56 protein-coding genes, 1 tRNA gene and 1 riboswitch (2 of these 58 running past the window's edge) are annotated in these 55,274 nt (G+C 71.1%); of the genes, 31 read left to right on the forward strand and 26 right to left on the reverse strand.

Annotated features, from left to right (window positions below):
* Positions 1-485: the 5' portion of an SDR family NAD(P)-dependent oxidoreductase gene (locus ACTJI1_RS03080; RefSeq protein ID WP_440741499.1), read on the reverse strand. The gene continues 310 nt to the left of window position 1, outside the view; only the first 485 of its 795 coding nucleotides appear in the window; its start codon is at positions 483-485; its stop codon lies beyond the left edge, outside the window.
* Positions 486-567: 82 nt separating this feature from the next.
* Here ACTJI1_RS03080 and ACTJI1_RS03085 point away from each other — a divergent pair, with 82 nt between their 5' ends.
* The 7 genes from ACTJI1_RS03085 (at position 568) to nagB (ending at position 8,442) form a co-directional block, all read left to right on the forward strand.
* A complete protein-coding gene (locus ACTJI1_RS03085) occupies positions 568-1,767 on the forward strand; it encodes an ROK family protein (protein ID WP_440741500.1) in 1,200 nt (399 codons plus the stop codon).
* Between the two features lie 87 nt (positions 1,768-1,854).
* Entirely contained in the window at positions 1,855-3,201 is a 1,347-nt protein-coding gene (locus ACTJI1_RS03090; protein WP_440741501.1) for an extracellular solute-binding protein, read from the forward strand.
* Positions 3,202-3,298: 97 nt separating this feature from the next.
* Positions 3,299-4,255, forward strand: a complete 957-nt coding sequence (locus ACTJI1_RS03095) for a carbohydrate ABC transporter permease (protein ID WP_310130808.1) — start codon at positions 3,299-3,301, stop codon at positions 4,253-4,255.
* A complete protein-coding gene (locus tag ACTJI1_RS03100; RefSeq protein ID WP_440742171.1) occupies positions 4,249-5,160 on the forward strand; it encodes a carbohydrate ABC transporter permease in 912 nt (303 codons plus the stop codon). The genes ACTJI1_RS03095 and ACTJI1_RS03100 overlap by 7 nt, the downstream gene beginning before the upstream one ends.
* Positions 5,157-6,764, forward strand: a complete 1,608-nt coding sequence (locus ACTJI1_RS03105) for a glycoside hydrolase family 3 protein (protein WP_440741502.1) — start codon at positions 5,157-5,159, stop codon at positions 6,762-6,764. Before ACTJI1_RS03100 ends, ACTJI1_RS03105 begins: the two co-directional genes overlap by 4 nt.
* Entirely contained in the window at positions 6,761-7,657 is an 897-nt protein-coding gene (locus tag ACTJI1_RS03110; protein ID WP_440741503.1) for an ROK family protein, read from the forward strand. The genes ACTJI1_RS03105 and ACTJI1_RS03110 overlap by 4 nt, the downstream gene beginning before the upstream one ends.
* Complete coding sequence (gene nagB, locus ACTJI1_RS03115; RefSeq protein ID WP_440741504.1) at positions 7,657-8,442, forward strand: glucosamine-6-phosphate deaminase; 786 nt, start codon at positions 7,657-7,659, stop codon at positions 8,440-8,442. The genes ACTJI1_RS03110 and nagB overlap by 1 nt, the downstream gene beginning before the upstream one ends.
* 33 nt (positions 8,443-8,475) lie before the next feature.
* Here nagB and nagA (ACTJI1_RS03120) read toward each other — a convergent pair whose 3' ends face one another.
* The 3 genes from nagA (ACTJI1_RS03120) to purU are packed head-to-tail and all read right to left on the reverse strand — an operon-like array spanning position 8,476 to position 10,875.
* A complete protein-coding gene (gene nagA / locus ACTJI1_RS03120; RefSeq protein WP_440741505.1) occupies positions 8,476-9,630 on the reverse strand; it encodes an N-acetylglucosamine-6-phosphate deacetylase in 1,155 nt (384 codons plus the stop codon).
* Positions 9,627-9,989, reverse strand: coding sequence for a YrdB family protein (locus ACTJI1_RS03125; protein WP_310130800.1), 363 nt, complete (start codon positions 9,987-9,989; stop codon positions 9,627-9,629). Before ACTJI1_RS03125 ends, nagA (ACTJI1_RS03120) begins: the two co-directional genes overlap by 4 nt.
* Before the next feature lie 22 nt (positions 9,990-10,011).
* Positions 10,012-10,875, reverse strand: a complete 864-nt coding sequence (gene purU / locus ACTJI1_RS03130; RefSeq protein WP_440741506.1) for a formyltetrahydrofolate deformylase — start codon at positions 10,873-10,875, stop codon at positions 10,012-10,014.
* Between the two features lie 68 nt (positions 10,876-10,943).
* Between purU and ACTJI1_RS03135 the strand changes: the two genes are divergently transcribed.
* From ACTJI1_RS03135 to ACTJI1_RS03155, 5 genes are all read left to right on the forward strand, one after another.
* On the forward strand, positions 10,944-11,162 hold the full coding sequence (locus tag ACTJI1_RS03135) for a hypothetical protein (RefSeq protein WP_440741507.1): 219 nt from the start codon (positions 10,944-10,946) through the stop codon (positions 11,160-11,162).
* Positions 11,159-11,575 carry a PIN domain-containing protein gene (locus tag ACTJI1_RS03140; RefSeq protein WP_440741508.1) on the forward strand — a complete coding sequence of 139 codons (417 nt, stop codon included), beginning with the start codon at positions 11,159-11,161 and terminating at the stop codon, positions 11,573-11,575. The genes ACTJI1_RS03135 and ACTJI1_RS03140 overlap by 4 nt, the downstream gene beginning before the upstream one ends.
* 47 nt (positions 11,576-11,622) lie before the next feature.
* The gene (locus ACTJI1_RS03145; RefSeq protein WP_440741509.1) at positions 11,623-13,089 is read left to right on the forward strand and encodes a purine-cytosine permease family protein; all 1,467 of its coding nucleotides are present in this window, start codon (positions 11,623-11,625) and stop codon (positions 13,087-13,089) included.
* Positions 13,086-13,643 carry a cysteine hydrolase family protein gene (locus tag ACTJI1_RS03150; RefSeq protein ID WP_310130793.1) on the forward strand — a complete coding sequence of 186 codons (558 nt, stop codon included), beginning with the start codon at positions 13,086-13,088 and terminating at the stop codon, positions 13,641-13,643. Before ACTJI1_RS03145 ends, ACTJI1_RS03150 begins: the two co-directional genes overlap by 4 nt.
* A 145-nt stretch (positions 13,644-13,788) precedes the next feature.
* The gene (locus tag ACTJI1_RS03155; protein WP_440741510.1) at positions 13,789-14,997 is read left to right on the forward strand and encodes an MFS transporter; all 1,209 of its coding nucleotides are present in this window, start codon (positions 13,789-13,791) and stop codon (positions 14,995-14,997) included.
* Positions 14,998-15,010: 13 nt separating this feature from the next.
* On the opposite strand, the gene nagA (ACTJI1_RS03160) is transcribed toward ACTJI1_RS03155, so the two are convergent.
* The 6 genes from nagA (ACTJI1_RS03160) to ACTJI1_RS03185 are packed head-to-tail and all read right to left on the reverse strand — an operon-like array spanning position 15,011 to position 20,620.
* Positions 15,011-16,162 (reverse strand): N-acetylglucosamine-6-phosphate deacetylase, encoded by a 1,152-nt coding sequence (gene nagA / locus ACTJI1_RS03160; RefSeq protein ID WP_440741511.1) that lies wholly within the window; start codon positions 16,160-16,162, stop codon positions 15,011-15,013.
* Positions 16,159-16,944 (reverse strand): DeoR/GlpR family DNA-binding transcription regulator, encoded by a 786-nt coding sequence (locus ACTJI1_RS03165; protein ID WP_310130786.1) that lies wholly within the window; start codon positions 16,942-16,944, stop codon positions 16,159-16,161. The genes nagA (ACTJI1_RS03160) and ACTJI1_RS03165 overlap by 4 nt, the downstream gene beginning before the upstream one ends.
* A complete protein-coding gene (locus ACTJI1_RS03170; protein ID WP_440741512.1) occupies positions 16,941-17,816 on the reverse strand; it encodes a class II fructose-bisphosphate aldolase in 876 nt (291 codons plus the stop codon). The genes ACTJI1_RS03165 and ACTJI1_RS03170 overlap by 4 nt, the downstream gene beginning before the upstream one ends.
* 31 nt (positions 17,817-17,847) lie before the next feature.
* Positions 17,848-18,759 (reverse strand): 1-phosphofructokinase family hexose kinase, encoded by a 912-nt coding sequence (locus ACTJI1_RS03175; RefSeq protein WP_440741513.1) that lies wholly within the window; start codon positions 18,757-18,759, stop codon positions 17,848-17,850.
* Positions 18,756-19,742 carry an ROK family protein gene (locus ACTJI1_RS03180; RefSeq protein ID WP_440741514.1) on the reverse strand — a complete coding sequence of 329 codons (987 nt, stop codon included), beginning with the start codon at positions 19,740-19,742 and terminating at the stop codon, positions 18,756-18,758. Before ACTJI1_RS03180 ends, ACTJI1_RS03175 begins: the two co-directional genes overlap by 4 nt.
* The gene (locus ACTJI1_RS03185) at positions 19,739-20,620 is read right to left on the reverse strand and encodes an SIS domain-containing protein (RefSeq protein WP_440742172.1); all 882 of its coding nucleotides are present in this window, start codon (positions 20,618-20,620) and stop codon (positions 19,739-19,741) included. The genes ACTJI1_RS03180 and ACTJI1_RS03185 overlap by 4 nt, the downstream gene beginning before the upstream one ends.
* 351 nt (positions 20,621-20,971) lie before the next feature.
* Between ACTJI1_RS03185 and ACTJI1_RS03190 the strand changes: the two genes are divergently transcribed.
* The 4 genes from ACTJI1_RS03190 to ACTJI1_RS03205 all read left to right on the forward strand — a co-directional run bounded on the left by ACTJI1_RS03190 (position 20,972) and on the right by ACTJI1_RS03205 (position 25,432).
* Positions 20,972-22,213 (forward strand): extracellular solute-binding protein, encoded by a 1,242-nt coding sequence (locus ACTJI1_RS03190; RefSeq protein ID WP_310130780.1) that lies wholly within the window; start codon positions 20,972-20,974, stop codon positions 22,211-22,213.
* Between the two features lie 6 nt (positions 22,214-22,219).
* Positions 22,220-23,194, forward strand: coding sequence for a carbohydrate ABC transporter permease (locus ACTJI1_RS03195; protein WP_440741515.1), 975 nt, complete (start codon positions 22,220-22,222; stop codon positions 23,192-23,194).
* Complete coding sequence (locus ACTJI1_RS03200) at positions 23,191-24,087, forward strand: carbohydrate ABC transporter permease (RefSeq protein ID WP_440741516.1); 897 nt, start codon at positions 23,191-23,193, stop codon at positions 24,085-24,087. Before ACTJI1_RS03195 ends, ACTJI1_RS03200 begins: the two co-directional genes overlap by 4 nt.
* Before the next feature lie 100 nt (positions 24,088-24,187).
* On the forward strand, positions 24,188-25,432 hold the full coding sequence (locus ACTJI1_RS03205; RefSeq protein ID WP_440741517.1) for a hypothetical protein: 1,245 nt from the start codon (positions 24,188-24,190) through the stop codon (positions 25,430-25,432).
* 69 nt (positions 25,433-25,501) lie between these two features.
* Here the strand turns inward: ACTJI1_RS03205 and ACTJI1_RS03210 are convergent, their stop codons facing one another.
* On the reverse strand, positions 25,502-27,022 hold the full coding sequence (locus ACTJI1_RS03210; RefSeq protein WP_440741518.1) for a beta-N-acetylhexosaminidase: 1,521 nt from the start codon (positions 27,020-27,022) through the stop codon (positions 25,502-25,504).
* Positions 27,023-27,154: 132 nt separating this feature from the next.
* Positions 27,155-27,252: riboswitch (ZMP/ZTP riboswitch) on the forward strand.
* 32 nt (positions 27,253-27,284) lie between these two features.
* Between ACTJI1_RS03210 and glyA the strand changes: the two genes are divergently transcribed.
* From glyA to ACTJI1_RS03225, 3 genes are all read left to right on the forward strand, one after another.
* Positions 27,285-28,610 (forward strand): serine hydroxymethyltransferase, encoded by a 1,326-nt coding sequence (gene glyA / locus ACTJI1_RS03215; RefSeq protein WP_310130765.1) that lies wholly within the window; start codon positions 27,285-27,287, stop codon positions 28,608-28,610.
* Positions 28,611-28,697: 87 nt separating this feature from the next.
* The gene (locus ACTJI1_RS03220) at positions 28,698-29,579 is read left to right on the forward strand and encodes a bifunctional methylenetetrahydrofolate dehydrogenase/methenyltetrahydrofolate cyclohydrolase (RefSeq protein ID WP_440741519.1); all 882 of its coding nucleotides are present in this window, start codon (positions 28,698-28,700) and stop codon (positions 29,577-29,579) included.
* A complete protein-coding gene (locus ACTJI1_RS03225; RefSeq protein ID WP_440741520.1) occupies positions 29,576-30,058 on the forward strand; it encodes a YbaK/EbsC family protein in 483 nt (160 codons plus the stop codon). Before ACTJI1_RS03220 ends, ACTJI1_RS03225 begins: the two co-directional genes overlap by 4 nt.
* A 109-nt stretch (positions 30,059-30,167) precedes the next feature.
* Here ACTJI1_RS03225 and ACTJI1_RS03230 read toward each other — a convergent pair whose 3' ends face one another.
* Genes ACTJI1_RS03230 through galT form a run of 3 tightly spaced genes read right to left on the reverse strand, consistent with a single transcriptional unit; the run spans position 30,168 to position 33,382 of the window.
* Complete coding sequence (locus ACTJI1_RS03230) at positions 30,168-30,974, reverse strand: MBL fold metallo-hydrolase (RefSeq protein WP_440741521.1); 807 nt, start codon at positions 30,972-30,974, stop codon at positions 30,168-30,170.
* Positions 30,975-31,019: 45 nt separating this feature from the next.
* Positions 31,020-32,180 carry a galactokinase gene (gene galK, locus ACTJI1_RS03235; protein WP_440741522.1) on the reverse strand — a complete coding sequence of 387 codons (1,161 nt, stop codon included), beginning with the start codon at positions 32,178-32,180 and terminating at the stop codon, positions 31,020-31,022.
* Positions 32,177-33,382 (reverse strand): galactose-1-phosphate uridylyltransferase, encoded by a 1,206-nt coding sequence (gene galT, locus ACTJI1_RS03240; RefSeq protein WP_440741523.1) that lies wholly within the window; start codon positions 33,380-33,382, stop codon positions 32,177-32,179. The genes galK and galT overlap by 4 nt, the downstream gene beginning before the upstream one ends.
* Positions 33,383-33,464: 82 nt before the next feature.
* Between galT and ACTJI1_RS03245 the strand changes: the two genes are divergently transcribed.
* Both ACTJI1_RS03245 and ACTJI1_RS03250 read left to right on the forward strand, forming a co-directional pair.
* The gene (locus ACTJI1_RS03245) at positions 33,465-34,250 is read left to right on the forward strand and encodes a DeoR/GlpR family DNA-binding transcription regulator (protein ID WP_440741524.1); all 786 of its coding nucleotides are present in this window, start codon (positions 33,465-33,467) and stop codon (positions 34,248-34,250) included.
* Between the two features lie 16 nt (positions 34,251-34,266).
* Complete coding sequence (locus ACTJI1_RS03250; protein WP_440741525.1) at positions 34,267-35,202, forward strand: aldose 1-epimerase family protein; 936 nt, start codon at positions 34,267-34,269, stop codon at positions 35,200-35,202.
* Here ACTJI1_RS03250 and ACTJI1_RS03255 read toward each other — a convergent pair.
* On the reverse strand, positions 35,181-35,885 hold the full coding sequence (locus ACTJI1_RS03255) for an SDR family oxidoreductase (RefSeq protein WP_440741526.1): 705 nt from the start codon (positions 35,883-35,885) through the stop codon (positions 35,181-35,183). The genes ACTJI1_RS03250 and ACTJI1_RS03255 overlap by 22 nt on opposite strands.
* Positions 35,886-35,985: 100 nt before the next feature.
* Between ACTJI1_RS03255 and ACTJI1_RS03260 the strand changes: the two genes are divergently transcribed.
* Positions 35,986-36,564 (forward strand): TetR/AcrR family transcriptional regulator, encoded by a 579-nt coding sequence (locus ACTJI1_RS03260; protein ID WP_440741527.1) that lies wholly within the window; start codon positions 35,986-35,988, stop codon positions 36,562-36,564.
* A 304-nt stretch (positions 36,565-36,868) separates the two neighbouring features.
* Here ACTJI1_RS03260 and ACTJI1_RS03265 read toward each other — a convergent pair whose 3' ends face one another.
* Positions 36,869-37,963, reverse strand: coding sequence for a calcium:proton antiporter (locus ACTJI1_RS03265; protein ID WP_310130748.1), 1,095 nt, complete (start codon positions 37,961-37,963; stop codon positions 36,869-36,871).
* An 84-nt stretch (positions 37,964-38,047) separates the two neighbouring features.
* On the opposite strand from ACTJI1_RS03265, the gene ACTJI1_RS03270 reads away from it, so the two are divergent.
* Positions 38,048-38,659: a DUF4232 domain-containing protein gene (locus tag ACTJI1_RS03270; RefSeq protein WP_440741528.1), complete on the forward strand. Its 612-nt coding sequence runs from the start codon at positions 38,048-38,050 to the stop codon at positions 38,657-38,659.
* 88 nt (positions 38,660-38,747) lie between these two features.
* Here ACTJI1_RS03270 and ACTJI1_RS03275 read toward each other — a convergent pair whose 3' ends face one another.
* On the reverse strand, positions 38,748-39,392 hold the full coding sequence (locus ACTJI1_RS03275) for a transporter (RefSeq protein ID WP_440741529.1): 645 nt from the start codon (positions 39,390-39,392) through the stop codon (positions 38,748-38,750).
* Between the two features lie 87 nt (positions 39,393-39,479).
* Here ACTJI1_RS03275 and ACTJI1_RS03280 point away from each other — a divergent pair, with 87 nt between their 5' ends.
* Positions 39,480-40,757 carry a chloride channel protein gene (locus ACTJI1_RS03280; protein WP_310130739.1) on the forward strand — a complete coding sequence of 426 codons (1,278 nt, stop codon included), beginning with the start codon at positions 39,480-39,482 and terminating at the stop codon, positions 40,755-40,757.
* A gap of 217 nt (positions 40,758-40,974) precedes the next feature.
* Here ACTJI1_RS03280 and ACTJI1_RS03285 read toward each other — a convergent pair.
* Positions 40,975-41,047 (reverse strand) — tRNA-Lys (locus ACTJI1_RS03285).
* A gap of 56 nt (positions 41,048-41,103) precedes the next feature.
* Here ACTJI1_RS03285 and ACTJI1_RS03290 point away from each other — a divergent pair.
* From ACTJI1_RS03290 to ACTJI1_RS03300, 3 genes are all read left to right on the forward strand, one after another.
* On the forward strand, positions 41,104-41,733 hold the full coding sequence (locus tag ACTJI1_RS03290) for a DNA-directed RNA polymerase subunit beta (protein WP_310130725.1): 630 nt from the start codon (positions 41,104-41,106) through the stop codon (positions 41,731-41,733).
* Between the two features lie 251 nt (positions 41,734-41,984).
* Positions 41,985-42,560 (forward strand): ECF RNA polymerase sigma factor SigK, encoded by a 576-nt coding sequence (gene sigK / locus ACTJI1_RS03295; RefSeq protein WP_310130723.1) that lies wholly within the window; start codon positions 41,985-41,987, stop codon positions 42,558-42,560.
* Positions 42,557-43,375 carry an anti-sigma factor gene (locus ACTJI1_RS03300; RefSeq protein WP_440741530.1) on the forward strand — a complete coding sequence of 273 codons (819 nt, stop codon included), beginning with the start codon at positions 42,557-42,559 and terminating at the stop codon, positions 43,373-43,375. The genes sigK and ACTJI1_RS03300 overlap by 4 nt, the downstream gene beginning before the upstream one ends.
* Positions 43,376-43,481: 106 nt before the next feature.
* Here ACTJI1_RS03300 and pstB read toward each other — a convergent pair whose 3' ends face one another.
* The 7 genes from pstB to ACTJI1_RS03335 form a co-directional block, all read right to left on the reverse strand.
* Complete coding sequence (pstB, locus tag ACTJI1_RS03305) at positions 43,482-44,261, reverse strand: phosphate ABC transporter ATP-binding protein PstB (RefSeq protein WP_440741531.1); 780 nt, start codon at positions 44,259-44,261, stop codon at positions 43,482-43,484.
* A 32-nt stretch (positions 44,262-44,293) separates the two neighbouring features.
* Positions 44,294-45,388 carry a phosphate ABC transporter permease PstA gene (pstA, locus tag ACTJI1_RS03310; RefSeq protein WP_310130715.1) on the reverse strand — a complete coding sequence of 365 codons (1,095 nt, stop codon included), beginning with the start codon at positions 45,386-45,388 and terminating at the stop codon, positions 44,294-44,296.
* Positions 45,388-46,335, reverse strand: coding sequence for a phosphate ABC transporter permease subunit PstC (gene pstC, locus ACTJI1_RS03315; RefSeq protein ID WP_440741532.1), 948 nt, complete (start codon positions 46,333-46,335; stop codon positions 45,388-45,390). The genes pstA and pstC overlap by 1 nt, the downstream gene beginning before the upstream one ends.
* A 95-nt stretch (positions 46,336-46,430) precedes the next feature.
* Positions 46,431-47,525, reverse strand: a complete 1,095-nt coding sequence (gene pstS / locus ACTJI1_RS03320) for a phosphate ABC transporter substrate-binding protein PstS (RefSeq protein ID WP_310130709.1) — start codon at positions 47,523-47,525, stop codon at positions 46,431-46,433.
* 157 nt (positions 47,526-47,682) lie between these two features.
* Positions 47,683-48,633, reverse strand: a complete 951-nt coding sequence (locus ACTJI1_RS03325) for an NUDIX hydrolase (protein WP_310130707.1) — start codon at positions 48,631-48,633, stop codon at positions 47,683-47,685.
* On the reverse strand, positions 48,630-50,840 hold the full coding sequence (locus tag ACTJI1_RS03330) for an RNA degradosome polyphosphate kinase (protein WP_310130705.1): 2,211 nt from the start codon (positions 50,838-50,840) through the stop codon (positions 48,630-48,632). Before ACTJI1_RS03330 ends, ACTJI1_RS03325 begins: the two co-directional genes overlap by 4 nt.
* 84 nt (positions 50,841-50,924) lie before the next feature.
* Positions 50,925-51,692: a DNA-binding response regulator gene (locus ACTJI1_RS03335; RefSeq protein ID WP_396427080.1), complete on the reverse strand. Its 768-nt coding sequence runs from the start codon at positions 51,690-51,692 to the stop codon at positions 50,925-50,927.
* A 96-nt stretch (positions 51,693-51,788) separates the two neighbouring features.
* On the opposite strand from ACTJI1_RS03335, the gene ACTJI1_RS03340 reads away from it, so the two are divergent.
* From ACTJI1_RS03340 to ygfZ, 3 genes are all read left to right on the forward strand, one after another.
* Complete coding sequence (locus ACTJI1_RS03340) at positions 51,789-52,139, forward strand: hypothetical protein (protein ID WP_440741533.1); 351 nt, start codon at positions 51,789-51,791, stop codon at positions 52,137-52,139.
* Positions 52,140-52,307: 168 nt separating this feature from the next.
* Complete coding sequence (locus tag ACTJI1_RS03345; protein WP_310130701.1) at positions 52,308-52,904, forward strand: FABP family protein; 597 nt, start codon at positions 52,308-52,310, stop codon at positions 52,902-52,904.
* Between the two features lie 7 nt (positions 52,905-52,911).
* Positions 52,912-54,027 (forward strand): CAF17-like 4Fe-4S cluster assembly/insertion protein YgfZ, encoded by a 1,116-nt coding sequence (gene ygfZ / locus ACTJI1_RS03350; protein WP_440741534.1) that lies wholly within the window; start codon positions 52,912-52,914, stop codon positions 54,025-54,027.
* A gap of 39 nt (positions 54,028-54,066) precedes the next feature.
* On the opposite strand, the gene ACTJI1_RS03355 is transcribed toward ygfZ, so the two are convergent.
* Positions 54,067-54,888: a class I SAM-dependent methyltransferase gene (locus tag ACTJI1_RS03355; RefSeq protein WP_440741535.1), complete on the reverse strand. Its 822-nt coding sequence runs from the start codon at positions 54,886-54,888 to the stop codon at positions 54,067-54,069.
* A 103-nt stretch (positions 54,889-54,991) separates the two neighbouring features.
* Here ACTJI1_RS03355 and ACTJI1_RS03360 point away from each other — a divergent pair, with 103 nt between their 5' ends.
* Positions 54,992-55,274, forward strand: partial view of a phosphoglyceromutase gene (locus ACTJI1_RS03360; protein WP_310130694.1) — the 5' portion only. 467 nt of this gene lie beyond the right edge of the window; only the first 283 of its 750 coding nucleotides appear in the window; its start codon is at positions 54,992-54,994; its stop codon lies off the right edge, out of view.

A 55,274-nucleotide genomic window follows, 5' to 3' on the forward strand; every position in this document is an offset into this window, starting at 1 on the left:
AGCGCGACAAGCCCCGCCTGCGAGGCGACGTTCACGATCGCGCCGCCGCGGTTCGCCCGCATGCTCTTCGCCAGGTGCTGTGACACGAAGAACGTCGAGCGCGTGTTGAGCTGCCAGACGTGGTCGAAGTCCTCCTCGGTCACCTCGAGCGCGGGGGAGTCGATGCCGCCGCCGGCGTTGTTGACCAGGATGTCGATCGGCCCGAGCTCCGCGGTGACCGCGTCGATGGCGGCGCGGCACGCGGCCAGGTCGAGCACGTCCATCCGGATGGCCGTCGCCGTCACGCCGGAGGCCTGCAGCTCGGCCACGAGGTCCGCCGACCCCTCGGGATCCCGGACCCCGAGGATGACGTCGGCCCCCTGGCCGGCGAGCTCGAGCGCGATCTCCCGTCCCAGCCCGCGGCTGGCGGCGGTGACCAGGGCGCGGGATCCGGTGAGCGAGAATGGTGTGCGGGGCGCCGGGACGGCGGTGGATGCGTCGGTCATGCTCGGAGCCTATTCCGCCGCTCGTGTAACGACTTCGTTTCGTCTCTTGCAATTCATTTGTTCGTAAGCTTTACTAACAAACATGACGACGACGGAGGTGCAGGGAAGCACCGGCGGGCTGGGCCCGGGGCGGGTGCTCCGGCCGCGCGCCAAGGTGCTCCCGGAGCACGCCCGCAGTCACAACCGGTCGCTCGTGCTCCAGACGCTCTACCGCTCCGGGGAGCGCAGCCGGGCCGACCTCGCCCGGGACACGGGACTCACCCGCGTCACGGTCTCCGACCTCGTCGCCGAGCTGCTCGCCGAGGGGCTCGTCATCGAGCTGGGCCAGCGCGAGTCCGCCCGCCCGGGGAAACCGGCCGTGCTGCTCGACATCAACCGCAGCGCCCACCAGATCGTCGGCGTCGACCTCAGCGACCACGACCGGTTCCGCGGCGCGGTCATGGACCTCGACGGCGCCATCATCGCCTCCGCCGAGGTCATGCTCGCCGGCGGCAGCGACAACGGCAGCGACGGCGGACTCCCCGCCACCGGCGAGGCTGCGCTCGCCAAGGTCGACGAGCTGGTCGACCGGCTCGTCGCATCCTCCACCGCTCCCATCCTCGGCGTCGGCGTCGGCTCGCCCGGCGTCGTGGACCTCGCCGGCACCATCCTCACCGCCCCCAACCTCGGCTGGAGCGACCTCGCCCTGCAGCGGCACCTCGCCGCACGCACCGGCCTCGCCGTGGTCGTCGCGAACGACGCCAACGCGGCGGCCCTCGCCGAGCACACCTACGGGGGAGCGGCGGGCGACATGATGCTCATCCGCGTCGGGCACGGCATCGGCGCCGGGCTCCTGGTCGCCGGCGCGCTGGTGTACGGCAGCCACTTCGCCGCGGGGGAGATCGGCCAGGTCATGGTCGGTACCGACCTCGGGCTCGAGACGACGTACAACCGCGACCAGGTGCTCGAGCACTGGCTCAGCGTCCCGCAGCTGCAACGCGGCCTGCGTGCCGCCGCGGAGGCGGGGATGGATGCGACGCCCATCCTGCGCGAAGCCGGTCAGCGCCTCGGCATCGCGCTCGCGCCCGTCGTGGGCGCCCTCAACCTGTCGGAGATCGTGCTCAGCGGCCCGACCGAACTGCTCGACGGCCCCCTCGCGGAGGCGACCGTCCACACGCTCCGGAACCGGACGATGGCGGAGAACCACGCCGACCTGTCCCTCCGGATGACCACGCAGGGGCAGGACATCGTCCTGCGCGGCGCGGCCGTTCTCGTCCTCTCCGGACGACTCGGGGTCTCGTGACACAGCATGCCCCTTGACCACCTCGAACACCGTTCACCTCGAAAGTCCCACACAACCAAAGCCCCACCCCTACGAAAGGACAGTGCTATGAAGAGAAAGCTCGTCGGCCTCGCCGCAGTGGCCACAGCTTCCGCTCTCGTGCTCGCCGGATGCGCGTCGGGAGGCTCCACCGGAGCCAGCACCGACGGCAAGGGCAAGACGGTCACCCTCTGGCTCGTCGGCTCGGACACCCCGGACGCCCTCCGCAACTACCTCAAGACGGAGTTCGCCAAGGAGACCGGCGCGACCCTGAAGATCGAGCAGCAGGACTGGGGAGACATCGTCACCAAGCTCACCACCGCGCTGCCCGACGCCAACAACACCCCGGACGTCACCGAGATGGGCAACACGCAGTCCCCGACGTTCACCAACGTCGGCGCGTTCCTCGACATCTCCGACATGTACAAGGACCTCGGCGGGAGCGACCTGCTCCAGTCGTTCGTCGAGGCGGGCAAGGTCGACGGCAAGAACTACACGCTGCCGTACTACTTCGGCTCGCGCTACATGTTCTACCGCAAGGACGTCTACCAGGCGGCCGGCGTCAGCGTCCCGACCACCCTCGACCAGTTCAACACCTCCGTGGCCGACATCACGGCCAAGAACCCGAAGAACATCGACAACTTCTCCGGCTTCTTCCTCGGCGGCCAGGACTGGCGCGACGGCATCTCGTGGATCTTCGCCAACGGCGGGGACATCGCGAAGAAGGACGGCGACAAGTGGAAGGCGACCCTCGAGTCGCCCGAGTCGCTGAAGGGCCTGCAGCAGCTCCAGGATCTGTACAAGAACGCATCCAAGGCGCCGAACGACGCCAAGGACTCGAACCAGTACATCTACCTGAACGACACCGACCAGACGGTCGACGCGAACGGCACCAAGACCGGTGACACCTCGCTCGCCGCCGCGACGATCATGGCCCCGGGATGGGCGCACTGGTCGATCGGCGACCTGTCGGAGAAGGACGGCAAGCCGGTCCGCACCTGGAACGACGCCACCTTCGGCACCTACGTGCTTCCGGGCAACGACGGCAAGCCGGCCCCGGTGTTCGCCGGCGGCTCCAACATCGGCATCTCGGCGAAGACCAAGGAGCCGGGCCTGTCGAAGACCCTCCTGAAGATCATCTTCTCGAAGGAGTACCAGGAGATGCTCGGCAAGAACGGCCTCGGCCCGGCCAACGCGAAGTACACGTCCTCGCTCGGCGACGACCAGTTCGCGAAGGCGCTCATCGAGTCCGCGTCCAACTCCAAGCTCACCCCGGCGGCTCCCGGATGGGCGTCGGTCGAGGCGGGCAACGTGATGGAGGAGTTCTTCTCCAAGATCCGTGACGCGTCCGACCTGAAGGCGCTGGCGCAGGAGTACGACAAGAAGATCGACGCGCTGCTCAACGTCAAGAGCTGACGCCGATCCATCCCACCGGGGCGAGGGCGCGGAGGCACCCCTTCCGCGCCCTCGCCTCTGCCCTCAGACTCTGAACATCACCGGAAGGAGGACGCCCGTGACCGCCACCGAGGACACCCGCATCGCCGTCGCCGCGCCGCCCCCGCCCTCACCGGACGCCCCGCGCCGTCGCCGGGGGAGGCTGACGCCGTACACGCTGCTGCTGCCGGCCATCGTCATCCTGCTCGTCGCCCTCGGCTACCCGGTGGTCTGGCAGCTGATCACCTCCATGCAGCACTTCGGGCTGGCCCAGCAGTTCGGGAAGCCCGCCGACTTCGTCTGGTTCGAGAACTACATCACGCTGTTCTCGGACGGCTACACCTGGGTCGTCGTGGCCCGCTCGATCGCCTTCTGCCTGGTGACCGCCGCCGTCACGGTCGTGATCGGCGTCGGAACCGCGCTGCTCATGAACGCGGTGAACCGCGTGGTCCGCATCATCCTGCAGGTCGCCCTGCTGCTCGCCTGGGCGATGCCGGTCGTCGCCGCGATGACCGTCTGGAACTGGCTGTTCGACTGGCGCCGCGGCGTCGTCAACTACGTGCTGACGTCCTGGGGCCTCGACTTCCAGGACCACAACTGGCTGCAGAACCCGCTGTCGTTCTTCTTCGTGGCGATGGTCATCGTGACCTGGATGAGCGTCCCGTTCGTCGCCTTCTCCATCTACGCCGGGCTGACGCAGGTGTCGACGGAGGTCGTGGAGGCCGCCCAGATGGACGGCGCGCGCGGCTGGCAGCGGCTCCGCTACATCATCCTGCCGATCATCCGGCCCGTGCTCGGCATCGTGCTGCTGCTGCAGATCATCTGGGACCTGCGGGTCTTCGCGCAGATCAAGCTGCTGCAGGACAAGGGCTCGATCGCCAGCGAGACCAACCTGCTCGGCACCTACATCTACCAGCTCGGCGTCGGCTCGAGCGACTTCGCGATGGCCAGCGCCGTCAGCGTCTTCGTGCTCGTGCTCACGGTCGCCCTCAGCTGGTTCTACGTGCGCCACCTGCTGAAGGAGGACGAATCGTGACCGCCTCGACGACCGCCCGCACCGCCACCACCGCGCCCGGCGCGCCCGGGCGCCGCGTGCGCTCCCGCCGCCGCATCCGCGTCTCGCGCGTGCTGCTCGGCGCCCTGGGGATCGTGCTGGCCCTGATCTGGGTCTTCCCCGTGTACTGGATGGTGAACTCGTCACTGCTGCCGAACGTCATCCTGCAGAACAGCACGCCGACCTGGCTGCCGTTCGGCGGCTCGTTCGACAACTTCGCCGCCGTCGTGCAGGGCGGCACGTTCTTCCCGGCGCTCGGCATGAGCGTCGCCGTCGCGCTGATCACGGTCGTGTGCTGCCTCGCCTTCGCGTTCCTCGCGGCGCTGGCGATCAGCCGGTTCCGGTTCCGCGGACGGCGCTCGTTCGTGCTGGCGGTGCTCCTGATCCAGATGCTCCCCGCCGAGGGGCTGTTCATCGCCCAGTACAAGCTGATGGGCACGCTGGGCCTGCTGAACACGGTCGTCGGCGTGAGCATCCTGTACATCGCCGCCGTCGTGCCGTTCACCATCTGGATGCTGCGCGGCTTCGTCGCCGGCATCCCCGCCGACCTCGAGGAGGCGGCGATGGTGGATGGTCTCAGCCGCACGCAGGCGTTCCTGCGGATCACCTTCCCGCTGCTCGCGCCCGGCCTCGTCGCCTCCGGCGTCTACGCGTTCCTGCAGGCCTGGAACGAGTTCACGGTGGCCCTCGTCATCCTGCCGCAGTCGAGCAGTGCGACGCTTCCGCTCTGGCTGCGCGGCTTCGTGCAGCAGTCCGCCTCGCGGGCGACCGACTGGGGCCAGGTGATGGCGGCATCCACGCTCGTCGCGGTGCCGGTGATCATCTTCTTCCTCATCGTGCAGGGCCGCATGACCAGCGGCCTCGTCAGCGGGGCGGTCAAGGGGTGAGCGGCGCCTCCGTCGCCGACACCGCACTGACCGACCCGGACCTGCGCCGCAGCATCGCCGCGACGCTGCTGCCCGGCTTCGTCGGCACGACGCTGCCCGGCTGGCTGGCGGAACGGCTGCGCGACGGCCTGGGCGGCGTGTGCCTGTTCGGGCAGAACATCGCCTCGGCCGAGCAGCTCCGCGTCCTCACGTCCGCGATCTACGAGGCCAACCCGCACGCGATCGTCGCGATCGACGAGGAGGGCGGCGACGTCACGCGGCTCTACTACGAGAGCGGCTCGCCGTATCCCGGCAACGCGATCCTCGGCCGGCTGGGCGACCCGGACTACACGGAGCGGGTCGCGCGCCGGGTCGGCGAGGAACTGCGGTGGGCCGGCGTGAACCTCGACTTCGCGCCGGACATCGACATCAACTCCAACCCGGACAACCCGGTGATCGGCGTGCGCAGCTTCGGCTCGGACCCGGAGGTGGTCGCCGAGCACGGGGCGGCCTGGACGCGCGGCCTGCAGTCGGCGGGCGTCGCGGTCGCGGCGAAACACTTCCCGGGCCACGGTGACACCGGGACGGACTCGCACCTGGAGCTGCCGGTGGTCGACCTGTCGGCGGCGCAGCTGCGCGAGCGGGAACTGGTGCCGTTCCGGGCGGTCGTCGCCGCCGGGGCGCGCGCGGTGATGACCTCCCACATCCTGCTGCCCCAGCTCGACGCCGTCCTGCCCGCGACGCTCAGCCCGGCGATCGTCCACGGGATGCTGCGCGGCGAGCTCGGTTTCGACGGCGTCGTCGTCAGCGACGCCCTCGACATGCACGGCGCCAGCGGCGACCGCGGCATCCCGGAGGCGGCGGTGCTCGCGCTCGCCGCCGGCTGCGACCTGCTGTGCATCGGCACGGAGAACACGGACGCGCAGCTCGCCGCGATCGAGAACGCCATCGCCGCGGCCGTCGCCGCCGGCCGCCTCGCGCCGTCGCGCGTCGCCGACGCCTCCGCCCGCGTGCGCGCGCTCGCCGCATCCGCCGCATCCGTTGCGCCCGACCCCACCGTCGAGTACACGAAAAGTGCACGCTCCGGCGGCGTGTCGCGTGCACTTTTTGCGGACTCGACGGAGGGGGCGGAGGGGGTCGAGCGGGCGGAGGCGCTGGAGCGCGAGGATGCGGAGGCGGCGGAGCGCGCCTTCGACGTGAGCCCGCACGCGCGGGAGTGGCTGCGTCGGCACGGCGGCGGCCGGTTCTCCGTGGTGCGCATCGACACGGTCGCGAACATCGCCGTCGGGAGCGCCCCGTGGGGGCCGTTCTCCGTGCTGGAGGCCGGCCCGGCGGATCCCGAGGCGGCCGCGTTCGCCGCGAATCCGACGGTGCTCTTCACCGAGGGCGACCATCCCGACCTCGTACTGGCGGCGCAGTCGCCGGTGCTGGTGATCGGCAAGGACAACCACCGGCACGCGTTCGCGCGCGCCGCGATCGACCGGCTCCGCGCCGAACGCGACGAGGTGCTCGTGGTCGACATGGGCTGGCCCAGCGACGACCGCGCCTACGCCGACATCGCCACGTTCGGCGCCTCGCGCCTGGTCGGGCGTGCCCTGCTCTCGCTGCTCGGGCGCGGGTCGTGAGACTCGGCATCGACATCGGCGGCACCAAGACGGACGCGGTCGCCGTCGACGAGTCCGGCGCGCTCGCGGAACGCATCCGCCTCCCCACCGGCTTCGGACATGCGGCCGTCGTGGAGACCGCCGTCGCCGCGGTGTCGCGGCTCGGCGAGCTGACCGGCCTCGCGCCCGGCGGGTTCCAGTCGATCGGGGTCGGCATCCCCGGGATGGTGGATGCCACGTCCGGCCATGTCGCCCACGCCGTCAACCTCGGGCTCGACCGACTGGAGCTCGGAGGGATGCTCGCGGGGCGCCTCGGCGTCGGCGTCCGCGTCGAGAACGACGTCAAGGCCGCGGCTCTCGGCGCGTCGCACCTGCTCGGCCTCACCGGGACGGTCGCGTTCCTCAACCTGGGCACCGGGATGGCCGCGGGCATCGTCGTCGACGGACGCCTGTGGCGCGGCAGCACCGGCATCGCCGGCGAGATCGGACATCTGCCCGTCGACCCGGAGGGGCCGCTGTGCGCATGCGGCCAGCGCGGCTGCCTGGAGACGCTCGCCAGCGGCTCCGGCATCGCCCGGCAGTGGCCGACCGACGACCCGTTCCCGGTGCGCGCGCTCTACGCCGCCTCGGAGGGCGGCGACCCCGCCGCGCGGGCCATCGCCGCTAGGCTGGCGGTGGGCATCGCCGCCGCGGTGCGCGTCCTCGTGCTCACCGTCGACCCCGCCACCGTGGTGATCGGGGGCGGACTGAGCCACCTGGGGGAGCGCCTGCTCGGCGAGGTCCACGAGGTGCTGCACGACTGGGAGCGCACGTCGCCGTTCCTGGCGTCGCTCGACCTGCCCGGGAGGGTGCGCCTCGTTCCCGAAGGAAGCCCCGTCGCCGCCCTCGGTGCGGCACTCGTAGGAGAGAACTGATGGCCGAAATCGTCGTCGTCCGCGACCAGGACGCCGCGGGCGACCTCGCCGCGCGCAGCATCCTGGACCTGATCGCCGCCAAGCCCGACACGGTGCTGGGGCTGGCCACCGGATCCACCCCGCTGGCCGTGTACCGGGCGCTGGAGCGCGGCATCCGGGAGCGCGGTGTGGATGTATCCCACGTCCGCGGCTACGCGCTCGACGAGTACGTGGGCCTGCCCGCCGGTCACCCCGAGTCGTACCGCGCCGTCATCACCCGCGAGGTGGTCGAGCCGCTCGGGCTCACGCCGTCGCTCATCCACGTGCCGAACGGCTCGCTCGACGGCATCGAGCATGCGGGCGCCGACTACGAGCGGGCCATCGCGGAGTCGGGCGGCGTGGATGTGCAGCTGCTCGGCATCGGCACGGACGGGCACATCGGCTTCAACGAGCCGGGGTCGTCGTTCGCGTCGATCACCCGCGTGAAGACGCTGACCGAGCAGACCCGCAAGGACAACGCGCGCTTCTTCGCATCGGAGGACGACGTCCCGATGCACTGCATCACGCAGGGCCTGTCGACCATTCTCAAGGCGCGCCACCTGATGCTGCTCGCGTTCGGCGAGGGCAAGGCGGAGGCGCTGGCGGGCGCCGTCGAGGGGCCGGTGTCCGCATCCAACCCGGGCTCGGCCATCCAGCTGCACCCGCACGTCACCGTGCTCGTCGACGAGGCCGCCGCCTCCCGCCTCCGCAACATCGACTACTACCGGTACGCCTACGCGAACAAGCCGTCCTGGCAGACGCTGTAGCGCGCCTGCGCCGCGCGAAGCGGCGCCCCGGGCTCAGCGGGGGAGGACGGCGCCGTCGGCGACGACCGAGCGCACGCGCCAGTCGTGGTCGAGCAGCACCGCGTCGGCGACGTAGCCCGTGTGCAGGCGGCCCAGCCGGTGCTCTTCGCCCAGCACGTGCGCCGGGGTGCGCGTGAGGGCGGTGACCGCGGCGACCGGGTCGACGCCGGCGCGGGTGACGGCGTTGCGCAGGGCGACGTCCTGGGTGAGCGTCGAACCGGCGATCGTGTCCGTGCCGGACAGCACCGCGAGGCCGTCGTGCACCGTCACGTTGAGCCCGCCGAGGTGGTAGTTCCCATCGGTCGCACCGGCGGCAGCCATCGCATCGGTCACGAGGGCGACGCGGCCGGGCGCCTCCCGGAACAGCAGTCCGGCGACCGAGGGATGCACGTGCAGCCCGTCGAGGATCAGCTCCAGCGTCACATCGCGGTTCTCGATGGCCGCCATCACGGGGCCGGGGGCGCGGTGGTGGATGCCGGGCATCGCGTTGAACGCGTGCGTCAGCAGCCGGGCGCCCACCTCGAACGCGCGGGCGGCCTGCGCGTAGTCCGCGGTCGTGTGCCCGACGCCGACCACCACGCCGGCCTCGATCAGCACGCCGATCGACTCCAGCGCGTTCGGCAGCTCGGGGGCGATGGTCGCGGTGCGGAGGGTTCCGCGCGCGGCGCCGATCAGCGCCTCCACGGTCTCCGGCTCCGGGTCGAGCAGGTACCGCGCGTCGTGCGCGCCGCGCCGCTCGGGGGCGAGGAACGGGCCCTCGAGGTGCGAGCCGAGCACCAAGGGGTCGGATGCGGTCAGGTCGGCGACGATCGCGAGGGTCTCGCGGAGCGCGGGGAGCGGATTCGCGACGTGCGAGATGAGGGAGCGGGTGGTGCCGTGCGCGCGGTGCGTCGCCAGCGCGGCGCGCAGGTCGTCGATGCCGTCGTCGTACGGATGCCCTCCGCCGCCGTGGCAGTGCAGGTCGATGAAGCCCGGGGTCAGCCAGTGGCCTTCGGCGTCGACGACCGTCGCGCCCTCGGAGGCCGCTTCACGCCAGCCGATCCCGGTCCCGGTCGCGGTGATCCGCGCCCCGTCGGCGACGAGCCAGAAGTCGTCGACCTGCCCGTCCGCATCCACTTTGCGGGCGCTGTGGACGACGAGGCGGCTCATGCGAACTCGCGCCGGCCGTTGATGACCCCGCTCACCGTCGCGACGACCGCGAAGACGATCGCGACGACCGGCTGGCCGAGGTCCCACCAGGCGAACGCGGCGGACGCCATGACGACGACCTCGACGATGGCCTTCACGAACGCGTCCACGTGAAGCACGGCGCGCGGCGACCGGAACAGCGCCCAGAGCAGGATCGCGACGACGGGTGCGCCGATCCCGACGACGATGTTCCAGGGCAGCGGCCACGCGACGAAGCCCCAGATGGCCAGCGAGACGATCGCGAACAGCTCGAGCAGGAAGCGCACGACGTCGTTGACGCCCAGCTTGAAGGAGGCCTGCTGATCGGGGGCGGAAGTCACCGGACCAGTCTAGCCGCGGGCGTCAGCGGAAGATGATGGTACGGGCGCCGTCGAGCAGCACGCGGTCCTCGGCGAACCACTTCACGGCCTGCGTCAGCGTGCGGCTCTCCTCGTCCTGCCCGATCGCCACGAGCTCCTGCACCGACTGGGTGTGGTCGACCCGCACGACGTTCTGCTCGATGATCGGCCCCTCGTCCAGGTCGCTGGTGACGAAGTGGGCGGTGGCGCCGATGAGCTTCACGCCGCGCGCGTGCGCCTGGCGGTACGGGTTCGCGCCCTTGAAGCCGGGGAGGAAGGAGTGGTGGATGTTGATCGCGCGTCCGGCGAGGCGCTCGCACAGCTCCGGCGACAGGATCTGCATGTACCGGGCGAGCACGACCAGCTCGATGTCGTGCTCCTCGACCGCCTCCAGGATGCGCGCCTCGAACGCCGCCTTGGAGTCCGGACCGTGCACCGCCTGCGCCTCGAACGGCACCCCGTAGAAGCCGGCCAGGTCGCTCAGCGTGTCGTGGTTGGACAGCACCAGCGGGATCTCGACCGGCAGCTGGCCGGCCCGCTGGCGGAACAGCAGGTCGTTGAGGCAGTGCGCCGCCTTCGACACCAGCACGAGCGTGCGCAGCGGCCGCCCGACGTTGTCGACGCGGTGCGTCATCCCGAACCGCTCGACCACCGGAGCCAGCGCCTGCTCGAACTCGTCCCGCCCGGCCTCCGACTCGACCTGCAGGCGCATGAAGAACCGGCCGGTGTCGGTGCTCGCGAACTGCTGGCTCTCGGTGATGTTGCCGCGCGCGGCGACGATCGCGCCGCTGACGGCATGCACGATCCCGGGGCGGTCGGCGCAGCTGAACGTGAGCACCCAGTGGTTGGAGGCGGTGGAGTCGGTCACCAGATCAGGGTAGCGGTCGGCGTGATAGCCTTGGCTGATATCCAAAATATGTCTGCATTAGGAGGCGCATGGTGATGAAGCAGGTCATGGTGACGGTCGGGATCGATGAGGACATGTACGAGGTGATCGAGCGGCTGGCCGCGAGTTCGCGCCGCACGGTCGAGGACGAGCTGGAGTACATCATCGGGCAGGCGGCGGTCGGTGAGCCGGTCGACCCGAGGCCGGGCGTACGGAAGCTCGGTTTCGTGCAGTTCATCCGCAACCGCGTCGAGGCGATGCAGGAATGATCGTCGTCGACACGAACGTCCTGTCGGAGCTTGCGAAGCGTCGACCGGATCCGCGAGTGATCCGCTGGTTCGAGCGGGTACGTCAGACCGACCTCTACATCACGGCCGTGACCGTCGCCGAGATGCTGATCGGGGCGAACCGGATGGACCACACGGCAGACGCGGAGACGAAGGCCGAGGTCATCCTGGAGATCCTGGCGCGATATCACCGAAGGACCCTCGCGTTCGATACGGTCGCCGCGGCAGAGTGCGCCAGCATCACCTCTCTCCGATCGGCGGCAGGGCGGCCGATCGCTCTCGCGGACGCCATGATCGCCGCAACGGCGATCGCCACTGAGGCGGATGCCATCGCGACGCGCGACAAGGACTTCGCGGATGTCGGCATCCCGGTGCTGAACCCGTGGTCGGGCTGACGCGTGCCGCTGTTGACGTGCCGCCCCCCGTGCACCACGATCGGTGCATGACCAGCACCGGTGAGGATGCGCCCGACACCCGTACGGGCGCGGCATCCGCCTTCGACGTCGAGCTCAACGGGCTCAACACCATCCACGAGGACGAGCGGCACGGACGTCCCCGCGACCTGTTCTGGCCGTGGTTCGGCGCGAACGTGTCCGTCTTCGGCCTGAGCTATGGGTCGTTCCTGCTCGGGTTCGGCATCTCGTTCTGGCAGGCGACCATCGTCGGCGTGGTCGGCATCGTCGCCTCGTTCCTGCTGTGCGGGGTCATCGCCCTGGCCGGCAAGCGCGGGTCGGCGCCCACCATGGTGCTGAGCCGCGCGGTGTTCGGGGTGGAGGGCAACCGCGTCCCGTCGTTCCTCTCCTGGCTGCTGACGGTCGGGTGGGAGACGGTTCTCGTGTCGCTGGCGGCGCTCGCCACCGCGACCGTGTTCCAGCAGCTCGGCTGGGAGGGCGGCTGGGTGACCAAGCTGGTCGCCCTGATCGTCGTGGTCGCGCTGGTGATCGTCGGCGGCGTGGTCGGCTTCCACCTGATCATGCGCATGCAGATGGTCATCACCATCGTGACCGGCGCGCTGACCGTGGTCTACATCCTGCTGGTCCTCAACCACATCGACCTCGGCGCCGTCGCGGCCCTGCCGGCCGGTGACGCGCCCCACGTCATCGGCGGTTTCGTGTTCATGCTCACCGGCTTCGGCCTGGGCTGGGTGAACGCGGCCGCCGACTACTCCCGCTACCTGCCCCGCAGCGCCCGCAGCGGGGGAGTGGTGGGATGGACGACCTTCGGCTCGTCGCTCGCCCCGGTCATCCTGCTGATCTTCGGCATCCTGCTCGCCGGGTCGTCGTCGAAGCTGAGCGAGGCGATCGCCGCCGACCCGATCGGCGCGCTCGCCTCCCTGCTGCCGACCTGGTTCCTGGTGCCGTTCGTCATCGTCGCCGTGCTGGGGCTCGTCGGCGGCGCGGTGCTCGACATCTACTCGTCCGGGCTGGCGCTGCTCAGCGTCGGCGTCCGGGTGCCCCGGTACGTCGCCGCCGGCATCGACGGCGTCATCATGAGCGCCGGCGCCATCTACGTGGTGTTCTTCGCGACCGACTTCCTCGGCCCGTTCCAGGGCTTCCTGATCACCCTCGGGGTGCCGATCGCCGCCTGGTGCGGCATCTTCGTCGCCGACATCCAGCTCCGCCGCCGCGACTACGCGGAGGCGGACCTGTACGACCGGCGCGGCCGCTACGGCGCTGTCCGCTGGCTCCCCATCGCGCTCATCGTCATCGGCACCGCGATCGGGTGGGGCCTGGTGACGAACGGCTCCGCGTCGTGGCTGGCATGGCAGGGCTACCTGCTCGGCCCGATCGGCGGCACGCAGGGCGACTGGGCGTACGCGAACCTGGGCGTGCTCGTCGCGCTGGTGATCGGCTACCTCGGCACACTGCTGTTCTCGCGGGCCGCCGTGCGCCGCCAGGAGGAGCGGTGACCGACGCAGGCGGACCCACCCTCGTCGTCGTCGACATGCAACAGGTCTTCGGCGACCCCGCCAGTCCGTGGTTCACCCCCAAGTTCTCCGAGGCGGAGGCGGTCATCGCCGGGATGGTGCCGGCGTTCGGCGACCGCGTCATCTTCACCCGCTTCGTCGCGCCGGAGCGGCCCGAGGGCGCGTGGGTGCCCTACTACGAGCAGTGGCCGTTCGCGCTGATGCCCGAGGACGATCCGATCTACGACCTGGTGCTCGCCTTCCGCGACACCGGGCACCCGGTGGTCACCGAGACCACGTTCGGCAAGTGGGGCGCCGACCTGCGCGCGGCGCTCGGCGGGTCTCAGGATGTGGTGCTCGCCGGCGTCTCCACCGACTGCTGCGTGCTCAGCACGGCTCTCGGCGCCGCGGACGCGGGGGTCCGCATCCGGGTCGCCGCGGACGCGTGCGCCGGCCTGTCCGACGCCGACCACCAGCGGGCCCTGGATGCGATGGCGCTGTACGCCCCGCTGATCGAGATCTCGGACAGCAGTCGCATCCTGGACGAGCTCCGGTAGAATCGTTTCTGGTCGGCGGTTCCCGCACGGCCCTGGGCGCGCACATCGGCGCGTAGTCGACCCGCCATCCCTCCCGGTACCGCAACGGACCGTGGCCCGCGCATCGCGGCGGATGGCCGGGGAACGCCACGTTGGACAGATCCGTATGACTGCCACTTCGACGACCCCGGCGCGCACCGCGCCGAAATTCCCCTGGGTGGGGCTGATCGCTCTCGCCTCCGCCACCTTCCTCTCCGTCACCAGCGAGATGATCCCGACCGGGCTGCTGCCGGACATGAGCGCCTCCCTCGGGGTGAGCGAGGCGCAGGTCGGCCTCCTCGTGACCGTATTCGCGTTCACGGTCGTGGTCACGAGCACCCCGCTGACCGCGCTCACGCGGCGCTGGCCGCGGCACGGCCTGCTGATCGGCATCCTGGTCGTGCTGGGCGTCTCCAACGCGCTCACCGCGATCGCACCCGACTACGGCTTCGTCGTCGGGTCGCGCATCCTCGGCGGGGTCGCGCACGGGATGTTCTGGTCGATCGTCGGCGCCTACGCCGGCCACCTCGTGCCGAAGGACCAGATCGGCCGTGCCGTCTCGATCACCCTGGGCGGCGGGACGCTCGCCTTCGTGTTCGGCGTCCCGCTCGGGACGTTCGCGGGTCACCTGTTCGGCTGGCGGCTGTCGTTCGCCATCCTCGCCGGCCTGATGATGGTGGGCGCGCTGGTGATCTGGAAGCTGCTGCCCGCGGTGGAGCGCGACTCGGACGGCGCCCGCCGCACCCGTCGCGACCGCACCGTTCCCCGGCCGCGCGACCGCACCGTCCCCGCCGTGATCATGGTCTGCGCCATCGCCGCGGTGACCATGGTCGGCCACTACGCCTTCTACACGTTCGTGGTGCCGTTCCTGACCGGACCGATGGGCGTCCCTTCGGGCAACGTCGGGGCGCTGCTGTTCCTCTACGGCATCGCCGGCGCCGGCGGCCTGCTGCTCGCGGGCTCCGTGCTGGGGCCGCGCCCGCAGCTCGGCCTCATCCTCGCGCTCGCGGTGACCGGCGTCGCCGTGGCCGTCCTCGCGCTGGTGGCCGGACAGATCGTCGCCGCGCTGATCGCCTTCCTGCTGTGGGGGCTCGCGTTCGGCGCGCTGCCGCCGCTGCTGCAGACCCGGATGCTGCACACGTCGTCCCCGGCGTTCCGCGACACCGCGAGCGCGCTCTACACGACCTCGTTCAACATCGGCATCGGCGGCGGAGCCCTGGTCGGGGCGCTGATCTTCGACCTCGGAGGGCTGATGCTGCTGCCGTGGTGCTACGTCGGACTGCTGGTCGTGTCCATCGTGCTGGTCCTGCTCGTCCCGCGCCTGTCCCGCGCGTAGCGCGCCCGGCGCGTCAGGGGAGGACGGGCTCGCCCGCCGACCACACCTGCCGCACGCGCAGGTCGCCGTCGAGCAGCACGGCGTCGGCGGCGTAGCCGGCGCGCAGCCGTCCGAGGTCGTGCCCGCGCCCGATCGCCGCGGCGGGCGTCTCGCTCACGGCGCGCACGGCATCCACGATGGGGATGCCCACCTCCTGCACCGCGCGCCGCAGCGCGTCGTCGAGGGTGAGCGTCGACCCCGCGATGGAGCCGCCGCCCGCGAGCCGGGCGATCCCGCCGCGCACCTCGACCTGCAGCGATCCGAGCAGGTAGTCGCCGTCGTCGGAGCCGGCGGCGGCCATGGCGTCGGTGACGAGCGCCATCCGGCCGGGCGCGCTCGCGAACGCCATCCGGACGATCTCGGGATGGACGTGCACGCCGTCGTTGACGATCTCGAGCGTCACGCCCGGCGTGCGTGCGGCGGCCGCGACGGGTCCGGGCGCGCGGTGGTGGAGGCCCGGCATGGCGTTGAAGGCGTGGGTCAGGATGCTCGCCCCGGCGTCGAAGGCCGCGAGCGTCCGGTCGTAGTCCGCGTCCGTGTGGCCGACCGCGACGGCGACGCCCGCCGCCGCGAACGCGCGGACCGCGTCCATCCCTCCGGGCAGCTCGGGCGCCAGCGTGATCTGCCGCAGCGTGCCGCCCGCCGCGTCGAGCAGCGTCTCGATGTCGGCGGCGGTCGCCGGGCGCAGCAGCACGGGGTCGTGCGCGCCCTTGTGCCCGACGTCGAGGAACGGCCCCTCCAGGTGTGCGCCGAGGACGCGCGGGTCGGCCGCGGTGAGCGCCGCCACCTCGCGCAGCCGCTCCGCGAGCGAGGCGACCGGCGCGGTGACGAGCGAGATCACCGAGCGGGTGGTCCCGTGCCGCCGGTGCAGGTCGAGCGCCCGCGCGATGTGCTCGGCGCCGTCGTCGAAGCTCTCACCGCCTCCGCCGTGGACGTGGATGTCGACGAAGCCGGGCGTGAGCCACGCGCCGGCGGCATCCGTCACCGTCGTCGCGGGCGACCCCCGCCAGGAATCACCGGTCCCTGTCGCGGCGATCGTGCCGCCGGCGAACCGCACCCAGCCGTCGTCGACGACGGTCCCGCCGCCGACCAGCCGTGCCGAGTGGATGACGTGGTCGCCGCTCACGCGACGATCACCTCGAAGCCCTGCTCGACGAACGCAGTGCGCTGTTCGTCGGTGATGCCGTCGTCGGTGATCAGCGTGGTCAGCAGCTTCGGGCCGCCGAGGGTGGCGAACGCCTTGCGCCCGATCTTGGACGAGTCGGCCACCACGACGGCCCGGGTCGCGCGACGCGCCATCAGCGAGTTGACGCTCGCCTCGCCCTCGTCGTGCACTGTCGCGCCGACCAGCGGGTCGATGCCGTTCACGCCGATGAAGGCGATGTCCATCGTGATCTTCTCCAGCACCACGTCGCTGTAGGGCCCGACGAGCTCGTACGAACGCGCGTGCACCACGCCGCCGGTCACGACCGTCTTGATCTGCGGCCGCATGACCAGCTGGGCCGCGATATTGATCGCGTTGGTGACGACGGTGAGGCTGGGATGCGGCGACGGTTCCATGAGGTCGGGCCGCGAGCTCAGCACGGTCGCGACGGCCGTGCTGGTCGTCCCGCCGCACAGCCCGACGACCGCGCCGCGTGGCACCAGCGCGCTCGCCGCCTGTGCGATCCGCAGCTTCTCGGGGGCGTGCTGCTCGCGCTTGTAGCGGATCGGCAGGTCGTAGGCGACCGACTGCCCGATCGCCCCGCCGCGGGTGCGGGTGAGCAGCTGCTGCGACGCCAGCGCGTCCAGGTCGCGGCGTGCCGTGGCCGCCGAGACGTCCAGCTTGGCGACGATGTCGTCGACCTCGACCTGGCCGGCCTCGGCCAGCAGGTCGAGCACGGCGTTCAGCCGTTCCGCTCTGTTCATCGGTGCACCGTCTCCGTTCCGCCGGTCCCGCCCGCGCCGTCGACGTCGAACAGGGTCATCAGGCGTGCCGCCTCGGCGGTCACCGCGGCCCGTCCCTCCCGCACGTACTTCCGCGGGTCCACCGTCTCGGGATGCGCGCCGAGGTGCGACCGGATCGCATCGGTGAAGAACCGGTTGAGGTGGGTGGAGACGTTGACCTTGGTGATCCCTGCGCGGATCGCCTGCTCGATCGTCTCATCCGCCACCCCGCTGGAGCCGTGCAGCACCAGCGGAACCGGCACGGCGTGTCGCAGACGCCCGATGAGCTCGAGGTCGAGCGCCGCCGTGCGCTCGGTCATCGCGTGCGAGCTCCCGACGGCCACGGCGAGGGCGTCGACGCCGGTCTCTTCGGCGAACCGGCGCGCTTCGTCCGGGTCGGTGCGCACGCCGGGTGCGTGCGCGCCGTCCTTTCCGCCGATCTCGCCGAGCTCCGCCTCCACCAGCACGTCGTGCGCGTGGGCGTACTCGACGACGGCCACGGTCGCGGCCACATTGTGCTCGTAGTCGAGCGCGGAGCCGTCGAACATCACCGAGCCGAAGCCCAGCTCGACCGCACGGCGGGCGAGCTGCGCGTCCTCGGCGTGGTCGAGGTGCACGGCGACGTGCGCGCTCGACCGGTGCGCCAGCGCGAGGGTCGCCTCCGCGATCGGCTCCATGGCGCCGTGGTAGGCGACGCAGTTCTGCGAGATCTGCAGGATGACGGGCAGCCCGGTCTCCTCGGCGGCGTCGACGAGCGCCTCCGCGGTCTCCAGCAGCACGACGTTGAACGCCGCGAGACCGGTGCGGTGGCCGACCGCTGCGTGCAGCAGGTCGGCGGTGGGGACGAGGGGCATGGCGGCTCCAGGACGGTGGACGGGGAGGCGGTCAGGTGGTCACGAGGCGCGCCTCGAACTCCGGGTAGGAGGGATGCAGCTCTCCGGCGAGCGGGGCGAGCACGGCGGCGGCCGACCAGGCGGTCGCGCGGCGCAGCAGCCGCTCGGGGTCGTCGGTCCCGGAGGCGAGCAGGGTGGCCACCGCGGCGACGGCCGCATCGCCGGCCCCGGTCGCATTGCCGGTGAGCGGCTGGGGGAGGCGCGCATGCAGCGGTTCTCCCGCGCGGGGCACGGCGAGCATCCCGTCGGCGCCGAGGGAGACGAGCACGAGCCCGGCGCCCGCGTCGAGAAGGATGCGCGCACCGGCCACCGGGTCGTCGTCGCCGGTGGTCTCGGCCAGTTCGCGCCGGTTGGGCTTCACGACGTCGGCGCCGGCCTCGGCGGCCAGGATGAGCGCGCGCCCGATCGCGTCCATGACGCTCGGCACCCCGCGGTCCGCGGCGACGGCGACCAGGTCGGCGTAGACGTCGTCGGGCGCGTCCGGCGGCAGGCTGCCGGACCCGACGATCGCGGTGGCGGGCACGGCCAGCCGCCGGGTCGCATCCCGCAGCGCGGTCCACTCGGCGTCGGTGAGCGGACCACCGGTCTCGTTCACGACGGTGGTCTCTCCCGCGGACTCGTCCACCAGCGCGATGCTCGTCCGGGTCGGAGACGCGACGGGCAGCAGCTCGGACGGCAGCTGTGACGCCTCCAGCTCGTCGGCGAGGCGCACGCCCGGCGCACCCCCGGCGGTCGTCAGCGCGAAGGCGGCGCCCCCGGTCTGCGCGATCACGCGCGCCACGTTGAGGCCCTTGCCGCCCGCGCGCACGGCGGGCGGAGCAGCGCGGTGGGTCTCGCCCGGCACCAGCGCGGTCAGTCGGTAGGTGAGGTCGAGCGCCGGATTCGGCGTGACGGTCAGGATCACGAGGCCGGCTCCGGAGCCGGCGCCGCCACGAGCAGGTCGCGCGCCCGCAGGGCCGCGCCGATCACTCCCGCGTTCTCGCCGATGCTCGCCGGCAGCAGCACCGGCCGGCGATGGAAGGTCAGGATGCCGTCGAGCTTCGCCGCGAGAGGCTCGAACAGCGCGGGGCCGGCCTGCGCCAGCCCGCCGCCGATCACGATCGCCTCCGGCGCGAGCAGGGCGACGGTGTGCGACAGGTCCAGCGCCAGGGCGTCGAGCGCGGACTCCCAGACCCGCTGGGCCACCGCATCCCCGTGCTGCGCGCGCTCCAGGACCTCGCGCGCCCCGGGCACGTCCTCCCCGGCCGCCGCGTTGTACCGCCGCGCGATCGCCGCCGCCGACGCGACCGCTTCAAGACAGCCGATGCCGCCGCAGGCGCAGACCGGTCCGTCGGCGACCCGCGAGTGGCCCATCTCGCCGGCCATGCCGCCACCGGTGTACAGGCGGCCGTCGACGAAGACGGCCCCGGCGATGCCGGTGCCGATCGCCATCACGACGACGTCGCGGTAGGGCGCCGCGGCACCCAGCCGGTGCTCCGCCTCCCCGGCGCCGCGAACGTCGTGGCTGAACGAGACCGGCAGGCCGAGCGCCTGCTCGGCGCGGTCGCGGAACGGGAAGTCGTGCCAGCCCAGGTTCTCGGCGAACACCCCGACGCCCGCGGCGTCGTCTACGTGACCGGGGACGAGCAGACCCGCGGCCTGCGGCACGACGTCCGGATTCTCGGCGGCGAAGCGTGCGGCGAGACCGGCGATCGCGTCGACGACGGCGTCACCGGTGGCCTCCCCGGCATGCGGGGTGGGGATGCGCAGCACGCGCACCAGCCGGCCGTCCGCATCCACCAGCGCCGCCTTGGTGTCGGTCCCGCCGACGTCGAACGCCAGCACCGGCGCGCCGCTCCCGAGCGGGGCGGCGGTCGGTGCCTGCGGGGCGAGGGCGTCGGCGGTCACGAGGGCAGGATGACCGATCGCGTGAGGTTGCGGGGGCTGTCGGGATCGAGGCCGGCGCGACGGGCACGGGCCAGCGCCACCCGCTGCGCGCGCACCAGGTCGGCCATCCCGTCGATCGGACGGTCCTCGAAGTGTGCGCCGGTGACCCGCAGATCGTCGGCGAGCCCGGTCGGCGCCTCGCCCAGCATCCACGTGACGCGGCCGGGTGCGGCGATCGCGATGGGGCCGTGACGGTACTCCTTGGCGGGGTAGGACTCGGTCCACGACTGCGAGGCCTCGCGCATCTTGAGCGCGGCCTCGTGCGCCAGTCCGATCGTCCATCCGGCGCCGAGGAACGAGTACTGCTCGGCCGCGATCAGCTCGTCGTCCAGCTCCTCCTCGATGGCGGCGGCGGCCTGGTCGATGACGGGGGTGAGGTCTTCGCCGAGGGATGCGCGCACGAGCGCGAGGGCGGTGGTCGCGAACCGCGTCTGCACGACCGACTGCTCGTCGGCGAAGGGCAGCCGGATCGCGGTGTCGACGAGGTCGACCAGCGGAGTCTCGGGATCGCCGACGATGCCGACCGTGCGTGCGCTGCTGCCGGAGCTGCGGAGCGCGTCGAGCAGTTCGAGCACCTCGGTCGTCGTGCCCGAGCGGGTGATCGCCACGATCGCGTCATAGCCGCGGTCGAGCACCGGCGCCTCGGAGGCCGCGAACGCGTCCGTCACCCCGTGCCCGGCGCGCTCGCGCAGCGCCGCGTACGCCTGCGCCATGAACCACGAGGTGCCGCAGCCGACCACGGCGATGCGCTCGCCCGATGCGGGGAGCAGCGACTGCTCCTCGCGGAGCCCGGCCGCGGTGGCCCAGGTCTCGGGCTGCGAGCGCAGCTCGGCCTCCATGTGGGCTCCTGCGGTGGATGCGTGCGTCACTGATCGCTCCTGTCGATTCGTCTGCTCGATGTGCTGGTCACAATGATCGCTGATGATCGAACGTTGTGTCCAGTGATCATGTTCAATCGTTTCCGTCGCCTATGTACAGGGATCTGGGTCCCGGTGTAAACGCCGTGTAACGATCTGCGGTCTGCTCCTTGACGGGAGCGTGGCGACACGACATGATTTCGATCATCCATTGAGTGCAAGTGCTTGTTTCGAGCAGAAACAAATCACTAAGCATCAAACAGCTACGCACCGTCGCGCAGGCACCAACAGCAGTGACGGTTCGTGTTTTTCCCTTCGAGAAGTGAGGAAGCAATGAAGAAGTCACTGCGGTGGGGAGCGGCGGTCGCAACCGCGGCGGTCGCCACCATGACGCTCGCCTCGTGCGGCTTCAGCGGCGGGTCCGGAGGCTCGTCCGGCGGCGCGCAATCGCTCGACCTGATGGTGGCGAGCTACTCGGACAACACCAAGGCCGAGTGGCAGCAGATCATCAAGGACTTCGAGGCCAAGAACAGCGACATCAAGGTCAACCTCGACGTCGAGTCCTGGACCGACATCAACAACGTCATCAAGACGCGCATCCAGGCCCAGAAGCAGCCCGACATCCTGAACATCGACGCGTTCGCCGGTTTCGCCTCCGACGACCTGCTCTACCCGGCGAAGGACATCGTCTCGGCGTCCACGCTGAACGACTTCCAGGACGCCTTCAAGAAGAACGCCAGCATCGACGGCACGCAGTACGGCCTCCCGTTCATCGCGTCGGCCCGTGCGCTGTTCTACAACAAGGACGACTTCGCCAAGGCCGGCATCTCGGCTCCGCCGAAGACGTGGGCCGAGTTCGAAGAGGACGCGGCCAAGCTGAAGGCCGCCGGCGTCACCGCCTACGGCATGCCGCTCGGCAGCGAGGAGGCGCAGGCCGAGACCGCGATCTGGTTCTACGGAGCGGGCGGCGGCTACGGCGACGCCAAGAAGCTGACCATCGACAGCCCCGAGAACGTCGAGGGCGCGACGGAGATGCAGAAGATCATCGACCAGGGCTACACCGAGCCGAACCCCGGCTCGACCAACCGGACGCCGCTGCTCAACGTCTTCATCCAGGGCCAGCTCGGCATGCAGGTCGGCCTCCCGCCGACAGTCGGCCAGCTCAAGGACAAGAACCCGTCGCTGCAGTACGGCATCGCGCCGATCCCGACCAAGGACGGCTCGCCGTTCACGCTGGGCGTCGCAGACCACCTGATGGCGTTCAAGAACAAGACGGACAAGACGGAGTCGATCAAGAAGTTCCTCGACTACTTCTACTCGAAGGACGTCTACACGAAGTGGGTCAAGGCGGAGGGCTTCCTGCCCACCACCAAGTCCGGCGCGGACGTGATGGGCTCGGACGAGACCATCAAGCCGTTCCTCGACCTGCTGCCGAACGCCAAGTTCTACCCGTCCACCAACCCGAACTGGTCGGCCGCGCAGGGCGCGATCCAGAGCCAGATCGGCCAGCTGGGTCAGGGCGCCAAGCCCGAGGACCTGCTGAAGTCCATCCAGGCGAAGGCCGACGGCCAGTAGACCCGGATGACCCGCACTGCTGAAGCGACCCGCGCGGGGGCGGCCACCGGCCGTCCCCGCCGCGGGGAGTCCCCCAAGCCCCCCAAGGCACCGAAGAGTCCCGGAGGCGCAGCCGACCTGTGGCGCGCCGTGCCGTGGACGCTGCCCGCCCTCATCCTGATCGTCGGCGTCGTGCTGTTCCCGGCCGGCTACATGGTCTACAACTCCACCCGGAAGATCTCGATCGCCGGCGTGGACCACGGATCCGTCGGCCTGCAGAACTACATCACGGTGCTCTCGCGGCCGGAACTTCCCGGCATCCTGATCAACTCCCTGGTCTGGGTGGTCTCCGTCGTCGTCATCACCGTGGTGATCTCGCTGGCCCTCGCCCAGTTCCTCGACAAGAACTTCCCCGGCCGCCGGTGGGTGCGGATGGCGATCATCGTCCCGTGGGCGGCGAGCGTCGTGATGACCACCACCGTGTTCGTCTACGGCCTCGACCCCTTCTACGGGATCATCAACAAGTTCCTCGTCGACATCCACCTGATCGCGGAGCCCTTCGGGTTCACCAAGGAGCCGCTGCCCGCCTTCATCTCGTCGATCGGCATCGCGGTGTTCGTCTCGCTGCCGTTCACGACGTACACGATCCTGGCCGGGCTCGCCGGCATCCCGGGCGACATGCTCGAGGCCGCGAAGGTGGACGGCGCGAGCGCCCTGCGCTCCTACTTCAGCGTCACGCTGCCCAACCTGCGGAACGCCATCGCGCTCGCGACGCTGATCAACATCATCAACGTCTTCAACTCGCTGCCCATCCTGAAGCTCATGACCGGGTCCATCCCCGGCTACAAGGCGGACACGACCACCACCTACGTGTTCAAGCTGCTGCAGAACGAGCAGCGGATCGACCTGTCCAGCGCCCTCAGCGTGATCAACTTCCTGATCGTGCTCGTCGTGGTGGGCCTCTACCTGTGGATCGTCAAGCCGATGAAGGAGGTCTCGTGACCGCACCGGCCCCCGTCGCGCTCGCCGGAGCCCCGACACCCCGCCGCCGCCGTGCGGGCGGGTCCGGGTCGCCCGGGCGCACCGTCGTCAAGGTGATCGCGGGCATCGTCATCGCGCTCGTCTTCATCGCGCCGTACCTGATCATGCTCGTCGGCTCGTTCAAGAGCCGGAACAACATCCTGGCCGTCCCCCCGACCTACCTGCCCGAGCAGTGGCATCCCGAGAACTACCTCACGATGTGGTCGACCCCGGAGACGCCGCTGCCGTACAACCTGATCTCGACCATCGTGATCGCGGTGTTCGCGACGGCGCTGGTGCTCGTGGTCTGCGTGCCGGCGGCGTACTACACCGCGCGGTTCCGGTTCCCGGGACGCGGGATCTTCCTGTTCCTCGTGATCGTGACGCAGATGCTGCAGCCGACCGTGCTCGCGACCGGCCTCTTCAAGGAGATGGTCGCTCTCGGGATCAACGACACCTGGCTCGCGATGATCCTCGTGAACGCCGCCTTCAACCTGGCGTTCGCGATCTGGATCATGCACAGCTTCTTCTCCGGCGTGCCGAAGGAGATCGACGAGGCCGCGCAGCTCGACGGCGCGGGCAAGTGGACGGTGCTGTTCCGGGTGCAGCTGCCGCTGGTCTGGCCGGGCATCGTGACGGCGATCATCTACACCTTCGTCGCGTCGTGGAACGAGTTCGCGGCGAGCCTGGTGATCCTGTCGACGGATGCCAACCAGCCGCTCTCCGTGGCGCTCACGAAGTTCGTGGGCCAGTACGACGCCGCCTGGCAGTACGTCTTCGCGGTGTCGGTGGTCGCGGTCATCCCCGTCGTCATCCTGTTCATGCTCATCGAGAAGCGCCTGGTGGGAGGGCTCACGGCCGGCAGCGTCAAGTAGCGGCCGGAGTCAACCCGTCCCGGGGGCCGGCGGTGACGGGTACCATCCAAGAGGCGAAATCTGCCGGAGCTGGCTCCGGAGCGACCTCACGGATGGAACGATGACAGCGGGTACGACGAGCACGAGGCGGCCGGCCCTCACGGCTGCCCCGCTCCGCGTCCCACGCCGGCTGCGGATCGCCGGGCGCGAGGTGCCGTGGTGGGCGGCCGTGCTGGTGCTCTATGCGGTCTCCCGCCTCCTCACGACGACGCTGATGCTGGCGCTCTTCATCACGGCGACGGCGCTGCACTGGGACTTCGCGAGCCCTCGGATGGACCCCACCTTCTTCACGTTCTCGGGGTCGTGGGACGGCTCGTATTACAGCCAGATCGTGGAGCAGGGCTACCCGACCTCGCTGCCGCTCGACGCGGACGGGTCGGTGCAGCAGAACCCGTGGGCGTTCCTGCCGCTCTTCCCGATCGTGGTGCGCGCACTGATGTTCGTGACCGGCCTCAGCTTCTACCCGGCCGGGTTCGCCGTCGCCCTGGTCTTCGGCGCGGCCGCGAGCGTCGTGCTGTTCCGTCTGGTGGCGGCCCGCGCCGGCGTCTCCAGCGCGTTCTGGGCGACGGCGTTCTTCTGCTTCAACCCGCTCTCGTTCGTGCTGCAGATCAGCTACGCGGAGAGCATGTTCTTCTTCCTGATGTTCGCGGCGCTGCTCGCCATGATCCAGCGGCGGTACTGGCTGATGATGCCGTTCGGGGTGGCGGCGGCCTTCACGCGGCCGGGGGCGCTCGCCCTGCCGCTCGCGCTCGGCATCGTGCTGCTGTTCCGGATGCTGCAGGCGCGGCGCGGCGGCGAGGGGTTCCGCCCGCGGGAGCGGATGTCCATGCTCGTCGCCGGCGGGGTGATGGCGCTCGCCGGGATGTCCTGGCCGATCATCGCGGCGGCGGTCACCGGCACGGGCGACGCGTACGTGAGCACCGAGCTCTCCTGGTGGACGGGCTTCATCGGCAAGGTCGCGTTCATCCCGCTGACCCCGTGGTTCCTGCTCAGCTGGCGCTACCTCAGCATCCTGGGCGCCCTCATCGTCATCGGCATCGTCGCCGGTTACACGTGGATCCTCACCCGGCCGTCGGTGCGGGCGCTGGGCACGGACATGGTCGCATACGCGGCCAGCTACGGCCTCTACCTGTTCGCCGTCTTCCTGCCGCAGCAGAGCACCTTCCGCCTCCTGCTGCCGCTCGCCCCGCTCGCCGGGGCCAGGGGGCTCACCCGCAGCCGCCGCGCGCGCAAGGCCACGCTGATCGCCTGCATCGCGCTGCAGCCGGTGGCGCTCGTGCTGCTCTGGTTCATCGGCTACCCCTGAGCCGCGGGGCGGCGCGCGGGGCGGCGCCGCGGGGCGCCGGCGTCTGCGCCGTCGGAGCAGGCGCGCCGGTCAGGAGTCGACGCGCTGCGGCCACGGCACCTCGGGTACCGCGCGGTAGTGCGTGCCCGCCGCATCCCAGTGCTCGGACAGCCGGGCGACGCGCTCGACGAAGTCGGGCAGGTCGCGTGCCGCCTCCACCGGTTCCGTGTCGGCGGGGGCCGTCGACCAGCCGATCTCGGCGATGGCCGCGAGGCGGGGGAGCACCATGTCCTCCACCTGCTCGATCGTCGCGACGGTCTCGGTCCACAGCGGCGCCTCGACGCCCAGGATGTGCGCGTCGCCCACGCCGGGCACGACGCGCGCCGGGTCCCAGCCGAACGAGCGGGCGAGGGTCGTGGGGGAGCCGGTCCAGTCCTGGCCGATCGGGTCGCCGTCCTCGTAGACGATGTCGAGGTAGGCGGCGTCGGACGGCGACAGGATGAGCGCGCCGCCGCCGCGCGCGAAGGTGAGCGCGCGCTCGGCCGCCCGATCGCGCGGCGTCGTGAAGTCCCAGTACTGGCCGATCGTGCCCGCGGGCAGGGCGTCCGCCTTGCCGAGCTCGTGCCATCCGATCGGCGTCTTCCCGTTCCGGGCAACCTCGGCGGCCGCGTGGTTCGCGAACGCGACGAAGTCCGCCTCCGGGGTGCTGAGGCACTCGTCCCCGCCGATGTGCAGGTACGGGCCGGGCGTCAGCGCCGCCACCTCGCGGACGACGTCGCGCACGAAGCGCTCGGTGGTCGGGTCGCCGGTCTGCAGCGTGCTGAAGCCGACCTCCGAGCCGGTGTATCGGGCGGGGGCGATGCCGTCCGGGTTCAGCTCGGGATACGACGCGAGCGCGGCGTTGGTGTGGCCCGGCATGTCGATCTCGGGCACCACGGTGATGTGCCGGCCGGCGGCGTATCGCACCAGCTCGCGGTACTCCTGCTGCGTGTAGAAGCCGCCGCGGCTCCCGTCGCTGCCCGTCGAGCCGCCGATCCGGGAGAGCTCGGGCCAGGACTCGATGTGGAGGCGCCAGCCCTGGTCGTCGGTGAGGTGCAGGTGCAGGCGGTTGACCTTGAGCAGCGCGATCGCGTCGATGAAGCGCCGGACCTCGGGGGGCGTGAAGAAGTGGCGCGCCACATCCAGCATCGCCCCGCGGTAGGCGTAGCGCGGGTGGTCGTGGATGCGCTGGGCGTCGACCGCGATCAGCTGGCCCTCCTGCGCCGCGGGCAGCAGCTGCCGCAGCGTCTGGACGCCCCAGAACGCGCCGGCCGGGGTGGCCGCCCCGATGCGGACGCCCTCGGCGGCGACCTCCAGGGTGTAGCCCTCGGCGCTGTCCGAGCCGTCCTCGTGCGGCCCCTCGCCCGGCGCGATCACGATCGCGATGTCGCCGTACGCCGGCGGTTCGTCGACGATGTGTGGTTCGTGGCCGAACCCGACGGCCAGCGCCTCGGCGAGCAGCCGGGCGACCGCATCCGCACCCGGACCGGCGACGCTGATCCGTGCGGCGTCGCCCAGCACGAAGGGGGACGCGTCCGACTGATCGGTGCGGACAGGGCGGGGCACGACCACAGGGCACTCCTCAGGGTCTGATGAGAACGGAGGAGGCCGACGTCGCCCGCCCCACGAGGGTCGGCCACAGCGAGTATCGCAGGGCTCCTGACAAACTGGCAGAGGTTCCGCCGGTCGCTCCCTTTGCTATGCTTGGCGCGTCGCGACTGGCGCTCAGATGGTCACCATCGGGGAGCGACACGGTATCTCGAGAACACGGATGGATGCGGCCGCGCGCCTGGGTCGCTACGGATAGGTCCATCCCTGTATGAAGGAGCCGGCAATGACCGATACCCTCCCCTCGACGTTCACCGCCCCACTGGCGGAGGTCGACCCCGAGATCGCGGAGGTGCTGCAGCTCGAGCTCGGTCGCCAGCGCGACTACCTCGAGATGATCGCCTCCGAGAACTTCGTGCCGCGCGCCGTGCTCGAAGCGGTCGGCTCGGTGCTCACCAACAAGTACGCGGAGGGCTACCCCGGCCGCCGCTACTACGGCGGCTGCGAGTACGTCGACATCGCCGAGCAGCTGGCGATCGACCGGGCCAAGGCCCTCTTCGGCGCGGAGTACGCCAACGTCCAGCCGCACTCCGGCGCATCCGCCAACGCGGCGGTGCTGTCCGCCATCGCGACGCCGGGCGACACCATCCTGGGCCTGGAGCTCGCGCACGGCGGCCACCTGACCCACGGCATGAAGCTCAACTTCTCGGGCAAGCTCTACAACGCCGTCTCCTACGGCGTCGACCCGGAGACGTTCCTCGTCGACATGAACGTCGTGCGCGACAAGGCGCTCGAGCACAAGCCGCAGGTGATCATCGCCGGCTGGTCCGCCTACCCGCGCCAGCTCGACTTCGCGGCGTTCCGCGAGATCGCGGACGAGGTCGGCGCCAAGCTCTGGGTCGACATGGCGCACTTCGCCGGTCTCGTCGCCGCGGGCCTGCACCCGTCTCCCGTCCCGTACGCGGACGTCGTCAGCTCGACCGTGCACAAGACGATCGGCGGACCGCGCTCCGGCTTCATCGTCAGCCGCGACACCGAGCTCGCGAAGAAGCTCAACTCGAACGTCTTCCCCGGCCAGCAGGGCGGACCGCTCATGCACGTGATCGCCGCGAAGGCGACCGCGTTCAAGCTCGCCGCCACCGAGGAGTTCAAGGACCGCCAGGCCCGCACCATCCGCGGCGCGCAGCTCCTCGCCGAGCGCCTGACCGCCGAGGACTCCCGCGCCGCCGGCGTGGACGTGCTCACCGGCGGCACCGACGTGCACCTGGTGCTCGCCGACCTCCGCACCTCGGAGCTCGACGGCCAGCAGGCGGAGGACGTGCTGCACGAGGTCGGCATCACGGTCAACCGCAACGCGGTGCCGTTCGACCCGCGCCCGCCGATGGTCACCTCCGGCCTCCGCATCGGCACGCCGGCGCTCGCGACCCGCGGCTTCGGCGACACCGAGTTCACCGAGGTGGCCGACATCATCGCGCTCGCGCTGCGTCCCGGCGCCGACACCCGCGCCCTCCGCGCGCGCGTCGACGCCCTGACCGCCGCCTTCCCGCTCTACCCCGGCCTGACCCCGTCCGGCCAGGAGGGCTTCCCGGTCGAGCTCCCCTCCTCGATCTGACCCGCCCGCAACAATCGCTTCCTCACGTAATCCGCTGTTTCGCGCCCGGAACACGGATTAAGTGAGGAACAGATGGAAGGAATGCGCGTGACCGCACAGATTCTGGACGGGAAGGCGACCGCCGCCGAGATCAAGTCGGAGCTGAAGGAGCGCGTCAGCGCGCTCCGCGAGAAGGGGATCGTCCCGGGGCTCGGCACGATTCTCGTCGGCGACGACCCGGGCTCGCAGTGGTACGTCGCCGGCAAGCACCGCGACTGCGCGGAGGTGGGCATCGCCTCCATCCGCCGCGACCTGCCCGCCGACATCTCGCAGGCCGAGCTCGAGGCGGTCGTCGAGGAGCTGAACGCGGACCCCGACTGCACCGGCTTCATCGTGCAGCTGCCGCTCCCCGGCCACCTCGACACCGACGCCATCCTGGAGCTGGTCGACCCGGCGAAGGATGCGGACGGGCTGCACCCGACGAACCTCGGCCGCCTCGTGCTGAACGTCAACCGCCCGATCACCTCGCCGCTGCCGTGCACGCCGCGCGGCGTGATCGAGCTGATGCTGCGTCACGGCATCGACATCCGGGGCAAGGATGTCGTGGTCGTCGGCCGCGGCGTCACCGTCGGGCGGTCCATCGGCGCCTTGCTCACGCGGCGCGAGTACAACGCGACCGTGACGCTGACGCACACCGGGACGCACGACCTCGACGAGCATCTGCGGCGCGCGGACATCATCGTCGCCGCGGCGGGTGTCGCGGGCCTCGTGACCGCGGACAATGTGAAGCCGGGCGCCGTCGTGCTCGACGTGGGCGTCAGCCGCGTCGAGGACCCGGTGACCGGCAAGAGCGTCGTCGCGGGCGATGTCGCACCCGAGGTGGCCGAGGTGGCCGCGTGGGTGTCGCCCAACCCCGGTGGCGTCGGCCCGATGACGCGGGCCCTGCTGCTGCAGAACGTCGTGGAGTCCGCCGAGCGGGAGCTGGCGTGAGCGAGACCGCTCGCCCGCATCCGGCGGTGGAGCGCGTCGAGGCGGCCCTGCTGGATGCGGGCGTCGAGCCGCGCGTCCGCTGGTTCGAGACGGCCACGCCGACGGCCGCAGCCGCAGCGGCGGAACTCGGTGTCGAGGTCGGCGCGATCGCCAACTCGCTCGTCTTCACCCTCGACGGCGAGCCGCTGCTCGTGATGACGTCCGGCGCGCACCGCGTCGACACCGCGTTCCTCGGGGAGCGTCTCGGCGGCCGCATTTGCCGCGCCGACCCGGAGACCGTCAAGGCCGCGACCGGCCAGACGATCGGCGGCGTCGCCCCGCTCGGCCACCCCGCGCCGCTCCGCACCGTGGTGGATGTCGCTCTCGCCGGCTACCCCGAGATCTGGGCCGCCGCCGGCCACGCCCACACCGTCTTCCCGACCACCTTCGACGAGCTAGTCGCCCTCACCCACGGCACCCCCACCCCCGTCACCCCCTGACCGCCTTCGCCCACCGTCGAGTACACGAAAAGTGCACGCGACGCGCCGTGCGGGCGTGCACTTTTCGTGTACTCGACGGAGGGGCGGAGGAGCGGAGGGGCGGAGGGCGTCAGCGGTCGAGGACGACGATGAAGCGGCGGCGGACGACGCGCTCGCCGGGCGTCCCGCGCAGTTCGTCGAGGGCGGAGAGCACGCGGTCGAGGATGCGCGGGCGCAACGCCAGCTCCGCCTCGTCGGGCTGGTCGACCGTCCCGGCCGGGTAGTCCACGCCGGGGTCCGTCGACATCTCGATGTGCGCACCGCGCAGCTCGCGCACCGGGGCGGTCGGGTCGTCGCGGAACCGGATCAGCCGCTCGATCGTGGAGCGGAACTGCGCCAGGTCCCGCACGTACAGCCGCGCGGGCAGCACGGTGTCCCCGGTGAACAGGATGCCCGTCGCACGATCGAAGAACACCACCGCCGACGGCTCGTGCCCCGGCCCGCCGATCACGTCGACGACGCGACGGCCCAGGTCGAACGCGACCGTCTCATCCGGCCACGAGCGGAATCCGAAGAATCCGATCACCTCCGCCGGGCTGGTGCCGACGACGGTGGTGCCGGGCCGGTCGCGCAGCAGCGCATCCCCCGCGATGTGGTCGCGGTGCGCGTGCGAGTGCGCGACGACCAGCGGGTACGGGCGGAGGAACACCACGGGGTTCCGCCGCAGCCATTCGGCGATCAGCCGCTCCACCGTCGCGCGCAGCGGGAACTGCTGCTCGTCGGTGGTGGCGCCGGTGTCGATGAGCAGCGCCCGCTCCCGCCCGAACAGCAGGTACAGGAAGGGCGCCTCCCAGTGCGACGTCTTGGGCTGCCGCAGCTGGACGGTGTCCGGGTCGAGCCAGAGCACGTCGGGCTCGTTCATCCGCTGTTCGCTCACCTGTCACATCCTCCACGCACCGGGTGACGTGCAGGTGAACGGATCTCAGCTCTCGCGCAGCGCACCCTCCGATGCGCGAACGGTGAACATCTCCGGCTGACCGAAGCTGTGCTCGGCGAACGCTCCGTCGAGGGCCACGAGCACGCGGCTGACGGCGTCCGTCGGCACGAGAGCGATTGCGGAGCCGCCGAAGCCGCCACCCGTCATCCGGGCGCCGATCGCGCCGTTCGCCTGCGCTGTCTCGACGGCGAGGTCGAGTTCGGGCACCGAGATCTCGAAGTCGTCGCGCATGGAGACGTGGGAGGCGTCGAGTAGCGCGCCGATCGCCTGCGGCCCCTGCTCGCGCAGCGTGCGGACGGTGTCGAGCACGCGCTGGTCCTCCGTGACGACGTGCCGCACGCGGCGGAACGTCACGTCGTCCATGAGCTCGCGGGCGCGGTCCAGGTCGCCGACCGCGACATCGCGGAGCGACTCGACGCCGAGGATGCGGGCGCCCTCCTCGCAGGATGCCCGGCGGTCGGCGTACCCGCCCGTCGCGTGCGCGTGGGCCACGCCGGTGTCGATGATGAGGAGCTCGAGCCCCGCATCCTCGAGCCCGAGCGGGACGATCTGCGACTCCAGCGAGCGGCAGTCGAGGAAGACCGCGGCGTCGCGCTCGCCGAGCAGCGACGCGGACTGGTCCATGATTCCGGTCGGCGCGCCAACGGCCACGTTCTCGGCGCGCTGTCCGACGCGCGCCAGGGTGCGCCGGTCGAGTCCGAGCCGCCACAGCTCGTTGAGCGCGACCGCGACGGCGCTCTCGATGGCGGCCGACGACGACAGGCCGGCGCCGACGGGCACGTTCGAGTCGATCAGGATGTCGACGCCCGGCACCGCGGCCAGGTCGGCGCCGAACTCGCCGAGCGCCCAGGCGACCCCGAGCGGATAGGCGGACCAGCCGCTGAGCGCGTCCGGCGTGAGCGCGTCGAGCGGAACCTCGACCAGCTCGTCGGCGAACGTGCTGCCGACGCGGACGACCCGGTCCTCGCGGGCGCCGACGGCGGCGACCGTCCGGCGGTTGATGGCGAGCGGCAGCACGAAGCCGAGGTTGTAGTCGGTGTGCTCGCCGATCAGGTTCACACGGCCGGGCGCGGACCACACCCCGTCGGGCTCGCGGCCGAACACCTCGGCGAAGTCGTCGCGGACGCCGGTGCGCAGGTCGGTCATCGGTCAGCCTCTCGGTCGGGGGTGGATGCGCTGTCGGCCTGATCGACCGTCACCAGTCCGGAGACGGTGACGGGCAGCTCGCCGACCGGGTTCTCGCGGTCGGCGCGCTCGACGGCCTCGCGGAGGGCGACGGCCGCCTGCTCGGGCGGGATGTCGCCGATCCAGGCGCCCATGGCCGACTCCGAGCCGGCCAGGAACTTCAGCCTATCCGCGCCGCGCCGTGGCGACGTGATCTGCAGCATGAGCCGGATCTCGTCGCGCCGCACGCCGACGGGCGCCTGGTGCCACGCGGCGATGTACGGGGTGGGGGAGTCGTAGAGCGCGTCCACGCCGCGCAGCACGCGCAGGTAGAACGTCGCGAGCTCGTCCCGCTCCTCGGGGCTCGTCTCGGCCAGGTCGGCGACGTGGCGGTGGGGGAGCACGTGGATCTCGATCGGCCAGCGGGCGGCGAACGGCACGAAGGCCGTCCAGTGCTCGCCGGACAGCACGACGCGCTCCGACGCCCGCTCACGCTCCAGGATGTCGGCGAACAGCGTGGGTCCGTACGCGTCGAGCGAGCGGAGCAGCGCGGTGGTCCGCGGCGTGATGTACGGGTAGGCGTAGATCTGGCCGTGCGGGTGGTGCAGGGTGACGCCGATCGCCTCCCCGCGGTTCTCGAACGGGAACACCTGCCGCACGCCGGGCAGCGTGGAGAGCTGGGCGGTGCGGTCCGCCCACGCCTCGATCACGGTGCGGGCGCGGCTCGGCGTCAGACTGCCGAACGCTCCGGTGGTCGCCGGGCTGAAGCAGACGACCTCGCAGCGGCCGACGGAGGTGCGCGTGCGGCCGAGGCCCACGGCGGCCAGGTCGTCGAGCCCCTCCGGCGCGTTGCCGTCTTCGAGCAGCGGCCCGAACGACGGCGACTTGTTCTCGAACACCGCGACGTCGTAGAGGTCGGGGATCTCGGAGGGATTGGTCGGGCTGGCGGGGGCGAGCGGGTCGAGTTCCGCCGGCGGCAGCATGACGCGGTTCTGGCGTGCCGCCGCGATCGACACCCACTCGCCGGTGAGGGGGTCCTGACGCATGGTCGCCGTGGCGGGACGCGGTGCCGGCTCACGGAGGTCGGGCTTGCGCTCCGGGCTCAGCGTCGTGTCCGCGTCGTCGTAGTAGATGAGCTCCCGGCCGTCGGCGAGACGGGTGGGGCGCTTCGTGATCGCAGCCATGCCATCCTTTCGTTTCCGAAAGCGAGGATACCGCTTCTGCTTTCGTATTGACAAGGATTCGGAAGCGCTCCAGCATGGGTGCATGAGCGAACCGCTGCCCGCCGCGCTCCGCCGCGAACGGATGCTCGACCTGATCGGGCGGGCGGGGTTCGCGCGCGTCGCGGACCTGAGCGAGGCGTTCCAGGTGTCGGATGTGACGGTGCGCAGCGATCTGGATGCGCTGGACCGCGAGCAGAGCATCCGCCGGGTCCATGGCGGCGCCGTGCTGCGCACCGCCGGCGTGCGCGAGCCGAGCTTCGAGGAGGCGCTGGAGTCGTCGGCCGATGAGAAGCGCCGAATCGGCGAGGCCGCCGCGGCGATGGTGGTCCCCGGCAGCAGCGTCCTGCTCGACGTCGGCACCACGACGGCGGCGATCGCACGGGCGCTGGTCGAGCGTGAAGACCTCGAGGGCGTCACCGTCATCACCAACGGACTGACGATCGCGCTGGAGCTGGAGCGCGCCATCCCGCGCTTCGAGGTGGTCGTGACCGGCGGGACGCTGCGCCCGCTGCAGCACTCGCTCGTGGAGCCGCTCGCGTCCGTGCTGCTCGGCCGGGTGCACGCCGACGTGGCGTTTCTGGGCTGCACGGGCGTGCATCCCACCGGTGGAATCACGAACGTGAACCTCCCGGAGGCCGACCTCAAGCGCGCGATGCTGCACTCGGCCGAGCGCGCCGTCGTCGTGGCCGACGGCAGCAAGCTGGGCCGCACGCACGTGGGGCGCATCGCCGCGGTGGATGAGGTGGCCGAGCTCGTGACGGGCGGATCGGCGTCCGGCGACGACGTTCGGGCGCTTCGGGATGCCGGTCTCCCGGTGGTCGTGGCCTGAGGCCTACCCTGGTCCCATGCGACCCGCGACCGGTGAACAGTACGAACTCGACTTCGGCGACCTGAGCGCCACCATCGTGCAGGTGGGGGCCGGCATCCGCTCGCTGCGGTTCGCCGAATCCGACCTGACCGAGCCGTATCCCGCAGAGGCCCAGCCGCCGTCCGCGTGCGGGATCGTGCTCGTGCCCTGGCCGAACCGCGTGGCCGACGGACGCTGGGAGCACGAGGGCGAGACGCTGCAGCTCGACCTGACCGAGCCGGCGAAGCGGAACGCCATCCACGGCCTGCTGCGCCGCCGGCCCTACGAACTGGTCGACCGCTCGGACTCGACGGTGACGCAGACCGCGACGATCTACCCCGAGCCGGGGTACCCGTTCCTGCTCGACACGACGGTGATGCACGAGCTGCACACCGAGGGGATGACGGTCACGCACTCCATCGCGAACGTCGGCGACACTCCGGCCCCAGTCGCGGTCGGCGCGCATCCCTACCTGCGGATCGCGGATGTGCCGCCCGAGCAGCTGACGGTCACGGTCGCCGCCCGCACGCGGTTCGAGGTGGACGACCGGAGCAACGTCACCGGCGAGACGCCGGTGGCGGGCACCGACTACGACCTGTCGGCCGGCCGCCGGGTCAGCGACCTGGACCTCGACACCGGGTTCGCGGACCTGCCGGAGGGTCCGGTGGAGCACGCCCTCGCGGCCGACGACGGGCGCCGCGTCGTGCTGTGGGGCGACGACGACTTCCGGTACGTGCAGGTCTTCACGCACCGGAAGTTCGCGACGAAGCCCGGCGGGGTGGCCCTCGCGATCGAGCCGATGACCGCCCCGGCGAACGCGCTCAACTCGGGACGCGGGCTCCGCATCCTGCAGCCGGGCGAGACCTGGACGCTGAACTGGGGCATCCGGCCGGAGGGATTCGGCGGGGAGGCCTACCTGGCCAGCTGGGGGTAGAGCACGCGGACGTCCTCGTGGAGGTGCGACTTCACGTAGCGCGCGGTGTCACCGACCACGGCCTCCGCCTCGTCGTTCTGCACGGCGTCCAGCGCCTCCTCGACGACCTGCTGCGGCGGCACCTTGTCGGCGGTCACGTCGGCGGCCATGTCGGTGTCGACGTAGCCGACGTGGACGCCGACGACCTGGATGCCCGCGGGCGCCAGGTCGACGCGGACCGAGTTGCTCGCCGACCACAGAGCGGCCTTCGATGCGCTGTACGAGCCGACGCCCAGCCAGCTGAGTGCGGAGTGCATGTTGACGATCGCGCCGCCGCCGTTCGCCTCGAGGATCGGGCTGAAGGCACGGGTGACCAGCACCGGACCCCAGAAGTTCGTGTCGAGCTCGCGGCGGATCTCCTCGAGGTCGCCGCTGACGAGCGACTGGTTCACCGCGATCCCGGCGTTGTTCACAAGGATGCTGACGTCCGTCGCGATGGACGCCGCACGGCCGATGCTCTCCGGGTCCGTGACGTCGAGCTCGAGAGGGACGACGCGGGGATCGTCCGACTCCACCGAGCCGGGGCGGCGGGCGGCGGCGTAGACCTTCGAGGCGCCGCGCTCGAGCAGCTCGGCGACGAAGGCGGCGCCGAGGCCGCGGTTGGCGCCGGTGACGAGGGCGACGCGTCCGGTGATGTCCGTCATGAGGGTTCCTTCCAAAAGTAAACCGATCTGTGTATCGGCGACGGGACTCAATGTACACAGATCGGTTTACTTTGTGCAAGCCGTTCCGTAGAATCGGGGCATGACCAGCACTGTGACCCCCGTCAAGCCGAAGCCGCGCGACCGCGTTCTCGCCGCCGCGGCCCGGCTGTTCATGCGCGACGGGGTCAACGCGGTCGGGGTCGACCGTCTTGCGCAGGAGGCGGAGGTGTCGAAGCGCTCGCTGTACCAGCACTTCGACGGCAAGGACGGCGTGGTCGCCGCGATGCTCGAGGCGTACGGTCCGCAGGTCGTCGCGGGCTACTTCGCCCCCGATGACGAGGGGACGCCGCGCGAGCGGGTCCTCCACGTGTTCGACGCGCTGCACAGCGCAGCCGAGGCGGACGACTTCTTCGGCTGCCCCTTCGTCAACGTGGCGACCGAGCTGCGCGACCGCGAGCATCCCGCCGCCATCGTGGCCCGCCACTACAAGGAGGAGCTGACCGCGTACTTCGAGCGGCAGGCGACGGCCGCCGGCGCGCACGACCCGCACACGCTCGCCGTGCAGCTCACGCTGCTCTTCGACGGCGCCTCGGCCAGCGCCGCGATGCGCGGCGGCACGCCCGAGGCGGCGCGCCTGGCGGTCGCCGCCCTCTTCGACGCCGCGACCGCGCGGCGCTGACGCGCGCCGCGCGCCCCCGCGCCGCCCCCCACATTCGTGCCGAATGCTGTCTCTGCGCCGCCACATTCGTGCCGAAGTCGCCTCTCGCCCCGCCACCAGCGACATTCGTGACGAATGTCGCCGCCGTGCCGCCCGCCCCGCCCGTGAACATTCGTGCCGAATGTCGCTTCTCGCCCCACCGAACGCGACATTCGTGACGAATGTCGCCGCCGTGCCGCCCGCCCCGCCCGTGAACATTCGTGCCGAATGTCGCCTCTCGCCCCACCGAACGCGACATTCGTGACGAATGTCGCCCCCGCCCCCGCTACGGCGCGATCGACAGGAAGATGAACGCCGCGAACAGCACGAGGTGGATGCCGCCCTGCAGCCGCACGGCGCGCCCCTGCACGATCGTGAGGATGCTGACCAGCACCGTCAGGATGAGCAGCACGATCTGACTCGACCCGAGCCCGAGGTGCAGCGCGCCCGGCAGCCAGATCGAGGCGACCGCGATGGCGGGGATGGTGAGCCCGATGCTCGCCATGGCCGAGCCGAGCGCCAGGTTCAGGCTCGTCTGGGTGCGGTTGCGGTTCGCCGCCTTCGCGGCCGCGATGCCCTCCGGGAGCAGCACCAGCAGAGCGATCACGACGCCGACGAACGACTGCGGCAGCCCGATCGCAGTGACCGCCCGCTCGATCGGCGTCGACTCCAGCTTGGCGAGTCCCACGACCGCGACGAGCGACACGAGCAGCAGCGCGACGCTGATCCACGCGGTGCGGTTCGACGGCGCCGCGGCGTGGTCGTCTTCGGCGAGCGGCTGCCCCTTGCTCCCGACCGGCAGGAAGAAGTCCCGGTGCGCGACTGTCTGGGTGAAGACGAACATCCCGTACAGCGCGACGGATGCGATGGCGGCGAACACCAGCTGGGGCCCGGAGAAGACCGGCCCGGGCGCGGACGTGAAGCTCGGCAGCACCATCGTCAGCGTCGCGAGCGCCGTCACCGTGGCGAGGGCCGCCCCGCTGCCCTGGGCGTTGAAGGCCGTCGACTCCCGCCGGGATGCGCTGAGCAGCAGCGAGAGCCCGACGATCCCGTTCATCGTGATCATCACCGCCGAGAACACGGTGTCGCGGGCGAGTTCCGGCGAATCCTTGCCCGTGGTCATGAGGGTGACGATGAGCGCGACCTCGATGATCGTGACCGCGACCGCCAGCACCAGCGATCCGAACGGCTCGCCGACCCGGTGGGCCACCACCTCCGCGTGCTGAACGGCGGCGAGCACCGTCCCGGCGAGCACCACCGCGATCAGGCCGACCGCGAATCCGTTCAGCTCCACCGCCCAGAACGCGACCAGGACTACGACGCCGATGGCGGGCACCCCGATCGTCCACCACCGTGCGAGCCAGGAGCCGAGTGCCGTCATGCAACCATCCTGCCAGGCGCCTCCTCCAGCGGTCCTGCGGCGGGTCCGCCGCCGTCGGGCCCTCTGCCGTGATGGGATGGGCGCATGACCGGGAACTGGACCCTCCGCGCCGCCGCCTCCGCCGGCCTCGCCGTCGCGCTCGCCCTCGTCGTCACCGGATGCGGGACGCCGAACTCCGCACCGACGACCGGCAGCGCTTCCGCATCCACCTCCACGACCCCGTCGACGTCGCCGCGACCGACCGGCACGACGACGGCCGTCCCGATCGAGGGCCAGTGCGACACCGCGGACCTGACCGGCACGATCGGCAAGGGAGGCGGGGGAGCGGCCGGAAGCGTCGAGGTGACGATCGTCCTCACCAACAACGGCAGCACAGAGTGCTCGCTGCAGGGCTGGCCCGGCGTCTCGTTCGTGGGCGACGGCAACGGCACGCAGCTCGGCAAGCCGGCCGACTTCGACCGCAGCACCCCGCATCCCACCGTCGTCCTGCAGCCGGGCGGAACCGCGCAGGCGCCGCTGCGGATCACCCAGGCGCTCAACTACCCGGAGGCCGACTGCAAGCCGCAGCCCGCCGACGGCTTCCGCGTCTACCCGCCAGGATCGACGGAATCCCTGTTCATCAAGTACGACGGCGCGACGGCGTGCACCACGGACACCGTGTCGCTGCTGCAGGTCGGGGCGCTCGTCGGCAGCTGATCCGGCTCGACCGCATCCGGCTTGACCCGGTGCGGCTCGACCCGATCCGCCTCGCCCCGATCCGGCTCGACCGGGTGCGGCAGCGCGGTCAGGCGCAGACGCGCGCGATCGATCCCTGCCAGGCTTGGTGCACGGCGTCCGAGGCCTGCTCCACCATCGTGTCGTCGGCCATGGATGCGGACGGAGCCGCCGCGTAGGCGCTCACGCTGTCCGACAGGGCGCTGAGGCTGCCGCGCACCGGTCCGAGGGCCGTGACAACGGAGTCGGTCGCCAGGTCCTCCGTCCGGGCGCGGAACGCCGCGACCGCCGACCGGATCGCCTGCGCCGCTTCCGCGTCCGGCGCGCGCAGCGGCAGGCGCGCCTGCAGCGTCGCATCCAGGGCGTGCCGCGCGCTGGCGATCGCCGTGCAGTCGCGTCCACGTTCGGCGGAGGCCTCGGAGAAGAGCGGGAACTCCATGCCGAGCGCCGCGTTCAGCAGCAGGCAGGCCGCGACGCAGCCCGCGACCAGCGCACCGAGCGGCGGCCCGAGCCGCCGGGCGATCGATCGGGCGGTCATCTCACGAGAGAGGACGCGGCCACCCGCGTTTCGTGACGCCGGCGCGGTGACCGGCGCGGTGTCGGCCGCCGGTCCGCTCGGCTCCGCGACAGCGGGCGCGCCGGCGGGCGCGGTCACGTTCGGCACAGCCGGAACGGTCGCGCCGAGTTCCCGCGGCTCGCGGAGGGATGGGGTCACGCGATCACCGTAGCCGGGACCGGTTAACTCTTCGTTGCCGGATTCACCGCGCACGAGCCCGGCCGCGCCTCCCGATACGCTGGGCCCGTGTCCTCCGCCCGGCGCATCCCGCGACCCGCCACACCGCAGTGGCTGGCCCGGCTCGTCGTCGTCACCGCGCTCGTCGGCGTCGGGGCGGGCATCGGCGGAGTGCTGGTCTACCTCGGCCTGCACGCCCTGCAGCACCTCGCCTTCGGCTCCTCGGAGGGCGACCTGTACGAGGGTCTCCTCGACGCCCCGCCGGTCAACCGGGTGGTGGCGCTCGCCGTGGCCGGCGTGATCGGCGCCGTCGGCTGGTGGCTGCTGCGGCGGTGGGGCCGCCGCGTCCCGGAGCACGCGATCGTCTCCGTCGAGCAGTCGGTGGAGGGCCGCCGGATGCCGCCCTTCGTCACGCTCGCCAATGCGGCCCTGCAGGTGGTCATCGTCGGGCTGGGCGCATCCATCGGCCGGGAGGTGGCCCCGCGTGAGGTGGGCGCGCTCTGGGCCGGGTGGCTGGCTGAACGGGCGGGGGTGTCGGCGCGGGAGCGGCGCATCCTGGTCGCCTGCGGCGCCGGAGCGGGTCTCGCGGCCGTCTACAACGTCCCATTCGGCGGGGCGGTCTTCGCGGTCGAGATCCTGCTCGCCGAGGTCAGCTTCGCGACCGTTCTGCCCGCGTTCGCGACCTCGGCGATCGCGGCCCTGGTCGCCCGGGTCGTCGTCCCGTCGAACCCCCTGTACCAGCTGCCCGAACTGCACCTGTCCGTCACGGTCGTGGTGTGGTCCGTGCTCGCCGGACCCCTGATCGGCTTCGCGGCCGTCGGCTTCGTCCGGGCGGTCCGTTTCCTCCAGGATCACCGGCCGGAGTCGTGGCGCATCCTGATCGTCATGCCGCTGACCTTCGTAGCGGTCGGGGTGGTGTCGCTCTGGCTCCCCGCGATCCTCGGCAACGGCCGCGCGCTCGGTCAGCTCGCGTTCGCCGCCTCGGTGCCGGTGCTGCTCATCCTGCTCACCACCATCGTCAAGGCCGGCTCCACCCTCGCGACGATCGGCGCGGGCGCCGCCGGCGGCACCCTGACCCCGTCGCTGGCGATCGGCGCCGGCCTCGGCCTCGCCGGCGGCGCCGCCTGGAACCTGCTCTGGCCGGGCGCCGAACTTCCCGCCTTCGCCCTCATCGGTGCGGCGGCGTTCCTCGCGGTCACGATGCGCGCCCCTCTGACCGCCCTGCTCCTCACGATGGAGTTCACCGGCCAGGGCCCCGAGCTGCTGGTCCCGGTGATGCTGAGCATCGCCGGCGCGGTCGCCGTCGGCTACGTGCTCGAGCGCGCCCGCGTGACCGGCATCGCCTGACCCGCCGCCACGGGCCTACGCGGCTGTCCGGGGCCTTCCGTCGGAGGTCTTCGACCGTCCGTCGGAGATCCGCGACCGTCCGTCGGAGATCTCACCCGCCTCGGCCGGAATCTCCATCCCCAAGGCCCTGTGTCGGAGATTTGGGACCCGTTCTCCGACGATCGTGCGGCACGCGCGGGGCCGACCGAGCGCAAGGCGCCACTCGACCAGAAGAGGGTGGGCCCGGTGGGGCTCGAACCCACGACCCGCGGATTAAAAGTCCGATGCTCTGCCAACTGAGCTACAGGCCCTCACCTCCAATCTAGCGTGGATTCAGGTGGCCGGTTCACGGGGGCAGAATGGGGGGATGTCGGATCGGTTCCACAAGCCCGCGCTGTTCACCAGCGGCATGTTCGAGGCGTTCCTGGGGGGAGAGGACCCCGCGCAGATCAGCCGAGTCGCCCACGAGACGGCCCAGGCGCTGCTCGCCCGGGTGCGGCAGGATCCGGACCCCGCGATCGTGGACCGGTTGGTCGCCTTCACGGACGAGCACGGCATCGACGCCCTCGCCGAGCTGTGGTCGCGGTCGAACGCGAAGAGCCTCCCCGGCGCACTGTGGCGCATCTACCTGCTGCGGCTGCTCATCCGTCAGGATGCGGAGGGCACCGCGTACCTCTACCAGCGCGGCACCGAGGTGCTGCAGTCGATCGACGCCGCGGTCGCGGGCGCGCCGACCCCGGCCGGGCCCGCGGAGATCACCGAGCTTGCGGATCGGATCCTGCGGGGCCTTTTCGAGGGCGACTTCGCCGTCGCGCTCGACCGCGCTGCCGCATTCTGCCGGGTGGCCGCCGCCGGTGCCGCCTCCGTCGCCGACGACCGCGACATCCTCGACCCGGAGCGCGCCAGCGAGCTGACGACCCGGGCGCTCCGTTTCACCCGCACCGCCGAGGAACTGACGGCATGCGCACGCCTCTGGCGGTCCGGCTCCCTCGACTGACGCGGCGACGGCCGGCTGCGGCCGCAACAGCGCCTCCGGTCCCGTCAACCCCCGCGCCGCATCCGCCGTTCTCGGCCCGCGAACGCCACGCCGACGGACGGCCGGGAGCCCTCCTGTACACTGGATGTCGCCGGGCCGCAGTAACCCCGGGCTCCAAAACTAGCCGCTCCGAGCGGCCTCGCGCCGAGAGGGCGTTCTGCGGCCCGGCACTCATCTGTCGGAGGGCACTCGCCGGAGGAACGACAGACCGGATGAGCGGAGACGACGTGGAGGACGCCCCTGCGGTCGATCTCGACGCGCTCCTCGTCCGCACCGCCACCGGCGACCAGGCGGCCTTCTCGACCTTCTACGATGCCACCGCCTCGCGCGTCCTCGGGCTGGTCCGCCGCCTGCTGATCGACCCCGCGCAGTCCGAGGAGGTCGTGCAGGAGATCTACCTCGAGGCGTGGCAATCCGCTTCGCGTTTCGATCCGAATAAGGGTCGAGCGCAGACGTGGATCCTGACCATGGCCCATCGACGCGCCGTGGATCGGATCCGCGCGTCCCAGGCGTCGCGGGACCGGGACACCGCCGTGGGCATCCGCGACCTGCCGACCGCCTATGACGAGGTGGCCGAGACCGTGGAGGTCCGGGTCGAGCACGAGAGGGTGGAGGTGGCCATGGCGAAGCTGAGCGAACCGCAGCGGAAGGCCGTCACCTTGGCCTACTACGGCGGCCTCAGCCAGTCCGAGGTGGCTGCCGAGCTCGGGATCCCGTTAGGCACAGCCAAGACTCGGCTACGCGATGCGATGATACGGCTGCGACAGGAACTGGGGGTGACGACATGACCGACGAGCACGACCGAGGCGACACCCGCCTCGGCTTCCGGCTGGGAGCCGACGACGAGCCGGAGGCCCGCGCCTTCGAGGAGGTCGCCGCCCAGCTCGCCCTCTCCACGGAGCCGGTGGAGCCGCGTCCCGAGCTCAAGGCCGCCCTGTTCGCGCAGCTCGCGAGCACCCCGCAGCTGCCGGCTCAGGATGCGGCGCCCGCCGCACCTGCGCCCACAACGCTTCCGGAGGCCGCCGAGCCCGCCGCTCCCTCCGCTCCGGCGCCCGTCGCGCCGCTTCCCGCCCCGACCGCCGACACCCCGACCGCCGACACCCCGCAGCCCGGCCCCGCCGAGCGCGCCGCGCAGCGCCGCTGGTTCCAGCGTCCCGGACTCATCCTCGCCGCCGCCGCGGCCGCCGTCGTGTTGTTCATCGGCGGAGCGTTCGTCGGCTCGTCGCTGTCCGGGTCCAACTCGTACCAGTCGCAGCAGGCGTCCGCCCTGGCCGAGATCAACGCCGCCCCGGACGTGCAGCGGGCGACCGCGCCCGTCTCCGGCGGCGGCACCGCGACACTGGTCTGGTCGGGCGAGCTGGGCCGGTCCGCTCTGGTGGCGAACGACCTCCCCGACCTCCCGGCCGACAAGACCTACGAGCTCTGGTACATCCGCGACGGCCAGGCAACCCCGGCCGGCACGATGCAGCCGGCGTCGACGGGTTCGACCTGGCGCGTCCTCACCGGCGAGATGGCCGCCGGGGACACCGTCGGCGTCACCGTGGAGCCCCGGGGCGGTTCGGATAAGCCGACCACCGCCCCCATCGTGGCCATAGCCTCCTGACCCGCGTCGGCGCCCCACGCCGATCCGCGCGCCCGTCGACTCGCCCGCCAACGAGAAGACCCCGCGACATCGTGTCGCGGGGTCTTCGTCGTTCAGCGGCTGCGGATCAACCGAACCGGCCGGACACGTAGTCCTCGGTCGCCTGGACCGTCGGGTTCGAGAAGATCAGGTTCGTGTCGTTGTACTCGATGAGCTTGCCCGGCTTGCCGGTGCCCGCGATGTTGAAGAACGCGGTGCGGTCCGAGACGCGCGAGGCCTGCTGCATGTTGTGGGTCACGATGACGATCGTGTAGTCGTTCTTGAGCTCCTCGATCAGGTCCTCGATCGCCAGCGTCGAGATCGGGTCGAGGGCGGAGCACGGCTCGTCCATCAGCAGCACGTCGGGGGAGACGGCGATCGCACGGGCGATGCAGAGCCGCTGCTGCTGGCCGCCGGAGAGGCCGGAGCCCGGGAGGGCGAGACGGTCCTTGACCTCGTTCCACAGGTTGGCGCCCTGGAGCGACTTCTCGACCAGGTCGTCGGCCTCGCTCTTCGACATCCGCCGGTTGTTCAGCTTCACGCCGGCGAGCACGTTGTCGCGGATGCTCATCGTCGGGAACGGGTTGGGACGCTGGAACACCATGCCCACCTGGCGGCGCACGAGCACCGGGTCGACGCCCGTGCCGTAGAGGTTGTTGCCGTCGATCAGCACCTCGCCCTCGACGTACGCGCCCGGGATCACCTCGTGCATGCGGTTCAGCGTGCGGAGGAAGGTCGACTTGCCGCATCCCGACGGTCCGATGAACGCCGTGACGGTGCGGGGCTCGATGGTGAGCGACACGCCCTCGACGGCGCGGAAGCTGCCGTAGTAGACGTTGAGGTCGTTGACTTCGATGCGCTTGGACACTTTTTTCCTTAGCTTTCGGGTGCGGGCCGGGGTCAGCGGCCGTACTTGGGGGCGAAGACCTTGGCGATGATGCGGCCGACCAGGTTGAGCACCATCACGATGATGATCAGGGCCAAAGCGCCGGTCCAGGCGCGGTCGATCGACGCCTGAGCGTGGAGACCGGCGGCCTGCGTGTACTGCGTGTAGACGAAGACGGGGAGGGTCATCATCCGGTCGTTGAAGAGGTCGTAGTTCATGCTCGTGGTGAAGCCGGCGACGATCAGCAGAGGTGCGGTCTCGCCGATGACGCGGGCGATGGCCAGCATGACGCCGGTCACCAGACCCGCGATCGAGGTCGGCAGGACCACCTTGAGCACGGTCAGCCACTTCGGCACGCCGAGGGCGAGGGAGGCCTCGCGCAGCTCGTTGGGGACGATCCGCAGGATCTCCTCGCTGGAGCGCACGACCACGGGGATCATCAGCACCGACAGCGCGACCGACCCCATGAAGCCGTTGCGGATGCCGGGGCCGAAGAAGAGCGCGAACAGCGCGTAGGCGAAGAGGCCGGCGACGATCGAGGGGATGCCCGTCATCACGTCGACGAAGAAGGTGATGCCGCGGGCGAGCATCCCGCGCCCGTACTCGACCAGGTAGATCGAGGTGAGCAGTCCTATCGGCACCGAGATGACGGCCGCCATCAGGGTGATCTCCAGCGTTCCGACGATCGCGTGCAGGGCGCCGCCGCCCGCACCGATGACGTTGCGCATCGACTCGGAGAAGAAGGCGACGTCGAAGCGGGCGAGGCCCTGCGCGATGACGGTCCAGCCCAGCGAGATCAGGGGGAGCAGGGCGATGATGAACGCGGTCGCGACCAGCGAGGTGACCAGCCGGTCCATCGCCTTGCGCGAGCCCTCGACGAGCAGCGAGGTGACGTAGATGGCGACGTCGAACAGCACCGTGCCGAAGAAGATGGCCCCGACGATGTTGAAGCCGTCGGTCGCGCGGCTGGCGGCCAGGATGGCGAAGATGGCGACGAAGACGGCCCAGGATGCGACGAGCAGCACCCACGGGGTCCAGCGGGGCAGCTTGCCCGCGGTGTACGAGTTGGTGAGCGGGCGCGGGACGGCGGCGGCGGTCGTGGTGGCCATCAGTTCGCTCCAGAGAAGGCCTTGCGGCGGCTGACGATGTAGCGGGCGAGCACGTTGATCAGCAGCGTCACGACGAACAGCACGAGGCCGGACGCTACGAGCGCGTTCACGCCGAGGCCGGTCGCCTCGGGGAACTGGAGGGCGATGTTCGCCGCGATGGTGTTCGGGCTCTGCGCCTGCAGCACGGCGAACTTCACGATCAGCGCGGGCGAGAGCACCATGGCGATCGCGAGCGTCTCGCCGAGGGCACGGCCGAGGCCGAGCATGATGGCCGAGACGATGCCGCTGCGCGCAAAGGGCAGGACGGCCATCTTCACCATCTCCCAGCGGGTCGCGCCGAGGGCGAGTGCGGCCTCCTCGTGGAGGCGCGGGGTCTGCAGGAAGATCTCGCGGCAGATGGCGGTCATGATCGGGATCACCATGACGGCGAGCACGAGGCCGGCGGTCAGGATGGTGCGGCCCGTGCCGGAGACCGGCGGAGCGAAGAGCGGGATCCAGCCCAGGTTGTCACCGAGCCAGACGTAGAACGGCTGGACGAACGACGCCAGCGTCGCGATGCCCCAGAGGCCGAAGACGACGGACGGAACGGCCGCCAGGAGGTCGATGATGTAGCCCAGCACGACGGCGACGCGGCGCGGGGCGTAGTGCGAGATGAAGAGGGCGATGCCGATGGAGAGCGGCGTGGCGATCAGCAGGGCGATGAGCGCCGCCCAGATGGTGCCGAAGACGAGTGGCCAGACCCACGACCAGAAGTTCGTGGCGTTGTTGGGCAGCTCGCCCGCGCCGGCGAACAGGGCCGGGATGCTCTGGATGACGAGGAACGCCGCCACCGCGGCGAGCGTGGCGAGGATCAGGGACCCGGCGACGACGGTGGCGGTCGAGAAGACGCGGTCGCCGAGGCGGACCTTCGCTTTGGGCCTGATGGCTCCTGCGGTTCCGGCGGTCATTCCTGGCTTTCTCTCATCGGGTGCGCCTTGCGGCTGAAAGGGGAGCGCCGCTCGGCCCGGGCTGCGGTGTGCAGCCCAGGCCGAGCGGTGGAGTGTTACTTGATGCTGGCGGCGGCCTTGGAGACCTTCGCGGCCAGGTCGCTCGACAGCGGGGCCGAGCCGGCCTGCTCGGCGGCGGCCTTCTGGGCGTCGCTCGAGATGATGTAGTCCACGTAGCCCTTCACCAGGTCCGCCTTGCTGGCGTCCTTGTACTCCTGGCAGGCGATCACGTAGGAGACCAGGACGAGCGGCCAGGCGCCCTTCGTGGTGTCCTTGCGGTCGATCTGGATGGCCAGGTCGTTGGCCTCGCGGCCGTCGGCGATGGGGGAGGCGGCGACCACGGCTGCAGCACCGTCGGCGCTGATCTTCTCGTAGTTGTCGCCGACCTTCAGCTGGGCGATGCTCAGCCCGGCCGAACCCGACTCGTCGATGTAGGTGATGGAGTTCTTCGCGTTCTTGGTGGCGTCCGCGACACCCGAGGTGCCCTTGGCCGCGTCACCGACCTGGAACGGGAAGGTCTGGGAGGCCGGAGCGGTCCAGACGGTGGGGGCGTTCGCCGCGAGGTACTCGGTGAAGTTCTGGGTGGTGCCCGAGTCGTCGGAGCGGTGCACGACGGTGATCGGAGCCGACGGGAGCGAGGCGCCCGAGTTCTGGCTCTTGATCTTGGCGTCGTCCCACGTGGTGATCTTGCCCGAGAAGATGCCGGCGATGGTGTCGGCGTCGAGCTTGAGGTCCTTCACGCCGTCGACGTTGTACGCGATGGCGATCGGGGAGATGTAGACGGGGAGGTCGATGCCCTTGCTGTCCGCGGCGCAGCCGGCGAACGTGGAGGCGAGCTCCTCGGTCTTCAGCGCTGCGTCCGAGCCGGCGAAGTCGGCCGCGCCCGAGATGAAGCTCTTGCGGCCGGCGCCGGAGCCCTGCGGGTCGTAGTTGATGGTGGCCTTCGGGTTGGCCTGCTGGAAGCCGGCGGCCCAGACGGTCTGCGCCGCGCCCTGGGCGGACGAGCCGATGCCGTTCAGCGTGCCGGAGTAGTTCTTCGCGGCGGCCGTCGTGGTCGACGGGGTGCTGCCCTCGTTCGCCGCACACGCGGTGAGGCTGATGGCGGCGGCGGCGAGGAGCGCCACGGGAGCGCCGATGCGCTTGAGATTCACAGTTGTCCCTTCGGGGATCAGTAACAACAGGACGGGGTCGGTGCGACCCGCGTGAGACGCTATTCCCGGTGTCTGTCCAGAGTCCCCCGCAGTGGTAAACGGGAGGTTAACGCGGGGTGTTCTCTTGCCTGCGCGGTCCTGTGAATCCGCGGCGGAATCAGCCGGCCTGGCGGTCCTCGACCGGCGCGTAGGTCTCGATCGAGACGATGCCCGAGGCCGGATTCGTCGCCGAGAGGTGGACCACGGAGAAGCCACCGGTGTCGAGGTCGGCGGCATCGTTGAGGTACCCGCCCGGCATGGTGCCGGTGGCGAGCGCGATCTCGCGCATGATCTCCGGCAGCACCGGGCCGTGGCTGCAGAGCACGGCGGTCTTGCGGGAGCGGATGCGCTTGCCGACGACGCGGCGCACCTCCGGCTGGCCCTCCTCGTAGGCGTCCTGGCTGATGCCGTGATCGCGGTGCGGCTTGATGCCGGTCGCTGCGGCGAGCGGAGCCACGGTGGTGACGCAGCGCACGGCGTCGCTCGTCACGATCCGCTTCGGCCGCCACGCCTCGAGCGTCGCGACGTCGCCGGCCGCCTGCTTCACGCCGCGCTCGGTGAGCGGACGGGACGCGTCGGAACCGTTCCAGCGGTCGCGCGGCTCGGCCTTGCCGTGCCGCAGGGCGATCAGGGCGAACGTGGAGGTGATGCCCTGGTGCACCAGGGAATCGAACGCGTCGAGGATCTCGACGTCGCGTTCGTAGGTCAGGTAGCCGCGCGCCTTCTTGATGGTGACCCACTCGATCGCCGCGATCTCGCTGTTGGGAACGAACGTCGACCGCTCGATGGCCTTGTCGCTCACCTCCGCGGCCCAGTAGTGCACGATCTTCTCGCGCCCGCTGCTCAGCGGGTACGTGGAGACGCCGAGCGGCACGCCGAGGCCGATCCGCAGGCCGGTCTCCTCGTGGATCTCGCGGACGGCCGTCTGTGGGAGCGTCTCGCCCGGGTCCACCTTGCCCTTGGGGATGGTCACGTCGCCGTACTTGGTGCGATGCACGACGAGCACGACGATTCGGTCGTCGACCACCCGCCAGCAGAGTGCACCCGCGGCGTAGATGGCCGGGCTCACCGCCTCGTTCCCGTGCGGGTGCTGCGCGGACGGTGGCTGTACTGCTGGATCAGCTTGCTCTGGAGGTCGACGAGGGGCTTGCCGTCGGCGTCGAGGTGGTGGCGCGTCCAGACGCCGTCCTCGTCGAGCCGCCAGGTCGCGGTGCGCTCGTCGAAGGCGAGGTCGAAGAGCGCTTCCAGCTCGCGCAGGTGGTCCGGGTCGGACAGGCGCACGAGCGCCTCGACGCGACGGTCGAGGTTGCGGTGCATCATGTCCGCACTGCCGATGAACACCTGCGGCTCGCCGCCGTTCACGAACGAGAAGACCCGCGAGTGCTCGAGGTACCGGCCGAGCACCGACCGGACCCTGATGTTCTCCGAGAGACCCTCGCGCCCGGGCACGACGCCGCAGATCCCGCGCACCCAGAGGTCGACGGGGACGCCGGCCTGGCTCGCGCGGTAGAGCGCGTCGATGATCGCCTCGTCCACGATGGAGTTGAGCTTGATCCGGATGCCGGAGGGACGCCCCGCCTCGGCGTTGATCCGCTCGGTGTCGATGCGCTTGAGCAGACCCTTGCGCAGGTGGAGCGGCGCCACGAGCAGGCGCTTGAACTTCTTCTCGATCGCATACCCCGAGAGCTCGTTGAAGAGGCGCGTGAGGTCTTTTCCGACCTGGTCGTCGTCGGTGAACAGCCCCAGGTCTTCGTAGATGCGCGACGTCTTGGGGTTGTAGTTGCCGGTGCCGATGTGGCTGTAGCTCTTCAGCACGCCCTTCTCCTCGCGGATGACGAGGGCGAGCTTGCAGTGCGTCTTCAGCCCGACGAGCCCGTAGACGACGTGCACGCCGGCCTTCTCGAGCTTTCGGGCCCACGAGATGTTGTTCTGCTCGTCGAAGCGCGCCTTGATCTCGACCAGGGCGAGCACCTGCTTGCCGGCCTCGGCGGCGTCGATGAGCGCCTCCACGATCGGGCTGTCGCCCGAGGTGCGGTACAGCGTCTGCTTGATGGCCAGCACGTGCGGGTCGGCGGCCGCCTGCTCGAGGAAGGCCTGGACGCTCGTCGCGAACGACTCGTACGGGTGGTGCACCAGCACGTCCTGCCGGGTGATCGCGGCGAAGATGTCGGGCTTCGCATTCGGCTCGCTCGGCATGAGCTGCGCCGGAGTGGTGGGCACGTGGTTGGGGTAATGCAGGTCGGGCCGGTCGATCTTGGCGAGGTCGAACAGGCCGCCCAGGTCGAGCGGCGCGGGAAGGCGGTAGACCTCCTGCTCGCTCACGTCGAGCTCGCGGACCAGCAGCCCGAGGGTGACCGCGTCCATGTCGTCGGTGACCTCGAGCCGGATCGGCGGACCGAACCGCCGGCGGAGCAGCTCGCGCTCCAGCGCCTGGATGAGGTTCTCGGTCTCGTCCTCGTCGATCTCCACGTCTTCGTTGCGCGTCACGCGGAACACGTGGTGATCGAGGATCTCCATGCCGGGGAAGAGGTCGCCGAGGTGGTTGGCGATCAGGTCCTCCAGCATGATGAACCGCACCTGCCCGAGCCCCTCGCGCTGGTCGATGCGCACGAACCGCGGCAGCATCTGCGGCACCTTGAGGCGGGCGAACTGCTCCTTGCCGGTGCGCGAGTTGCGGACGCGCACGGAGAGGTTGAGCGAGAGCCCGGAGATGTAGGGGAACGGGTGCGCCGGGTCGACCGCGAGGGGCATCAGCACCGGGAAGATCTGCTGCGAGAAGATGTCGCGCATCTGCGACCGGTCGGCGTCGTCCAGCTCGTCCCAGGTGGCGACGGTGATCCCGGCGTCGCGCAGCGCGGGCAGCACGAGGTCGTGGTACGCCCGCGCGTGCCGCAGCTGCAGCTCGTGCGCCTTCTCGGAGATGTCGGCCAGCACCTCCTGCGGGGCGCGGCCGACGTTGGTGGGCACGGCCAGCCCGGTGGCGATGCGGCGCTTGAGGCCCGCGACGCGGACCATGAAGAACTCGTCGAGGTTGCTGGCGAAGATCGCCAGGAAGTTCGCCCGCTCGAGCACCGGGAGCAGCGGGTCTTCCGCGAGTTCGAGGACGCGCTGGTTGAAGGCGAGCCAGCTCAGCTCGCGGTCGAGGTAGCGGTCGTCCGGCAGCGTCGGATCCGGTTCGTAGATGAAAGGGGCGAAGTCGTCGTCGAAGTCGCTGCCCAGGCTCCCGCCCAGCCCTGTGTCAAGAAGGCCGTTCTCCAGAGTCGTCCGCTCGTCCATTGCTCCATCATGGCACCGCGGGCGGACACCGGGGACGGCCACCGGTAAACGGTGGATAAACGGAACCTGTGGAGGGATTCGCCGTCAGGGACGGACGGACGTGGGGAGGCGGTCGTTCTCGTCCTCGTAGACGTTGAACCGGTAGCCGACGTTGCGCACGGTCCCGATCAGCGACTCCAGGTCGCCGAGCTTGGCGCGCAGCCGCCGGACGTGCACGTCGACGGTGCGGGTGCCTCCGAAGTAGTCGTACCCCCACACCTCGCTGAGCAGCTGCTCACGGGTGAAGACGCGGGAGGGATGGGTCGCGAAGAAGCGGAGGAGCTCGAACTCCTTGAAGGTCAGGTCGAGCTGCCGCCCGTGCGCCTTCGCCGAGTAGCTCGCCTCGTCGATCGTGATGCCGGAGGCCTGGATCTTGGACTGCGAGTGCTCCTGCGTCTGGCGGCCGATGGCGAGCCGGATGCGCGCATCCACCTCGGCGGGACCTGCGGAGTCGAGCACGACGTCGCTCACGCCCCAATCCGCGCTGACGGCGGTGAGGCCGCCCTCGGTCAGCACGAGAAGAAGAGGGACCGTCACGCCGGTGGTGGTGAGGATCTTGCACAGCGACTTCGCGCTCGCCAGGTCGCGGCGCGCATCCACGAAGATGAGGTCGCAGCTCGGGGCGTTGACCAGTGACGCCGGCTCGGCGGGGATCTGGCGGACGCGGTGGCTGAGCAGCGCGAGCGCGGGAAGGACCTCGGCGCCCGGCCCGGCGGAGTCCGCAGCCGACGACCCCGGTCCTGCCCCGAGCGACCCGGTGCCGCTGGAAGCGGACGGACCCGGCGCGGACGTGAGGATCAGAAGTTGCGCCACCCATTCCTCCTCATCCGTCTGTCCCGCAATGCTACCGGAAACGGGAGGAGCGACTTCCGGCTGCCCGGCGTCCGGCCGGCGGGGCACAATGGGAGGGTGAGCGACGACATCCCGGAGACCCCCGCACCGCACGCGCTCGGCCCTGCCGCCGCGGCCGGTCCGGCCGAGCCGCCGCTTCCGCGCTGGGCGTCCCGGCTCAGCATCGGGTCCGTGTGGGCGGTGGCGCTGCTGCTCGGCATCCTGATCGCGGCTCTCGCGCATCCCGGCGGCTACGCGTCGTGGCTGTCGCTGGCACTCGCGGTGTGCGCGCTGCTGGCCTTCGTGTCGCAGCTGGCGACCCAGCAGAAGGACGGTTTCATCACCCGCCTCGCGGCGACGCTGACCGGCAGTTTCGTGGTGCTCGGCCTCTTCGGCGCGGTCCTCGCCCTCGCATCCGGGATGCGCTGAGCGCCTCCGCTCGACTGTCGGTGGGCGACGGCTAGACTGAGTTCATGCTGGTCGCTCTCGAACTCTTCTTCATCGGCCTTCTCGGCCTCGCAACGCTCGCCATCCTCGGCGTCTCCGGCGTGGTGGTGTACAACCTCTTCCGCGGCCAGCGCTGATCCGCGGTCGATCATGATCGAGATCCCCACCGATCTTCCCGCCGAGCTGGTCCCCCTCTCCTGGCTGATCGGCGTCTGGGAGGGGACCGGCGTGCTCGATTACGCGATCGAGGAGGAGCACACCGAGCGGGAGTTCGGTCAGCGGATCAGCTTCAGCCACGACGGTCTCGGCTATCTCAACTACTCGTCCACGTCGTGGGTCCTCGACGAGGAGCGCACGCCGCTCGCCGCCGAGACCGGCTATTGGCGGCTGCACCGCACGCTGGTCGAAGGCGACCCGGGGCCGGCGATGCTGCCGGGCAGCGGCGTCCGTCCTTTCAACACGGCTCAGTCGGTGGAGACCCTGCGCAACTCGAACGGGGCGTTCGACATCGACGTATCGATCATCCACCCTGACGGCGTCAGCGAGATCTACATCGGCCAGGTGGCCGGACCGCGGATCGACCTCGCGACCGACGCCGTGATGCGCACGGCCGGGGCGAAGGAGTACACCGCGGCCACCCGCCTCTACGGTCTCGTCGAGAACCACCTGCTGTGGGCGTGGGACATCGCGGCCCTCGGGCAGGAGCTGCGCACCCACGCCTCCGCCCGCCTCGCCAAGGTCGAGTGAGGCGCTCATGAGTGATCGCTCTCCCTTCCTGGACCTGCCGGGCGCGGTCGACCTGACCGGCTCCGGCGTGCCCTCGCACTACGGCAGCCCGCTCGCCGAGCAGCGCGCGCTGGCCGAGGGCGGCGCCATCGTCGACCTGTCCGACCGCGCGGTGCTCACCGTGCAGGGTCCGGACCGGCTGAGCTGGCTCAACTCGCTGACCAGCCAGGCGCTCACGGGTCTCGCGCCGGGCGAGTCCTCCGAGACCCTGCTGCTGGATGTGACGGGCCGCGTCGAGCACGCCGCCCGCGTGCTCGACGACGGCGACACGGTGTGGCTGCTGGTCGACCGTCCCGAGGCGGAGGGGCTGCTCGCCTGGCTGACCTCGATGCGCTTCATGCTCCGCGTCGAGCTGGCCGACCGCACCGCCGACCTGGCGACGATCGGCACGCTGGGCGACCCGCCCCTCCCGATCGCCGCACCGAACGGCGTCCCGCTGATCTGGCACGACCCGTGGCGCGAGGTCGCCCCCGGCGGCCACCAGTACGCGCGCGGCGAGCATCCCGGCGCGGGATGGACGTGGAGCGAGCGCCTGGTGCCCCGCGACGCCCTGCCCTCGCTGGTCTCGCGCGTGACGAGCGGCGAGCTCGCCGTGACCGGCACGGTCGCGGCGGAGGCTCTGCGCATCGCCGCCTGGCGTCCGCGCTTCTCCACCGAGGTGGACGAGCGCACCATCCCGCACGAACTCGACTGGCTGCGCACGGCCGTGCACCTGAGCAAGGGCTGCTACCGCGGCCAGGAGACCGTGGCGAAGGTGCACAACCTGGGTCACCCGCCGCGCCGCCTGGTCATGCTGCACCTCGACGGCTCAGAGGGCGTGCATCCGGTGACCGGAGCGTCCGTGACGCTCGACGGCCAGGAGGTCGGCACCGTGACCTCCACCGCCCTGCACTACGAGCTCGGACCGATCGCGCTGGCCGTCGTGAAGCGGTCCACCGACCCGTCGGCGACACTGCTGGTGGATGCGGACGGCACCGCGGTCACGGCCGCGCAGGAGATCGTGGTGCCCCCGGAGGCGGGGGCCGAGGCGCACGTGCCGCGGCTGCCGCGGCTCGGTGCGGTGACGCGGGCGCCGCGGGCGTAGCTCGCGCCTCGTGCGCCGTGCGCACCACGCGCCGCGCGCCTAGTCCGCCGGCGCGACGGCCTCCCAAGCCACCGTCAGCTCGCCCAGCCGCCAGCGTCGCGGGCCGCCGCTGACCGGCCAGCCCGCGTCGCGCATCCCGCGCGCCACCGCGATCCAGCGCTGGCTGGGGCCGTAGGCGGCGAGCGGCGAGTGGATGCGCCACGCGCGATCCAGTTCGCCGAGGAAGGCGTGCACCCGCTCGCCGGGGACGTTGCGGTGGATGAGCGCCTTCGGCAGCCGCTCGGCGACCACCGACGGCGCGTCCAGGCCGCGCAGACGGAGCGAGACGGTGAGCGAGACCGGACCGGCCGCATCCAGGGCGACCCAGCTGGCGATCCGCCCGATCTCGTCGCAGGTGCCCTCGACCAGGAGGCCGTCCGGCTGCAGGCGTGATCGCATCCGCTCCCACGCTCCCGCGACCTCCACCTCTCGGTACTGCCGGAGCACGTTGAAGGCCCGGATCACCGCCGCCTTCCGGCTGTCCGGCAGCGGCACCTCGAAGCCGCCCAGGCCGAAGCGGATGTGGGCGTCCGGATCGAAGGCGGTGCGGCCGGCGCGAACCGCTTCGAGCTGCTCGTTCGCGGTGCGCACCCGTCCGGGTTCGATCTCGAGGCCGACGACCTCGACATCCGGCCGCACGGTCGCCAGCCGCTGATGCAGCTCCAGCGCAGTGACTCCGCTGGCGCCGTAGCCGAGGTCGACGACGACCGGGTCGGGGGTGCGCCGGAGCTCCGGCTGCGCGGCGATCCAGCGGTCGACCCGGCGCAGCCGGTTGGTGTTCGTCGTCCCCCGCGTGACGGTGCCGACGGCGCCGGATGCCATGCGTCCAGTCTGCCAGCGGACGCGGGACGCCGCCGCTGGCCCCGTCGCCCGCCCCGTGGCCGCCGGGAGGCCCGCATCCTCGTGAGGCGATAGATTGGAGCACATGGCCGCTCCCTACACCCTGATCCTCCTGCGCCACGGCAGCAGCGAGTGGAACGAGAAGAACCTGTTCACCGGCTGGGTCGACGTCCGTCTCAGCGAGACCGGCGTCGCCGAGGCCAAGCGGGCGGGCGAACTGCTCCGCGACTCCGGCCTGGCGCCCGACGTGCTGCACACCTCGGTGCTGACCCGCGCCATCCAGACCGCGAACTATGCGCTCGACGTGGCCGACCGGCTGTGGATCCCGGTAGAGCGTTCGTGGCGCCTCAACGAGCGCCACTACGGCG

Origin of the sequence: Leifsonia sp. 22587 (assembly GCF_052044215.1) — a bacterium.
GTDB classification, from domain to species: Bacteria; Actinomycetota; Actinomycetes; order Actinomycetales; family Microbacteriaceae; genus Leifsonia; species Leifsonia shinshuensis_C.

What these genes read in the sequence shown, in the direction of transcription:
- ACTJI1_RS03085 (WP_440741500.1), top strand. Translation starts at nt 568, where the DNA reads ATGACGACGACGGAGGTGCAGGGAAGCACCGGCGGGCTGGGCCCGGGG.
- ACTJI1_RS03090 (WP_440741501.1), top strand. Translation starts at nt 1,855, where the DNA reads ATGAAGAGAAAGCTCGTCGGCCTCGCCGCAGTGGCCACAGCTTCCGCT.
- nagB (WP_440741504.1), top strand. Translation starts at nt 7,657, where the DNA reads ATGGCCGAAATCGTCGTCGTCCGCGACCAGGACGCCGCGGGCGACCTC.
- nagA (WP_440741505.1), bottom strand. Translation starts at nt 9,630, where the DNA reads ATGAGCCGCCTCGTCGTCCACAGCGCCCGCAAAGTGGATGCGGACGGG.
- ACTJI1_RS03135 (WP_440741507.1), top strand. Translation starts at nt 10,944, where the DNA reads ATGGTGATGAAGCAGGTCATGGTGACGGTCGGGATCGATGAGGACATG.
- ACTJI1_RS03140 (WP_440741508.1), top strand. Translation starts at nt 11,159, where the DNA reads ATGATCGTCGTCGACACGAACGTCCTGTCGGAGCTTGCGAAGCGTCGA.
- ACTJI1_RS03145 (WP_440741509.1), top strand. Translation starts at nt 11,623, where the DNA reads ATGACCAGCACCGGTGAGGATGCGCCCGACACCCGTACGGGCGCGGCA.
- ACTJI1_RS03155 (WP_440741510.1), top strand. Translation starts at nt 13,789, where the DNA reads ATGACTGCCACTTCGACGACCCCGGCGCGCACCGCGCCGAAATTCCCC.
- ACTJI1_RS03165 (WP_310130786.1), bottom strand. Translation starts at nt 16,944, where the DNA reads ATGAACAGAGCGGAACGGCTGAACGCCGTGCTCGACCTGCTGGCCGAG.
- ACTJI1_RS03170 (WP_440741512.1), bottom strand. Translation starts at nt 17,816, where the DNA reads ATGCCCCTCGTCCCCACCGCCGACCTGCTGCACGCAGCGGTCGGCCAC.
- ACTJI1_RS03185 (WP_440742172.1), bottom strand. Translation starts at nt 20,620, where the DNA reads ATGGAGGCCGAGCTGCGCTCGCAGCCCGAGACCTGGGCCACCGCGGCC.
- ACTJI1_RS03190 (WP_310130780.1), top strand. Translation starts at nt 20,972, where the DNA reads ATGAAGAAGTCACTGCGGTGGGGAGCGGCGGTCGCAACCGCGGCGGTC.
- ACTJI1_RS03195 (WP_440741515.1), top strand. Translation starts at nt 22,220, where the DNA reads ATGACCCGCACTGCTGAAGCGACCCGCGCGGGGGCGGCCACCGGCCGT.
- ACTJI1_RS03205 (WP_440741517.1), top strand. Translation starts at nt 24,188, where the DNA reads ATGACAGCGGGTACGACGAGCACGAGGCGGCCGGCCCTCACGGCTGCC.
- glyA (WP_310130765.1), top strand. Translation starts at nt 27,285, where the DNA reads ATGACCGATACCCTCCCCTCGACGTTCACCGCCCCACTGGCGGAGGTC.
- galK (WP_440741522.1), bottom strand. Translation starts at nt 32,180, where the DNA reads ATGACCGACCTGCGCACCGGCGTCCGCGACGACTTCGCCGAGGTGTTC.
- galT (WP_440741523.1), bottom strand. Translation starts at nt 33,382, where the DNA reads ATGGCTGCGATCACGAAGCGCCCCACCCGTCTCGCCGACGGCCGGGAG.
- ACTJI1_RS03245 (WP_440741524.1), top strand. Translation starts at nt 33,465, where the DNA reads ATGAGCGAACCGCTGCCCGCCGCGCTCCGCCGCGAACGGATGCTCGAC.
- ACTJI1_RS03250 (WP_440741525.1), top strand. Translation starts at nt 34,267, where the DNA reads ATGCGACCCGCGACCGGTGAACAGTACGAACTCGACTTCGGCGACCTG.
- ACTJI1_RS03255 (WP_440741526.1), bottom strand. Translation starts at nt 35,885, where the DNA reads ATGACGGACATCACCGGACGCGTCGCCCTCGTCACCGGCGCCAACCGC.
- ACTJI1_RS03260 (WP_440741527.1), top strand. Translation starts at nt 35,986, where the DNA reads ATGACCAGCACTGTGACCCCCGTCAAGCCGAAGCCGCGCGACCGCGTT.
- ACTJI1_RS03265 (WP_310130748.1), bottom strand. Translation starts at nt 37,963, where the DNA reads ATGACGGCACTCGGCTCCTGGCTCGCACGGTGGTGGACGATCGGGGTG.
- ACTJI1_RS03270 (WP_440741528.1), top strand. Translation starts at nt 38,048, where the DNA reads ATGACCGGGAACTGGACCCTCCGCGCCGCCGCCTCCGCCGGCCTCGCC.
- ACTJI1_RS03290 (WP_310130725.1), top strand. Translation starts at nt 41,104, where the DNA reads ATGTCGGATCGGTTCCACAAGCCCGCGCTGTTCACCAGCGGCATGTTC.
- sigK (WP_310130723.1), top strand. Translation starts at nt 41,985, where the DNA reads ATGAGCGGAGACGACGTGGAGGACGCCCCTGCGGTCGATCTCGACGCG.
- ACTJI1_RS03300 (WP_440741530.1), top strand. Translation starts at nt 42,557, where the DNA reads ATGACCGACGAGCACGACCGAGGCGACACCCGCCTCGGCTTCCGGCTG.
- pstA (WP_310130715.1), bottom strand. Translation starts at nt 45,388, where the DNA reads ATGGCCACCACGACCGCCGCCGCCGTCCCGCGCCCGCTCACCAACTCG.
- pstC (WP_440741532.1), bottom strand. Translation starts at nt 46,335, where the DNA reads ATGACCGCCGGAACCGCAGGAGCCATCAGGCCCAAAGCGAAGGTCCGC.
- ACTJI1_RS03330 (WP_310130705.1), bottom strand. Translation starts at nt 50,840, where the DNA reads ATGGACGAGCGGACGACTCTGGAGAACGGCCTTCTTGACACAGGGCTG.
- ACTJI1_RS03345 (WP_310130701.1), top strand. Translation starts at nt 52,308, where the DNA reads ATGATCGAGATCCCCACCGATCTTCCCGCCGAGCTGGTCCCCCTCTCC.
- ygfZ (WP_440741534.1), top strand. Translation starts at nt 52,912, where the DNA reads ATGAGTGATCGCTCTCCCTTCCTGGACCTGCCGGGCGCGGTCGACCTG.
- ACTJI1_RS03355 (WP_440741535.1), bottom strand. Translation starts at nt 54,888, where the DNA reads ATGGCATCCGGCGCCGTCGGCACCGTCACGCGGGGGACGACGAACACC.